The sequence below is a fragment of the Peptoniphilus senegalensis JC140 genome (assembly GCF_000321025.1).
Taxonomy (GTDB): domain Bacteria; phylum Bacillota; class Clostridia; order Tissierellales; family Peptoniphilaceae; genus Peptoniphilus_A; species Peptoniphilus_A senegalensis.
Window position 1 is genome coordinate 75,272 of the sequence record NZ_HE610719.1, and the last position, 43,331, is coordinate 118,602.

A 43,331-nucleotide genomic window follows, 5' to 3' on the forward strand; every position below is an offset into this window, starting at 1 on the left:
TTTTTTTGTTTAGAACTTATTATATTTAAAATTACTTTAACGAAATAAAAATTTTCTAAAAATCGAAGAGTTAAAAATATTATATCTATGAAAAAATTTCATAATTTTTTTAATAAAATTAATTTAAAAATATTATCAGATTTATTTTATTTTTCAATTAGCTGTGTTATAATTGTTTAAGAAATTGATAATCAAATTCAAATATAAAAAAATTATTTCTTATTAAATAAGTAGGTGTAAAGATGCTTAGTTTGATAATGGCGCCATTAAATATAAATTTTAAAATTTTAAAAGTTAAAAGTTTAAAAAATAGTAGCGTAACTGAATCTTACCTTGCAAATCTTGGATTTGTTAAGGGTGCGATTATAAAAGTTGTAAACGAGAACGATGGTAATTTAATTGTTTCTATTAAAGATGCAAGAGTTGCTATAGGCAAAGACATTGCAAAAAAAGTTTTAGTAGAGGAGATGTAAATTTGCAAACATTAAGAGATGCAATTGTTGGTAGATATTATATTGTTAAAAAAATTAATGGTTCAGGTCCTTTAAAGAGAAGAATAATGGACATGGGAATCACAAAAAATGCTGAGATATACATAAGAAAGGTGGCACCTCTAGGGGACCCCGTACAAATTAACATTAGAAATTATGAGCTTAGCATAAGAAAAGCTGATGCTGAGCTCATTTCTATTGAAGAGATAGAAAAGAAGGAGGACTAAGATGGCTATTACTATTGCACTTGCTGGAAATCCTAATAGTGGTAAGTCCACTCTTTTCAACAACTTAACTGGTTCAAATCAATATGTTGGTAACTGGCCAGGGGTAACTGTTGAAAAAAAGACTGGCAAGTATAAAAAGGATAAAGATGTTCACTTCACAGATTTGCCTGGCATTTATTCACTTTCTCCATACACTTTGGAAGAAGTTGTATCAAGAGATTATTTGATAAATGAAAGACCAGATGCAATTATTGATGTTGTTGACGCAACAAATATTGAAAGAAATTTATTTTTGGCGACACAACTTGTTGAGCTTGGTATTCCAGTTGTAATTGCCCTTAATATGATGGATGTTGTTAGAAAAAATAATGACTTCATAGATATTAAGATGTTAGAAAAAGATCTTGGCTGTAAAATTGTTGAAATTTCTGCGCTAAAAAATGAGAATATAGATAAATTAATTGAGGCAGCAAGAAATGCAGCTAATTCAAAAACGACTCATTATCATGAATTTGAAGAGGATATTGAAAAATATATCAAAGAAATTGAAAAATTTAGTGTTATAAAAGATAATCCTGCCAAGAGATGGCTTGCAGTTAAATTTTTTGAAGAAGATGAAAAAATAATTAAAGAATATCCTTTATATGGAAATGAAACTAGAAGGCTAAAGGAAATTATTGAAGAAGCTGAAGAAAAATACGACGATGATGGAGAAGGCATAATAACTGATGGAAGATACAATTTTGTATCTGAAGTCACAAGAGATTCTGTAAAAAAAGGCAGAAAGGGAATGACTACTTCTGACAAGATCGATAGGATAGTTACAAATAGATTCTTGGCTATTCCAATTTTTGCTGGAGTAATAACTTTAGTTTATATATTGGCTATAAATTATGTTGGTGGGCCAGTAACTGACTGGGTAAATGACAATTTCTTTGGAGAAATTGTTGGAGGAAGCTTTAGAGGATTTTTAGAAAATGCTGGAACATCTGAATTTTTGACATCACTATTAGTTGATGGAATAATCGGTGGAGTTGGAGCAGTATTGGGATTTTTACCAGTTATTGCTGTTCTATTCTTATTTATCGCAATCCTAGAAGATATTGGATATATGTCTAGAATTGCCTTTATACTAGATAGAGTTTTCAGAAAATTTGGTTTATCTGGCAAGTCTTTCATTCCAATTTTAATGGGAACAGGTTGTTCTGTACCTGCAATTATGGGAACGAGGACCATTGAGTCAGACAATGACAGAAGGATGACTATTATGACTGCATCCTTTATGCCTTGCGGTGCCAAGCTAGATGTTATTGCAATGTTTGCTGCCTTTTTAGGTGGCAGATGGTGGTATGCACCTCTTTGGTACTTTGGCGGAATAATCGCTGTAGTAGTATCTGGAATAATTTTAAAGAAGACAAAGTATTTTTCTGGAGATCCAGCACCTTTTGTAATGGAACTTCCTGAGTACCACATGCCAAGTGCCCACAATGTTTTAAAGGCAACTTGGTTTAGATGTAAGGCCTTTGTAGTAAAGGCTGGAACAATAATCCTTCTAGCAACAGTTGTAATTTGGTTCTTGAAGAGCATTTCTGTTACAGGACACTTTATGGACTTCAATGCAGATCCTGAAGATTCAATTCTTGCAGTAATAGGAAAGGCCATTGCACCAGTATTTGCTCCTCTTGGCTTTGGCGATTGGATAGCAAGTGTTGCTACAATTCTTGGACTTGTTGCCAAAGAAATTGTAGTTGGAACCTATGGAGTTCTTGCAGGCATTGGGGAAGTTGGAGCAGAAGATGCTCCAATGGTTGCGCTTGTAGCTGAAAGATTTACTACAGCATCAGCCTTTGCCTTTGTTTTCTTCAACCAACTTACAGTTCCTTGCTTTGCAGCAACGGGAGCTATAAAAGAAGAAATGGGTTCAAAGAAATGGTTTGGACTAGCAATAGGGTATCAAATCTTATTCTCCTACACAGTTGCCTTTATGATTTATCAATTTGGAAGATTGCTTGAAGGTGGATCCTTTAATCTAATGACAGCCCTCGCTATAGTAGTTCTATTTATCTATGGTTACTTACTATTTAGAAAAGACAGGTCAAAGCTAAATGAAAGGGATTTTGAAAAGAAAAAGGATGAGGTGGTAAAGTATGAGTCCAATTAATATTTTAGTCGCCCTTGTTATAATTGCTGTAATTGCCCTTGCAGTAAAAAAAGTAATGCACAAAAAGAGTGGATGCGGATGTGGCTGCCAGTCTTGTCACAGCACCTGCTCAGTAAATGAAAAAAAAGGCTCTATGTCAAATATTGGGGAGACTCGTTAACTCGAGTCTCTTTCTTTATGTAAAAATCAATACTTATACACTAATGAACTATCAAATCTAAAATAACTAAAAAACCATTAAAAATAAGCATAGCAACAAAACCCCTAGGGGTTTTGCGAATTTTCCCGTTTTCCTATCACTACTTACATGCAAAAATAATTCTTTTTCTAAATAAATTAAAATTTTTCATACCAAAACAATTTTTCTTTAAAGTTTTTATCTTAGTATGTGTGCCTTCAAGAGGACCATTAGACCAATGACAGTCAAAAGAATTGCATATTTCATCAAACCACTTATTAAAAGCAGCGACACAAGATCTAAATTTTTTTAAATTTTATTAAATATATTCTAAGAAAATCTTGTAAAAATTTAGTAAAATTACACACTATAATTAAAAATGATAATTAAATGATATTAATTACCAATTTACATATAATTAATGTAATTTTCAAAAAAATATAAACACGTTTTTATATTACAATGTCATCAATAAAGATAAGTAGAAAGGATAATTAAAATGAGTAGAAAAAAGATTTTAGGATATATTTCTGCTATTATAGGTCTCTTGTTAGTGCTTGCACCAAAATTTATAACACCAGTTTGTCCTCCTATGGAAAATGGGATGTTCATGAAATGCCATTGGATGGGAAATATGACTATGGGTATTGGCGCAGTCATTTTAGTATTAGCAATTATTCTTATTGTAGTTAAAGATTCAAAAATATCTTTAGGATTATCTATTTCAAATATAGCAATTGGTATTTTAGAGATACTAAACACTCATGTGCTTATTGGTGGATGTATGAAAGCCGATATGGCTTGCAGAGCAAAAACCATTCCACTTTGCACATTGTTGGCAGGCATATTGGTTTTAGTTAATATTTATTATTGCATGAAAGAAAGAAATTCATAATGGAATCAATAATTAAAACTGAAAATTTAAGTAAGAGTTTTAAGAGAGGTTCTAATACACTTTTTGCAGTTAAAAATGTAAACTTTACCTTGGAGGAGGGAGAGTTTGTCAATATAATTGGCAGAAGTGGTTCAGGGAAGTCAACTTTTTTAAATCTTTTGTCTGGTTTATTAAAACCGACTGAAGGTAAAATTTTTGCTAAGGGCAAAGATATGAGTGATTTTTCTGATAGAGAAATTAGCAAATATAGGAATGAAGTCATAGGTTTTGTGCCACAAAGTCTAGGAACACTTCCAAATTTAAATGTTTTAGAGAATGTGTCTCTTCCTTATTATCTATTTAAAAGAGATGACTCTGCTTATGAAAAAGCAGCTATGCTTCTTGATGAGATGGGAATTTTGCATTTGAAAGATGATTTTCCTAAAAATTTATCTGGAGGAGAGCTAAAAAGAGTGCTGATAGCCAGATCTATGATTAATTCGCCGGAACTTTTGATTTTAGATGAGCCTACAAGTGATTTGGATAAAAATACTACTATGGAGATAATGGATTTATTAAAAAAAATAAATTCTAAAGGTACTGCACTTATTATAGTTACTCATGAGCTTGATATTTTAAAATATGGCAATACACTTTGCCAAATGGAAGATGGAAGTTTAATAAAAAAAGAGGGATAGAGATGAATTTATTAAAGAAAAGGACTAGCATTTTCGCAATGATAGTAATCATGATTAGCCTCACTTTCATGCCTGCTTTTGCAGCAGAAACAAATTATGGTAACTGGGTTGAAGTCGCTGATGCTATGTCAGAACATTTACAAAAAGCTGTGGAAGTTTATAAGCCTGGAGATAAGGATGCTAAAAAAGCGGCCACAGATGCAGTTAATGTTGCTTACTTTAAATTCTATGAAAAAATTGGATTTGAAAAAACAACTATGTCTGCAATTTCAGGCCAAAGGGGTTCAATGGTTGAACATCAATTTTACAGAGCAAAAAATTCTATCAAAGAAGATGCAGACCCAAAAGAAGTTAAAGATGAAATTGATGCACTTATAACTTATCTTCATGAAGATGCTCATACTCTTGATGGAACCTCTGGAGATTCTAAGTCCAGTGGTCAAAGTCAAGAAGACGCAAACAGCCTTTCAACAGGTCAATTGTTGGGAGAGCTGCTAAAAAGATTTGGCACATTTTTTGCAGTTCTTGGACTTACACTTCGTGAAGGACTTGAAGCCATTTTAGTTGTAGCTGCCATTGCTGCATATTTATCAAAGACTAATAATAGAATTTATTTAAAAGGTGTATATATTGGAGCCTTGCTAGGCATTGTTTTTTCAGTAGTCCTAGCTGGAGTATTTAATATCGTCGCCAATACAGTGGGAGAAGTTGAGTCTGGAATGGGACAAGAAATATTCGAAGGAATTGCGATGTTTCTTGCTGTTATCGTACTATTTTATGTATCCAATTGGATGCTTTCTAAATCTGAAGTCGAAGTTTGGAATAGATACATTAAAAACAAAGTTGAGCAATCTGTTTCCAAGGGTAATTATTTTGCCTTATCTTTCACTTCATTCTTAGCAGTAGCAAGAGAGGGTGCAGAACTTATTTTGTTTTTCCAAGGTATGAGAACAGGTATTTCTGATAATCCAATGCATATGTGGATTGGACTTTTAGTTGCCGCCATAATACTTGCAATTGTATATTATTTAATTGCTAAAGTTTCTGTAAGGCTACCATTAAAACCATTCTTTACATTTACTTCTTGGCTAATGTTTATACTTTGCTTGTCTTTCTTAGGAAAGGGCATAGGAGAATTACAAGAAGCAGATGTAATTGGCAGAACTGTAGTTCCTTGGATGAATGGATGGTCTGCTGAAGTTATAGGTATATACGATAGGTATGAAAATCTTATTCCACAAATTATTCTATTAGTAGTAACCATTGCTTCTGTTATCTATCAAAATAATAGAAACAAAAAAATTAGAGCTGAGCTTGAAGCCAGCCAAGAAAAAAAATAGGAGGGTATTATGTTAAAAAAGAAAAGTTTACTTCTTGTTGTTATGACGCTTGTGTGTGCATTAATGTTTACAGCTTGTGGTAAAAAAGAAGATACAAAAGCTAATAATACAGCTAAAACTTCTACAGAAGAAAAAACACCAGCTGAAGGAAACAAGAAAGAAGCAGGAGATGCAAAAGCTGCAGCTCCAGGAGAAGATGCAGGATTTGAAGAATTTCCAATTGGCGACGACCAAACTAAAGGACCTTTAGTAATCTCTGGTGTATATTTCCAACCAGTTGATATGGAACCAGCAGGAAACTCAATTCCTAAAGAAGAAGCTGACTGCCATATTGAAGCTGACATTACAGCATCACAAGAAGGTTCAACATTAGGTTATGGTGTTGGTGATTTTGTTCCATGGTTAAAAGTAAAAGCTTATTTACAAAAGAAAGGTTCAGATCATGTTCAAGAAGTAGCTTTCATGCCAATGAACGCATCTGATGGTCCTCACTATGGTGCAAATGTTAAATTTGACGAAGGTGTTGGTGTTTATGATGTAAAATTTGAAGTAGCTGCACCAGGCAATGACTACTTACTACACGTAGATAAAGAAACTGGTGTAACAGGTAGATTCTGGACAGAACCACTTGTTGCAGAATGGACTGACTTCGAATGGAACGGACCACAATGGTAAAATTTTGAAAATTTTTAATATTTTGAAGGGGAATTCATGTTCCCCTTATATGCATTTATGGGGGGTGAAATTATTTTAAAAATTTTTATTAAAGTTATGGAGGCGGGAATAGCCTTTTCTCTAATGATTTCTTTAATACTTGCCTATTATACAACTAAAGAGAGCAAATATAAAAAGTATGTTATTATAATTTCTTTAGTTTTAGGGGTAATTGCAGCAATTGTTTCAATAATTATAAGAAATATACCTAATTTTATTAATAGGACAGAATTGAATTTCTGGTCTATGGTACCCATAGTTATCTCAGTATTTTTAATATTAATTTTTATGATATTTGAAGATAAGATAAATGCTAAAATTTATGATAATTTCATTTCATCATCGGTTGTTGTTTATCTTGTAGGAATTTGTTTTTATTATTTACCGTATGTATTTAACCAATCAAACAAATTTGTATATTATGGCGAAAGTGCTGTTTCAACTATTGTACTTTTTAGGATTTTAGGCTTTGTTTTTGGGATAATTATGATGATTTTATCAGGACTTGCCATATATAAGTCTTCAGTTAAACTTGAAGGTAAAAACTTAAAGATTATTGTTTTTTTGAGCTTGATATGTTCGGGTATAAGCCAATTTAATATCATAATTCAAAGATTTTATTCTAAAGGGATCATTCCTAGAAATGTTAACTTTTTTAGAGTTATTGCATTTATAGCTAATCACGAAAATGTGTTTTTATTTGCAACAATGTTAATTATGATAGCTATTCCAGTAATTTTATATAAGCAAAATATTAAAGTTAATGAAGATTATAGCAATAGGGCTCAGTTAAGAAAAATAAAGTATAGAATGAAGAATAAAAGACATTGGGCAATTTTTTTCCTTGTCGTTCTATTTATTAATACTTTTTCATTAACGGTTGGAAAGGCATATGCTAATAAGGAACAGGCCCTTTCACCACCTGAAGATTATCAAACTGAAAATGGAATGATTGTTATTCCTTTAAGTAGCTTAGAAGATATGCATTTGCACAGATATTTGTATAAGGCAAAGGATGGTGCACAAATGAGATTTTTCTGCATTAAAAAATCAGAAGGTTCCTATGGAGTTGTACTTGATGCCTGCGAGATATGTGGTCCATCTGGATATTTTGAAAGAGGCGATGATGTTATTTGTAAGTTGTGCGACGTTGTAATGAATAGGGGTACAATAGGTTTTAAGGGTGGATGTAACCCGATACCTTTCCCATACATTGTCCATGATAAAAAGATAAAGATTGCGCCAAAAGATCTTGACGCATTGTCTTATGTATTTAAGTAGGAGGGCTTATGTTTTGGAGAATAGTTAAAGGAGCGCTTTTTAGACAAAAGGGAAAGATGGCTCTTATTGCATTTACAGTTGCCCTTGGAGCTTCTCTTGCCACTTCAATGTTAAATACCATGCTCGGTGTTGGAGATAAAGTTAATCAAGAATTAAAGACCTATGGGGCAAATATTAATGTATTGCCTAAGGAAGCTTCCCTTCTTGATGATTTGTATGGCATGCAAGAAAAAGAGGGGCAGGTTCAAAAATATTTAAAGGAATCAGAACTTCCTAACATTAAAACTATTTTTTGGGCTTACAATATTGTAGACTATACGCCATATCTTAACACTTGGGTTTCTTGTAATAATGATTCTAAACATACTAAGATGGTAGGAACATGGTTTAATAATCATATGGATTTGCCTACTGGAGAATCAGTTGATACTGGTATGATTAGACTTAAAAACTGGTGGGAAGTTCAAGGCGAGTGGTTATCAGAAAATGATAGCGATTCAGTTATGCTTGGAAAGATTTTTGCAGACAGAAATGGATTTAAAGTTGGTGATGAAATCCAACTAAAAAGCAATAATTTAGACAAAAAATTAAAAGTTAAGGGTATTTTCTCATCAGGTTCTGATGAAGATGCATTTATATATGCTACTTTAAAAACAGCACAAGAGTTTGCTGGAGTTACTGGAGTTGTAAATAAAGTTGAAGTATCAGCTCTTACTACACCAGACAATGACTTAGCAAGAAAGGCTGCCAAAAACCCACTATCTTTAACTATTAAGGAATGGGAAGTATGGTATTGTACAGCTTATGTTTCTGCTATTTGTTATCAAATAACAGAAGTAATGACTGATTCTGTAGCTAAGCCAATTCGCCAAGTTGCAGAAAGTGAAGGAGATATTTTAAATAAGACTACTCTTCTTATGGTTTTAATTACAGTATTAACTTTGATTGGTTCAGGCTTTGGTATTTCTAATCTTATTACAGCATCTGTAATGGAAAGATCTAATGAAATTGGACTTCAAAAAGCTATAGGGGCGTCAAATGGAAGGATAATTTCCATAATTCTTGTGGAAATAATTTTGACAGCGATATTTGGAACAGTTATAGGTTACGGTGTTGGTCTGCTACTTACTCAGATTATTGGTCTAACAGTTTTTGGTTCAGCAATAGCTCCAACAGCTATGGTAGTTCCTATTGTAGCAATACTTATTATTCTTGTTACAATATTGGGTTCAATACCAGCTATAAGATACCTTTTGAATTTAAATCCAACGGAGGTACTACATGGCAGATAAACAAAGTAAAAATAAATTTTACTTAAAAATGATAATGACTTCCTTGGCAAGGAGACGTGCAAGAATGTTAACAGCACTACTTGCTATAGCTATGGGAGCAACAATTATTTCAGGACTTGTTACTATTTACTATGATATTCCTAGACAAATGGGTAAGGAGTTTAGGTCTTATGGTGCAAATATGTTGGTAATTCCAACTAACCCTGATAAAAAAATTACCAATGAACAGTTAGATGAAATTAAATCGTTAATTCCATCAGGAAAGCTTGTCGGTCAGGCACCCTATATTTATACAAATGCAAAAATTAATGAACAACCTTATATGCTTGCAGGTACAGATTTAAAGGGAGCGAAAGAAAATTCTCCATACTGGCTTATTGATGGTTCATGGCCTGAAAAACCTAGAGAAGTTTTAATAGGTAATGAAGTTTCAAAGGCTTTGGAATTAAAAGAGGGAGATAAAATTATTATAAATACTCCCAAAGTTAATGGAGAAGGTTCTATAGATACTAATTTTGTTGTTTCAGGAGTTGTAACAACAGGTGGTAAAGAAGAAGAATTTATTTTTATGGGTATTGATGATATTTCACAGCTTGTTAAAGACAAAAATTATGATGTCGTAGAATATTCAGTAGAAGCTGAACAAAATGAACTTTCAAAAATAGTATCAAATATTTCACAAAAGGATGGATCTCTAACTCCACAAATGGTAAAAAGAGTTACCGCCTCACAAGATATAGTTTTGAATAAATTACAAGCTCTTGTCTTCATTGTAACGATAATAGTATTATTCATAATGATGATATGTGTATCCACAACAATGATGGCAGTTGTAACTGAAAGGCGTAAAGAAATAGGTCTTAAGAAAGCTTTGGGCGCCACAAATTCGTCAGTAATCGTTGACTTTTTAGGTGAAGGAGCATTTTTGGGGGTTTTTGGTGGACTTTTAGGTGTTGCATTAGGATATATATTTGCCAATAGGGTAAGTATTTCGGTATTTGCTAGAAAGGTAAGTTTCTTGCCTCTTTTAGTACCTATGACAATTATTGTTTGTATAGTAATAACTATAGTTGCATCTTTAATACCAGTATCTAAAACTGTTGATATTGATCCAGCTTTAGTGCTTCGTGGAGAATAGAAAGGAATTTTATGGATATATTAAAACTCGTAGATGTTTCAAAAATTTATGGTGAACTTAAAGCCCTTGACAAAATCAATTTAAGTGTAGAAAAGGGCGAATGGATTTCTATAATGGGTCCATCAGGTTCTGGTAAAACAACAATGATGAATATTATTGGTGCCATGGATAAACCTTCACTTGGCGAAGTTATTTTGGATGGTGAAGATATAGCAAAAAAATCACCTAAGGAACTAACAGTTATTAGAAGGGATAAGATAGGACTTATTTTCCAACAATTTCATTTAGTTAATTATTTAAGTGCTTTGGAAAATGTAATGATGTCACAATATTATCATTCTATGCCAGATGCACAAGAAGCAATGGAAGCTTTGGCTGCAGTAGGTCTTGCTGATAGAGCCAAGCACTTACCCAACCAATTATCAGGTGGGGAACAACAAAGAGTATGTATAGCTAGAGCTCTTATCAATCATCCTGCTATACTTTTAGCTGATGAACCTACGGGAAATTTGGATGAAAAGAATGAATATATAGTTCTTGATATATTTGAAAAACTTCACAATGCAGGTTCAACAATTATTGTTGTAACTCACGACCCTGAAGTCGGTGAAGAATCTGAAAGAATGATAACTCTTGAACATGGTAAGATTACAAAAGAAGAAAAAATGAAAAGAAAAAGACCTGTTCTTGATTCTACAATAAAAGACGAAAAACTTAAGGAGTTTATATGAGAAAAATTTTAAATGCATTAATAATTTTATCTTTGGGGCTTGTCCTAGTTGCTTGTGGAGGAGATAAAAAAGAAGAAGCTCCAAGCGTAAGCTATAAGGACGGCACATATCATGGAGAATCTGCCAAGGATGAAAGAGGCGGACTTGTAAAAGTGGATATAAGTGTTAAAGACAATAAGATTGAATCTTGCACAATGCAAAACATTGATGGAGATGGAAAAGAAAAGGATGAATCTTATGGTCAAAGCCAAAATGAAGGACTATATAAGATTGCCCAACAAGCTATAAATCTTGCAAAGTCATACCCAGATAGATTAGTGGAAAAAGGAAGTCCTGAAGGAGTGGACGTTATTTCGGGAGCAACAGAAACCTACAAGCAATTTATAGAAGCTTGCAACAATGCTCTTGCTGATGCAAAATAATGAAAGATTTATACACAGTTAATTTAGCAAAAAAGAATATAGAAAATAAAAAGACAAGGTCAATTACCTTAATTTTTCTTGTAGGAATTTTAACTTTTATTTTATTTATGTCGTCATTTATAATTTTTTCTCTTAAAAACGGCATGAAATCTCTATCAGATAGGATGGGGGCAGACATTATAGTAGTTCCAGAAGGTTATGATTCCAAAATTACAGGCGCAATATTAAGGGGAGAACCTAATACATTCTTTTTTGACAAGGACATATTAAATAGAGTAAAAAAAATACCAGGAGTTGAAAAGGCTTGTGGTCAAGTTTATCTAGCGACACTTTCTGCTGGATGCTGCTCTTTTCCCATTCAAGTTATAGGAATTGACTTTTTTGATGACTTTAGCGTTAAACCATGGCTTGAAAAACAGATCAAATCTCCAATTAAAGCTGGACAAGTTGTTGTAGGCGCTAATATTGTGGGGACTATTAATCATAAGGTTAAATTTTTTAATCAAGAATTTGAGATAAGAGGTAGGCTAGCAAAAACTGGCATGGGCTTTGATAATTCAGTTTTTATGACAATAGAAGAAACTCATAGATTAGCCAAGGAATATGAAAAGATAATTAATCATCCGGTGGCAAAAAAAGATGATATATCTTCTATTTTAGTAAAAGTTGAAAAAAACAAAGATCCAAAAACAATTCAAAAACTTATTAAAGAAGAATTTAAAAAAGAAAAAGTGTATCCTTTATTGCCAAGAAAAATAATGACACAAGTTTCAGATTCAGCAAAAAACATGCTTGTATATGTGTATATATTGATAGCTTTGATTTGGATACTAGCTTTCTTTATTTTAAGTCTTGTAAATACCTTATCAGTTAAGGAAAGGAAAAGAGAATTTGCAACCATAAGGATATTAGGAGCAACAAAGAAAAAACTTAGTGAAATAGTTCTTAGTGAATCCATACTGATTAATGGAACAGGGGCAGTAATAGGTTCTGTGCTTTCCTTCGTTTTAAGTATAACTTTCAATAATGTATTTTCATCACTTTTGAATATGCCTTTTTTAAGACCAAATATATTCCTTATGCTTTTAATGTTAATAATAGTAATAATTTTAGGAACCTTATTAGGACCAATATCTTCAATTATTGCTATTAATAAAATGAATAAAGAAGAATTATTGTTGATGCAAAGAGATAATGATTAAAATAGGCTCTTTGCCAAATATTGGGGAGACTCCTTAACTCGAGTCTCTCTTTTTATTTAAAAATAAATACTTAGATGCTAATAGAATATCAAAACTAAAATAAGTAAAAACTATTAAAAATAAACATAGCAAACAAAACCCCTAGGGATTTTGTAAAATTTTCCCATTTTCCTATCCCTACTTACAAGCAAACATAATTCTCTTTCTAAACAAATTAAAATTTTTCATACCAAAACAATTTCTCTTTAAAGTCTTTATCTTAGTATGAGTTCCTTCAAGAGGACCATTAGACCAAGTATAATCAAAAGAATTACATATTTCATCAAACCAGTTATTAAAAGCAGTTATACAAGATTTAAATTCTTTTAAATTAGATTCCTCAGCTCATTTTATCCATTCTCTTAAAGATTTAGTGGCTATAACTCTATTGGTTTGAGTAAGAACATATTGGTACCCACAGGGCACACAGTAAAATAATTCTTTTAACCTATATGCTAATTTTTAAATCTTCACTAAAACCAAGCATTAAAGAAACACCTTCAGCTTGATCAGAGCTTAGCTTAGAGCAGATTTTGTAAGTAGGCTCCTACTTCTCTTATTATTAAGAGAAGGTGAAATTATGGCTAATATAATAGTTGGAGCAGTAGTTATAGTTTTGATAGCTTTCGCTATAAAAAACTTATAAAAAGTAAGGGATCTTGTGATTGTGGTTGTGACGCTTGTCATGGTTCATGTCCAACATATTACCTACACAAATAAAAAATATAGAAGGGATGTCTTTTTGAAGGCATTCCTTTTTTTATGCATCAAAAGTTTAAAGTCCTTGCAGTAATAATTTTTTTATAAAAGAGCCATAATTTTTTATTTTTTTTGAAAAAGCAAGTTCTTTATTTAAGCTTAGCCTAAAAACACACTTTGGACTTTAAAAGCTCATTATTACAAAAACTAAAGCACAAAAACTTAAAAAATTGAGCTTTTTTTTAAGAAAGTTTTAATTTAAAATCATTAGAAATTATTTATAAATAATTTTTTCGCATTGCAAAAAGATTATTCATTATGCGAAATGTGAAAATTTAGTGAAATTTTCAAAAGTGAAATAATTCCCTTGAATTAGAATTACAAAGTAATATAATGAGAAATGCACAAGGAAATAAAAAGAGTGGTGATATTTTTGAAAGAAAGTATAGATAGTATTTTAGCAATAGATCAAAAGACTAGAGAACTTGTCGATAATACTGAAAAAGAAATCGAAAGTATTAAAAAAGACTTGAGGGAAAAGTTGACTGATATTGAAAATGAATCAATTGAAAAGTCAAAAGCTCTTGGAAAAGAAAAGAGCGATGAAATTTTAGCTGACTTTGAAAAAAAAGCTGATAATTTGAGAAAGGATAACGAAAGAAATCTTAAAGAGATAGAAGAATTTTACAATGAAAATTCTGACAAATTCATAAAGAGTGCCTTTGATATGGTGATTGGAAGGAAGTCAAATGTTTGATGGTCTAAAGGCTTTAAATGCTAAGATTTCAAAAATGTATTCTGATTTTTTAGTATATGAAGATTTTGAGGAAATTGCCGAAAGGGACAATGTAAGGGACTGCCTAGCATATCTAAAGGATAAAAAGTTTCCTAACATTGATTCTTTTTCAGATATTTATGAAATTGAAGAGTTCTTGGAAAATTATAGGCGAAGTGAGGTTACAAAACTTCGTGGTTTTCTTCCTCTAAGATATGGAGATTTTTTGAAGGCATATTTAGAGAGGATGAATGTCGATAAGATTATTAAAATCTTGAGAGCTTTGAGGATGAATAAAGAGCCAAAAGTTGACAAACTTGTTATCGGAGGCAAGATCATTAGCTTTAATGATGAGACTTTCGAGTCTTTTATAGACAATTTAAGGGATACTCACTATTATGAGTATATAAAAAATTATAAGTCTTCAAAGGATGAGGATGCTCTCTTTGCCATAGAAATGAATTTAGACAAGTTTTATTATAGGAACTTAACTGATTCAATAAAATCTCTTTCAAAAGATGAAGTTGATGAATTTAAGAAGATTTTTGGTGTAAATATTGATTTATTAAATATTATTTGGATTTATAGGGCGAAGAAATATTATAATCTTTCGCCTGAAGAAATTTTCAACTTTACTATTTTTGGTGGTAATTATAATTCTGAAAAACTTCTTGAGTTTTCTTATTTAGAAGAAATTGATTTTGAAGAAGTGATAAAAAGCTCTAAATATGGCGTACTTTTTGCAGAGGGAAGAGTTATCAGAACTGGAAGGACTGCAAAAAAGACAATGTATGGGATTGCAAAGAAAAACTTTAGAAGAACTGATGGTATTGGAAAATTCATGAGCTTTTTGGTTTTATTGGATTTTGAGATTGCAAATATTGATAGAATTCTAGAAGCTACTAGGTTTGGTCTAAATAAGGATGAAAAGTTAAAATATATGATTGTTGATAGAGAGGGAAGTGAAGAAATTGGCCGTTGAAAAAATGAAGGTCGCTAATATCATTGGAAATATATCTGATATGGATTCTGTTGTCCTTGACATTTTAAATTTGAAATGTATGCAATTTATGTCTGCTGAAGCTAATATGGCAGACAACAAGTTTACATTTAGCTTAGACAATGAAGAAAATTTAGAGAGAAATCTTGAGTTAAACTATATTTCGCCTATTGAAGAGGATGAAGCTCACAAATCTTCTGCTAAAAAAGCAGCTGAGATTATGAAGTTTTTGGGAATCGACAAAATTGATGATTCTTACTTTGAAAAGGTAAATGTGGATGAAGACATTGATTCCTTTGTAAAAAATATCAGTGAAAAAATTAATGAATATGAACAAACTAAAGAAAATTTAAAAATCCTTGATACTTTAAAGGAAAATTATGAATTATTTAAAAATGTTGATATTGATTTAAAAGACATCGCTGATTTAAGATACTTCAATACTAGGTTTGGTTTCTTGGACAAGGATGCAAGATATAGATTAAAGAAAAATTATGGCAATATCTTGGCGATGATTTATCACACAGGCACTGTTGATAATAGAGAGCTTTTCCTAGTAATTTATCCAAAGGAAACGGAAACTGATGTAGACAGAGTTCTAAAGAGCTTGAACTTTACTGAAGTTGAACTTCTTGGGGAAAATATCGAAGGAACAGCTAATTTAATTTATAAAAACATTGAAGAAGAAGAGGAAAATATTAAGAGAAAGATTTTTGAAATTGAAGAATATAAAAAGAATCTTTTGAAAAGTAGAAGTGAAGATTTAAAAACTACTCTTGCTCACATGCTTAGCTATGAAGAAATTGAAAAATCTAAGAAGTTTATGCTTAAATCAAATAAATATTTTTATCTTTCAGGTTGGGTTGGAGAATCTGATAAAAATAGGTTAAATAAAAAGCTATCTAAATACAAAGAGATTAATATTGAGTATTTTGATCCCAATAATGAGAATATGAAAATTCCAACAAAGTTAAAAAATGCAAATTTTTTCAAGCCCTTTGAACTACTAATAAATATGTATGGGACACCTAATTATGGGGAATTTGACCCTACTGTAATTTTTGGTATAACATACATGATTCTTTTTGGAGCAATGTTTGGCGATTTGGGTCAAGGGGCTGTATTTGCAATTGCTGGACTGATGTTAGCAAAGAAGAACAAAGACTTTGGCGGTCTTCTTTTAAGGATGGGTGCATCATCTATGTTTTTTGGCTTGATGTATGGATCGGTTTTTGGAAGCGAAGAAATTATTCCTGCAGTGTGGTTTAGGCCCTTTGAAAATATAAATGATACACTTATAATTGCAATTTACTTTGGCATTATTTTACTTGCCATAGCCTATGGCATAGGTATTTACAATAGACTAAAAAGTGGTAGACCAGATGAAGCCTTTTTCTCAAAGGAAGGTTTTTTGGGAGTTTTAATTTTTGTTGCAATGATTAACATTGGCATGTCAGTTATGGGAGCAAGTGCCCCTATACCTATGAATATCTCACTTAAAATTTTAATTGTATGTCTTGTGATTATGCTATTAAAAAGACCTATTCTTAAAGTTTTATTTAAGAGAGAAGGAGAAGGATCTGCCTCAGATTATTATATTGAGTCATCCTTTGGGCTATTAGAAGCTCTTTTGTCAACTATGTCATCTATTATTTCATTTATAAGGGTAGGTGCCTTTGCAATAAATCACGTTGGTTTGTTCTTGGCATTTAAGACACTTGGAGAAATGGTTGGTTCAAGTGGAGGAAATATTGCAGTTTTAATTTTTGGCAATATTTTGATTTTAGGACTTGAAGGTCTAATTGTATTTATTCAATCTCTAAGACTTGAATATTACGAAATGTTTAGCAAGTATTATAGTGGTGACGGCGTACTTTTTGAAGCCGATAAAATTTATTAATGAGGAGTTTAAAGATGGAAAAAATTATTATTTTCGCAGTTTTGACAGTATTTTCAATGGTTGTTACAGGTTTTTATTTCATATACAAGGGAACAGATGCAAATAGAAAATTTGCCCGTGCTTTTTTGAAACTTAACCTATTTGTTTTTGCACCAGTATTTGTATTTGGTCTTATTTCATTAGTACCTCAAATGGCATCAGCTGCAGCAGCTGCTCCAACATCAGGTAACGGTCTTGGATTTTTAGCAGCAGGTCTTTCAACTGGTCTTGCATCTCTTGGGGCTGGTGTTGCCGTATCAAACGTAGGTTCTGCAGCAATTGGGGCTGTATCTGAAGACCCTAACATTCTTGGTAAATCAATGATCTACCTAGGACTTGCAGAAGGTATTGCTATTTATGGTCTTATCATTTCAATCATGATTCTTGGAAGACTATAATAATGAAGTCAATTCTTTTAACATCAAATGACGATATAATTAACGGCCTTCGCCTTGCAGGTGTAAGGTCTGTTAAATGTAATGACAGAGCTGAACTTTTAAAAAATTTCAAATCATACACAAAAACTGAAGATATTGGAATAATTATTTTGACTTACTCTTCCTTTAAGGAAATTAAGGATGAAGTTTTGGAATTTAAACTTACAGGTAAGCTTCCACTTGTTGTAACTATTCCCGATCTCGACGGTAAAATGGAAGATGATTTTATTTTGAAATATGTCAGAGAATCTGTTGGTGTGAAAGCTGTAGGTGATTAAATGATTTTACTTGAAAACAAAATTGCCATATTCAACAAAATTGTTTTTTTAAAGCAAAAGGAAGAATGTGAAAAGAGGATAAGAGAAGAAAAGGAAAAGGCTAAAAAGATTTTGGCTGAAAAAATTGAATCTCTTAAAAATGATGAAGAAGCTTTTGTCGATAGAAGAGTTACTTTAGCTAAGAGAAGAGGATATGAGCTTATTGCTTCTGTTGAAGAAAAAAAGAGAGTTCTCTTCTTAGAAGAAGATGAAAAACTATTAAATGAGTTATTAGATACTCTTTCACAAAAACTTTTAGCATTTACCAAGACTGATGAATATGTGGATTTAGAAACTGAAAACTTTAAAGACATTTTAGATGAAATAGATGAAAAGAGTATTTATCTCTATGTAAAGAAGGATGAAAATGAAAAGCTTATTGAAAAATTTAAAGAAATTGCCAAGGAAAAGGGCGTTGAATTAAATATAGATGAGCTTTATGAATACCACATAGGTGGTTTTATAATTTCTGATATGAAAAGGACTTACAATATCAACTTGTCACTAAAAAACAAGTTGGAAGATATGAGATATGAAATTGGCTCTATGCTACATGAAAAATTAAAAGAAAGAGGTGAGGTCATTGGAAAAGGCAACAATTAAATCAGTTGACGGACCTGTTGTAATTGGAAAAAATATGGCTGATTATAAAATAAGAGAAATGGTTCTTGTTGGAGAAAAAAAATTAATTGGCGAAGTTATTTCAATTGACGGTGACCTTGGCACAGTGCAAGTTTACGAAGAAACTGAAGGTCTAAAAAGAGATGAAGATATAATCTCAACTGGCGCTCCTCTTTCTGTTAAACTTGGGCCTGGAATGATTAGAGGTATTTTTGATGGTATTGAAAGACCTCTTGAATCTATAAAAAAAGAGCATGGCTCCTTTATGCCTGAAGGCCTTGGACTTATTTCCCTTGATGAAGAAAAACTTTGGGATGTAACTTTTAAGGTTTCTCTACATGACAAGGTTCGTGGCGGACAAATTTTTGCAGAAGTTCCTGAAACTGATATTATTACTCACAAAGTTATGATTCCTCCAGAAGTAAGTGGCGAAGTAGTAGAAATTCTTGACGATGGAAAATATAATATTGAAACAGTTTTATTAAAGGTCAAGGATGAATATGGAAAGATAAACGAAATAAAAATGTATCAAAACTGGCCAGTAAGAATTCCTAGACCAGTTAAGGAAAGACTTCCTATTGACAAACTTCTTGTCACTGGACAAAGAGTTTTTGATGTATTTTTCCCAATTGCCAAGGGTGGTACTACAGCAATTCCTGGTGGGTTTGGTACTGGAAAGACTATGACTCAACATCAAATAGCAAAGTATTGCGATGCTGATATTATTATCTACATTGGCTGTGGAGAACGTGGCAATGAAATGACAGAAGTTTTGGAAGATTTTCCAAAGCTAATTGACCCTAACACGGGCAAGGCACTTATGGATAGGACTATCCTAATTGCCAACACATCTAATATGCCAGTTGCTGCTCGTGAAGCGTCAATTTATACTGGTGTAACTATGGCAGAATATTTTAGGGACATGGGCTATCATGTAGCCTTAATGGGCGACTCAACTTCTCGTTGGGCAGAAGCTCTTCGTGAAATTTCTGGTCGTCTAGAAGAAATGCCTGCAGAAGAAGGATACCCTGCTTATCTTCCATCAAGAATTGCAGGATTCTATGAAAGGGCTGGTTATGTAAAGACACTTTCAAGTAGCGAAGGTTCTGTAACACTTATTGGTGCAGTTTCTCCTGCTGGTGGAGACTTCTCTGAGCCAGTAACTGAAAATACAAAGAGATTTGTAAATGTATTTTTGGCACTAGACAAGGAACTTGCCTACTCAAGACATTATCCAGCTATTAACTGGATGAATTCTTATTCTGGTTATATTCCACTTCTCAAGAATTATTATGACATGAGACTTGATGGGGATCTTCCTGATTTGAGAATAAAATATTTAGATTTACTTCACAAAGAAGCAAAATTAAATGAAATTGTAATGCTAGTTGGCGAAGATGTTTTGCCAGATGAAGAAAGACTTGTCCTAGAAATATGCCGTGTTGTAAAAGTTGGCTTCTTACAACAAAATGCCTTTAACCCAATTGACACCTTTGTGCCACTAGAAAAGCAATTTGAAATGTTAAAGACAATTGACAATCTTTATGAAAAGGGAAAGGAAGCTTTAAAACTTAAAATTCCAATTTCAGTAATAAAGAACGATGCCCTTTACGGAAAAGTAATCAACATGAAGTACGATATAGAAAACGAAAATTTAAAGAAATTTGTAAGCTTGAACAATGAAATAAATGACTTTTATTTAGAGCTTAGCGGAAGCTATGGTGATGAAGAATGAAAAAAGAATATTTAACACTTGATAGAATTGAAGGCTCCTTACTAGAACTTTCTAATCTTCACAGAGTTAGTTATGGCGAAGTTGTAAAGATTATATCAAAGGACGGCAAGAGGTCTGAAATTGGTCAAGTAATAAAAATTGATGATGACAAGGCAATTGTTCAGGTCTTTGGCAACAACTTAGGTGTGTCCACAAAAAATACTAAGGTAGAATTTTCTGCTCATCCCTTTGAAATACCACTATCAGGAGAAATTTTGGGAAGGGTATTTAATGGAACAGCTGAGCCAATAGACAAGGGTGGTGCAATCTATTCCAAGGATGTATATAACATCAACGGCAGACCAATAAACCCATCAGCAAGAGAATACCCAAGAAACTTTATCCAAACAGGTATATCTTCAATTGATGGGCTAATGACCCTAATTAGGGGACAAAAACTTCCAATTTTTTCAGGATCAGGACTTCCACACAATGAAGTTGCTGCACAAATTGTAAGACAGGCAAAAATTGCCGACGAAGGCGGAGAAAATAACTTTGCCATAGTTTTTGCTGCCATTGGCGTAAAGCATGATGAAGCAGACTTTTTTAGAGAAAGCTTTAAAAATTCTGGCGTAATTGACAAGGTAGTAATGTATATAAATTATGCAGATGATCCAATTATGGAAAGATTAATTGCACCAAAGTGTGCCTTAACAGCTGCAGAATATTTAGCCTTTGAAAAAAACATGCAAGTTCTTGTAATAATGACAGACATCACTTCCTATGCTGAAGCCCTAAGAGAAGTTTCTTCATCAAGAGAAGAAGTGCCATCAAGAAAGGGCTATCCAGGACACCTTTATTCAGACCTAGCAGCTCTTTATGAAAGGGCTGGTATGATTAAGGATAGCGATGGTTCAGTAACACTTATTCCAATTCTTACAATGCCTAATGATGATATTACTCATCCAATCCCAGACTTAACTGGCTATATCACAGAAGGTCAAATTGTAGTAAGTCGTGATTTGTTCGCCAAGGGAGTTTATCCACCGATTGATGTTCTTCCGTCTCTTTCAAGACTTATGAAGGACGGCATTGGGGAAGGATACACAAGAGAAGATCATCCAGATTTATCTTCTCAACTTTTTGCATCATATTCAAAGGTACAAGAAACTAGAGCCCTTGCACAAATTATTGGCGAAGATGACATTTCTGATGATGAAAAATTAGTTTTAAAATTTGGAAATGAGTTTGAAAAGAGATTTTTGACACAAGACCAAAATGAAAATAGAGATATAGAAGAGACCCTAAATTTAGGTTGGGAACTTCTAAAGATTCTTCCTCCTGAAATGATTGATAGAATTGACCCTAAGTTAAAAGAAAAATATTTAGGTGATAATAATGGCAATTAAGGTCACACCAACTAAGGCAAATTTAATAGCATCAAAGAATGCTCTTGTCTTAGCAGAGAAGGGTTATGACCTTCTCGACAAAAAGAGAACTGTCCTCATAAAAGAGATGATGGACTTAAATAAAAATGCCAAGACCTTACAATTTCAAATAGAAGAGAAATTTAAAGATTCTTATGATGAACTTGTTATGGCGACAATTTCTATGGGAGCACTTTCTCTTAAAGAATTAGGGGAAGCTGCACCAGAAGAAAATGATTTTGAGGTCATTTCTCGCTCAGTAATGGGACTTGAACTTCCGAAGGTTAAGTATGAGAAGAAAAAGATCAAGGCAGACTATTCTCTTCACAAATCTAATGCAGCCTTTGACAGGGCAAAAATTAATATTTCTGAAATTCTTCCAGTTATTTATGAACTTGCAGAGATAGAGACATCTGTCTTTAGACTTGCAAATGAAATAAAAAAGACTGCCAAGAGAGCAAATGCTCTTGATAAAATTCAAATACCTAAGTACAATCATATAATTAGTGAGATAGAAGAGATTCTTGCAGAAAAAGAAAGAGAAGATTTCTTCAGACTTAAAAAGGTAAAGAATAAAAAGAATAAAAAAAATGAAGAAGTTAAAGAAAATAAATAGAATAGACTATAAAAAGATCCTAGAGCTAATTGAAGTTTTAGGATTTTTTTGATGTAAAATTTTTCAAAAAATTTTTATTTTTCTCTTGCATTTTTTTGAAAGTTGTATATAATAATTATTGTATTAAGTAATTGGTACAAAGATACAAAACATTTTATTTTACTTTAAAATAAAAAGAGCAAGTAAAAGCAAATGAAATATTAGCTAATAAAAATTATATGAAGGAGGTAAATATGGAATTTGATAATAATAGACCTATTTATCTACAACTTCTTGAAGATTTCAAATTAAAAATTTCAAGTGGACAGTGGAAGAGTGGGGACAAGATGGACACTGTTAGAAATTTGGCAAAAATTTATGGTGTAAATCCAAACACAGTGCAAAGAGCTCTTCAAGAGCTAGAGAGAGAAGATCTCGCTAAATCAAATAGGACTAGCGGAAGATTTATAACTGATGACGAGGAAAAAATTAATGAGTTGGCAAAGGGAGCTTTCTATAGGTCATGCGACGATTTAATTAGTGTCGCAGATGAGCTGAAGCTGACAAAGGAAAAGTCGCTTAAACTTTTAGATGAATATTGGAGGGAAATATGAGCAAATTAGAAATAAAAAATTTATCTATGGGCTACAAAAATAAAGTTCTTGATGATTTAAACTTAGAACTTGAAAAGGGACAGATTGTTGGGCTTGTTGGACCAAATGGAGCAGGTAAATCGACTCTTTTAAGAATTCTTGCAGGTTTAGAAATGACTTACAAGGGAAATGTCCTAATAGATGGAGAAAATATTACTTACAAAACAGGGGAAATTTTATCTTATCAACCTGATAAGTTTGCTATGAGTGAAAAACTTTCTGTTAAAGAAGTTGTTAAGACTTACAAACTATTTTTTAAAGACTTCGATGAGGACAAATTTTATAAAATATTTAATGAATTTAACTTACCACAAAAGGCAAAGGTAAAGGAAATGAGTAAGGGTATGAGAGAAAAAATGCAAATTGCACTTAGTCTTTCAAGAAAGGCTGAAATATTTTTACTTGACGAACCAATTTCTGGTGTGGATCCTTCTGCGAGAAAGGCAATAATCCAAACTATTTTAAATAATTTTGAAGAAGATAACCTAATCATAGTTTCAACTCATCTTATAAATCAAATTGAACCACTTTTAGACAGAGTTTTATTCCTATCAGATGGAAAGATTATGATAAATAAAACCGTTGATGAGATAAGAAGTGAAGAAAATATGAGCATAGAAGACTACTTTACGGAGGTATTTTAATGGGAAAATTACTTGGACATCAAATAAGAAATCATTTTAAAAATAATTGGTTTATTCCAGTTTTGCCAGTGGCCCTAATTATTTTTGGATTATTATTCTCAAATGTTAATAATTCAGTTGGTGATAGTGCAATTGTTTTGGGAGTGATGGCACTAATGTTTGGCTACATGGCAGCAGCTATATCAGTAATAGTTGGCGATTACAATATGTTCTTTGGCGACAGTGCCCTATTTTATGAATCAACACCAATTAGTCCTTCAGCAAAAACTTTTTCAAGATTCTTATATTATCTTATAATGTTTATAATCTATTCACTTTATGTAGCGTTAATTGAGTTCTTATTTATGGCGGTTCCATCTGTTGATGGTGGAGTAATAAATATAAATTGGGCAGATTTAAGTGAGGTAATTAATGAAGTTGGAGTAAGAAACATATTAGTACTTCTTGCTTGGATTCTAATATTTTTATTTAACCACATAATTAGAATAATCTTTGCAGTGACACTTGGCGGCGGAAAAAAACTAAGAAGATTTGGACTAGGTGGACCAGTCCTTGTTTATATAGGACTAGGACTTGTGGAAGGAGCAGTCATCTATATCTTAGATAAATTTGACCTATTTACAAATATGGAACTCTTCCTAAACAATGGAGATGTATTTATGAGGGGGATGGGAATAGGAATACTAATCCCAATGATTCTAGAAACAATAGTCTTATTCTTTGCAGTTTATTATATGCACAAAAATAGAATTTCTGTAAATTAATTTAATTAGATAAATAGTTCATGGGACATCTCATGAACTTTTTTATTTAATTGCAAAGTATAAAGATGTGCTTCAGTGGAAAATTTAATGATATAATTTATTTATTAAATAAGAGGAGAAAAAATGATTAAGGCAATTTTATTTGATAAAGATGGAACACTTCTTGAGTTTTCAGAAATTTGGGTGGACTCAATTGTAAAATTTTTAAGTAAAAAAAATTTATGTGAAGATGCAAAAAGAAAATTATTTAAAAAAATTGGCGTAAAGGAAAATAATGAGGTGGAAGAAAATTCCATCTTGTCATCAGAGACAGTAGAGGACTTGGCGCTTATTTTTGCTGAATTTATGGAAGAGGGTTCAGATGAAATTTATGAAGAATTAGATGAATTCTTTCTTGATTTTTTAAAGGAAAATAAAAAATTTATAAGACCAACTTGTGATTTAAAAACCTTATTTGAAAATTTAAAAAGAAGAGGAATAATTATAGGGCTTTTTACTTCAGATAATTATAGGCAGGCAAAATACTCTATGGAATACTTGAACTTAGACAGCTTTATAGATTTTTATGCAGCTGCAGACTTGTATGAAAAGAAACCAAACACAGAAAGTCTTGAAATTTTTAAAGAAAAATATTTATTAAGGGATGAAGAAATCATAATAGTAGGGGACTCTAAGGTTGATATGATTTTTGGCAAGGACACAGTAAAGCTTGGCGTATTGTGTGGCACAGGCTCAAGGGAAATGCTTTTGAAGTATACAGAAAATATTTCTAAAGACCCAAGAGGAGTTTTAAAATTTCTCTGATTAAAAAATGTTTAGAATATAGTGATTTAAGTGTCTTATAAAACTAAAAATCCACAAAAAAATAAGGGCTCCACGAGCCCTTTTAAAATATAAATTATTCTTCTTCAGCTTCTTCTTTTGCTTCAGTTTCAGAAACAGTAGGAACTTCAGCAGAAATTTCTTCGCCTTCTTCAGGTTCTTTTTCTTCTGTTGGTTCAACAAGAGTTGCAACAGTTTCTTCAGAATCCATGTCGATTTTAATATTTTCGTTTCCATAAATGTCAAGATCAGCAACAGTTATAACATCGCCGATTTGCATATCAACAACATTAACAAGAGCTTCTGATGGAAGATATTTTGGAAGACAAGTTACAGTTACTTCATTTAATACTTGGATTAATGAAGAAGGTTGAACTTTAACTTCATCTCTACCTTCAAGAACTACTGGTACTTCAACAGTAAGCTCAGTGTTCATATCAACTTCGTATAGGTCAAAGTGAACCATTGCATTTTTAATGTGGTGCATTTGAACTTCTTTGAAAAGAACAGAAGTAGTTTCGCCGTCAACTTCAATTTCAAAAATGTTAGAATATCCTTCGTCAGAAAAAGCCTTTAATAAATCTTTTTCAAGACCAGATAACATTTTTGCATCATTTCCCTTTGAGTAAAGAACTCCAGGAACTTCACCATTAACTCTAAGCTTATCAACTTTGTTTTTACCCTTAGCTTCTCTTTTGTTTAAAACTAATTTCATACATACCTCCAAAATTATTTTATAATACCTGAACCAAGACAAACATCGTCTTGATAAAAAACACAAACTTGACCAGGTGTAACACCTTTAAGTGGTTTTTTCAGTTTAACAACATATTTACCATTATTATTTTCTAGAGTCGCTTCTTCATCCTTTGCCCTATACCTTATTTTAACAGATAAATCTATGGGAAGAGAAGGATTTTCTGTAATCCAAAAAATATCTTCAACTTCAAATTCATCTTTGTACAGAACAGGATTATTTATACCTTGAGCGACAATTAAAAGATTATTTTTTAAATCCTTATCAGCAACGAAAAAGGGCTCACCACTTCCAACGCCACCAATGCCAATGCCTCGCCTTTGCCCTATGGTGTAGTGCATAAGACCAGAATGTTCTCCAATTACCTTGCCCTTTTCGTCCACAATTTTTCCAGGCTTAGTAAAAAGAAATTGGTCTAAAAATTCATTAAAATCCCTTTCGCCAATAAAACAGATTCCAGTAGAATCCTTTTTTGAAGCAGTAGAGAGATTATATTCTTTAGCAATGCGTCTTACTTCATCCTTGTTTAAATCGCCAACAGGGAATAAAGTTTTTGCAAGTGCCTCTGATTTAACCCTTGACAAAAAATAAGACTGATCCTTGTTGAGATCGGCTCCCTTTAAAAGATAGGTTTTACCATCAACTTTTTTTGTTCTAGCATAATGCCCCATTGCAATATAATCAGCATCAAAATCCATTGCGTAGTCAAGGAAAGCCTTGAATTTAATTTCAGTATTGCACATTACATCTGGATTGGGAGTTCTGCCTTTTTTGTATTCACTGAGAAAGTAAGAAAAAACTCTATCCCTATATTCTTTTTCAAAATTGACAGTAAAATATTTTATGTCAAGCTGTGAACAGACAGAGACTACATCAATGTAATCTTCTCTTGCAGTGCACATTCCGTCATCTTCAGCCCAGTTTCTCATAAATACTGCTGTAACATCATAGCCAGCTTCCTTTAGGAGAATTGCAGACACGGACGAATCCACGCCGCCGCTCATTCCGAGAATGACTTTATTGTTTTTTTGCATCAATACCTCCAATCCACTCAATAACAATTCATAATTATACAATATTTGACTTGAAAAATCCAGCCTTATTTAACAAAATACAAGTTCTTAGAGCTTTTTAAAGTAAAAATAAAATAATTTTATAATAAAAGATATATGTAAAAATTATTGTAGCGAAAATTAAATTTTGCAAAAAATATTTTAAAAATTAAGTTGAAAATTTATTGACAAAGAAAAATTTATGGAGTAAAATTATAGATTTATTTGACAGGTGCATATTTTTATAGTATAATTAACGAGTATTAAAAGTCTTTGGAAGGAATGGGTATCAAATGAATCAAATGCAATTAATAAAGAAGGAACTTGAAAACCATATAGGAAAAAAAGTAATAGTAAGAGCCAACAAAGGCAGAAAAAAAATTGTCACTAGAAAGGGAATTTTGAGGGCAATTTATCCAAGTCTTTTTGTACTTGAAGTTTTTAATGGAGAAGAACTTGTTACTGCATCTTATACTTATTCTGATGTGCTTACTTCCACTGTCAAGGTAACGGTTTTAGATGAGGATGTAAGTTATAAAGATGCAAAGATGATTTCATAAAATATTAGCTGCTTAGGCAGCTTATTTTTTTGTCAAAATTTATTTTTGCTTAGTTAAAATAAAAGTCACTAGCTAAAGATAGATTGATGCAAAAAAATAAATTATGAATTATAATTAACTTGAGGTGTATTATGATTACAAAAAAAGCTCATGCAAAGTTAAATTTATCTCTCGATGTCACTGGAGTGCGAGAAAATGGGTATCACGATATAAAAACTTTAATGGTAATGACAGATTTATGTGACGAGATGAATTTTTCTAAAAGTGAGAGGCTTGAAATAATACCAGAATTTTCCTTTGATATAAAAAGTAATTTAATTTACAAAACTTATGAAATTTTAAAAAATAAAGTTGGTTATGATCTTCCTTTTAAAGTTGAGATAAAAAAGAAAATTCCAATTGCAGGAGGACTCGCTGGTGGAACTTCTAATGGAGCGGCGAGCTTTTATGCCCTAAATGAGCTTTATGACTTAAATATTCCAAAGACTGAATTAATTAATTTATCTAAAAGTCTTGGAGCAGATTTTACCTATATGATGACTGGTGGTACCAAGATTGCCAGTGGGATTGGGGATGTATTAGAAAGCCTTAGACCAATTAAGCTAGATAATGTTCTACTAATAAACCCTGGATACGGAGTTTCAACTAAAGAGGTTTATCAAAAGATAAAAGTAGATGATGCTAGAATTGATTTTGAAAAAATTTTAGATGGAATTTATAGACTGGATATAGATAAGTTAAATAAAGTTCTAGAAAATAAAATGGAAGATGTGGTTTTTGAGATGCATACAGATTTATTTGAAATAAAAAAGAAATTAATTAATTTTAATTCAGCAGCTCTCATGAGTGGAAGTGGTGCGACAATTTTTGGGATTTTTGCAGATAAAAAATCCTTAGAAGAGGCTTATCTTTATTTTAAGGAAAATTATAAATATACATATAAAGTGAGAGTGGGTGAAGACTTTGGCAGTTTTTGACACGGGACCAGGCATAGTTGGGCTTTATGAATTTCACAGAGACTACTTAAATTATTATATTGATGACAAATTTGAATATTATGGACTTTACAAAAGGGATGCTGTAAACGAACGAATAGAATTCCTAAAAAAATTTTTTAAGAAGGATAAAAAAATTTATGTAATGGACTTTGATGCCATAAATTATTTTAAGAATTTTGAAAAGGCTGAGTTTGGAGAAAAGTCTCTTAAAAAACATTTAAGGAATAAAAAAATTTTATGCATTTCGACAAAACTCACATCATCTGAAAAAACTTTAGGGAATTTCACAAATTCAGAAGTTAACTACATAAGTGTGCCCTTACTTATAAATGGGTGTAACGATGGAATTGCTGATGAAATTCTTAAAATAATTTGTGACGAATATTTTTCATGCGGAGATTTTAGCAAGTATGATTTGATTTTCTTGGCTTCAAGTGGACTTCATCTAAAAAAAGATTTTTTCAAAAAATATTTTGATGATAAGGGCAATAATATTGAGATTTTTTCAAATACAGATGCGATTTTAGAAGATTATGATTATAAAAAAGAAAATTACATAAGAGATTATTTTTATGTGACTCTCTCCAAGAAAGGCTTTTACTCAAGAGCAGAGAAGTACTTGAGGGAGAAGAAAGTTTTAAAAGATGGAGAAATTTTAAATGTTTCTCAAATGAAAAAAGACAATAAAAAAAGCCCCAAATAAATGGGACTGATATGTAGCCATGCACCCAATGTCGAAAGTCAACCTCACACGTTACCCTTACAGTTAGCTCAAATTAGGCGACCCTTGCGGCACACAAAAGATCTTACTTAGTGCTGCTTCGATCAAGATCTGACACGGTTCATAAGTTTCTGTTGCGCAGGACCCAATCATCAACACCACTTATAAGGGGCAGACTGCAAAATTAAAGTCCTCGAATGGGAATTCAGCCCTGCTGTAGCGAATCGCAGGTACAGGACATCGCTAATTTCCCGCTTAGCATGGCGATGGCGGAGAGAGGGGGATTCGAACCCCCGATACATTTTCATGTATACTCGCTTTCCAGGCGGGCTCCTTCAGCCTCTCGGACATCTCTCCATAGCCTAGAAAATTATTTTACAGTAGATTTATAAAAATGTCAAGAATAAGGTGATATATTGAAAACAAAGGATATTGTATTAAGAGAATTAGAAAGAAATAGAGCAAATTATATTTCTGGTCAAGAGTTGGCAGAAAGATTAAATATTTCAAGAACTGCAATTTGGAAGGCCATTAATTCTTTAAAGAAAAGTGGCTTTCAAATTGAGTCACAAACAAAGGTGGGTTACAAACTTATAGAGAGTGATGATAAACTATCTGATGAAGGCATTAGAAAAGGACTACGAGATGAATTAAAGGATATTGATATAATTGTCTATGACGAAATTGATTCCACAAATACTGAAGCAAAGAGGAGACTTTACTCTAGTGAGGTAAAGGATTTTACTGTAATTGTTTCTGATATGCAAAAGGGTGGACGAGGTAGAACTGGAAAGAGTTTTACATCTCCAAAGGGTAGCGGAGTTTATTTTAGCATAATCCTACATCCAAAGGATTCTTACGATTTTTCCTACTTTGATTTAACTACAGTTAAGGCAGCTGTAGCTGTTGCAGAGGGGATTAAAGAGGCTACAGCTAAGCAAGCAGAAATAAAATGGGTAAATGATTTGTTTTTAAATGGCAAAAAAATTTGCGGAATTTTATCTGAACTTGATGCAGATTTTGAATCTAGGAGTGTCAAATCAGTTATAGTTGGCATTGGAATTAATGTAAATGAGCCAAGAGATGATAGCTTTAAAGATTTAAAGAATATTGCGGGTTATATTGGCACTGATGTAATAAGAAATGAAATCTTATCAAGTGTATTAAATGCTTTTTATGAAAATAATTTTGTGAAAAGTGATAAGGAAATTATCGACTACTACAAAAAACATTCCCTAGTAATTGGAAGGGACCTTTCCTTTGAGTTAAATGGCAAAAAATATTCTGCTAAGGGGATTGACATTAATGACAAGGGAAATTTAATAGTAGATACAGGAAAGGAAAAAATCACTCTATCAAGTGGAGAGGTTTCTATTAAGGGCGATTTTTATAAAAAGGGCTAACTTTTAAATGCTTATAAATTATAGTATAATTAAAGGAAGTTGAGGAGAAAAGATGAAGAGCCCTTTGAAAAATGAAGTCGACAAAGTAAAAAATATAATATCTTTTGGTATGCCAGGTCACAAGGGGAAAAACTTTTTTGACTTGGACATTAAAAGTGATTTGACAGAAATTTTAGATACAGATAATTTGTTAAACCCAAAAGGTGCAATTAGTAAACTTCACAGGGAGATAAAAAAAATATTTGGCTCAAAGGAGTCTTTTATAACTACAAACGGCTCTACTGGCGCACTACACATAGCAATATCTATGGCGACAAAGCCTAAGGATAAAATTTTAATTCAGAGAAATGCTCACAAGTCTATTTATAATGCGCTACTTTTAAATGATTTAGAACCAATTTATTTAAACACAGTTTACGATGAAAATCGTGCCATGTATTTTGGAATTGATGAGGAAGAATTAATAGAAGAAATAGAAGATAATAATATTTCAGCCTGCGTCCTTGTGAGTCCCAATTATTTTGGTGGAATTTTAAAGTTAAAAGAGCTTGTAAAAGTTTTACATGAAAGGGACATTGCAGTGATAGTGGATGAGGCTCATGGTGCACATTTATATTTTTCAGACTTAAAAAAATATTCTGCCCTAGATGCAGGAGCAGATTTAGTCATAAATTCAACTCACAAGATGATCCCATCACTTACACAGACTGCATTAATTCACAGAGGGACAGACAGATTTTCTCATGAAGAACTTTTAAAATATGTAAATATTTATAACACAACTTCGCCATCTTATTTGTTCATGCTTTCTATTGAAGCTGGCTTAAAATATATGGATGAAGTTGGGAGATACGAGCTTCAAAAGAGAATTAAAGACATTGAAAATTTAAAGAGAGCTATAAATTATAAGATAGACTTAAGTCACGAATCTATAGTAGCTAATGACCCAATGAAATTTTTATTTAGAATTGGGAATATGAGCGGCGAAGAAATTGTTTGTGATTTTTTGAAAAATAAAAATATAAGGCTAGAGATGGGAGATTTGTACTATGCTCTTGCCATAATTTCGCCAATAAATTCCAGTTTTGAAATTGATAAATTAAAAGAAGTCATACTAAGTTATGGGGACGGTAATTTTAAGGAAATTTTACCAATTAGTTTTGATATACCAAAAAGAGAGCTAAGTCCAAGAGAAGCCTTTTTATCTCAAGGAGAGTATATTTCTTATAGAGAAGCTTCTGGCAGGATTGCCAAAGAAATTATAGCAGCATATCCACCTGGAGTGCCTCTTGTGAGTTATGGCGAAATGATAGATGATAAAATGATAGAAAGTATTGACAGTTTTTTAAGTGAAGGAATAGAAGTAATTGGACTTCACGAAGATAAAATAGAGGTAGTTAGATGAGTGCATTTATTACATTTGAAGGACCTGATGGCTCTGGAAAATCGACAATTTGCAATTTAGTTTATGAAGAACTTTTAAAAAATAATATTAAAACTATAAAGACTAGAGAGCCTGGCGGAACTAGAATTTCTGAGAAAATTAGAGCTCTTATCTTAGACAAAGATTTAAGTGAAATGGACATGAGGACCGAAGCACTTTTATATTCTGCATCAAGAGCTCAACACACTTACGAAAAAATTATCCCTGCATTAGAAAATGGAGTAACAGTTCTCTGTGAGAGATATGTGCTTTCATCTCTTGCCTACCAAGGCTATGCAAGGGGACAAAAGCTTGAAGATATAATTGCAATAAATGATTTTGCAACGGGTAGAATTAAGCCCGATGTGGTATTTATTTTTAAAAGCAGTGGAGTGACTCTTCACAGAAAGGATGAGTCATCTTATGATAGACTCGAGAGAGAGCCAGATGAATTTCACAAAAGAGTTCGCGATTACTACAATAACTTAGAGAAAGAAGACAATTACTATTTTATAGATGTAAGTAAAAGTATTGAGGAAGTTTTTAGCAACTGCATGAAAGTTCTAAAAGAAAGGAAGATTGTGTGAAACTTATAATAGCAATAGTTCAAGATGAGGACAGCGAAAATTTAGTTAAAATCCTCAATAAAAACAATTTTAAAGTTACAAAAATAAGTTCCACTGGCGGATTTTTGAAAGCTGGAAATGTTACACTTCTTTCAGGGATTGAAGATGAGGAAAAGGACAGATTCATGGAAATTTTGGAAGAAAACTCAAAAACTAGAGAAGTTAAGAGAACTATTCAGCCAATAAATATTCCAGGTCAAGCTATGATTCCTGTACCAATAAGTGTAAAAGTTGGCGGAGCGACAATTTTTGTCATAGATGTATTTGATTTTAAAAAGTTTTAGGTGATATTATGAATACGAAAATGATGATAGCAATAGTGCAAGAAAAGTACACAGATGCAATAATTGATAGATTTTTAGACGAAGATATATATGTTACAAGACTTTCTTCAACTGGCGGTTTTTTCAAATCGGGAAACACAACACTTTTATTGGGTTGCGAAGAAAGTGAACTTGATAAAATTTATGCAATTTTTAAGGAACTCACTGAACCTGAAAATATTCACATGGCTGAAGGAGACTTCAAGGTTTCTGGAGCCACAATTTTTGTTGTAGACTTAGAAGAGTCTAAGAGAATTTAATGTTTTTAGAAAATAGAGAAATTATAAATAATTTGGAAGAAGATTTGAAGAACAAATCTTACAGCCATGCCTATCTTTTTTGCGGTGCAAAGGGAATCGGAAAGTTTTCTCATGCAAAAAATTTTGCAAGAGCAATATTAAAAGAAGACAGTGAAGCTCTTAGATTTTTTAGTGGTATAGATGACTACGAGAATGCAGACCTTTCTATTGTAAAAAGTAATGGAAATATAAAAAAAGAAGAAATCGAAGAAATTATCGAAAATTCTTTTTCTAAACCTTATAATAGTAGCCACAAGGTGGTTATTATAGATGATTTTGACAAAGTAACCCTAGAAGGACAAAATGCACTTTTGAAAACTTTGGAAGAACCAACAGATTATTTGCTTTTAATTTTAATTTCAAGCACAATGAAAAAAATTCTTCCAACAATAATTTCTAGGTGCAGGGTTTTAAAATTTTCTGATGTAACTAGGGATAGAATAGAAAAATTTTTAATAAAAAAAGGTATTACAGAAAAAAATGCCAGACTTTTTTCTCGCCTTTCCAATGGAAATGTCAGCCTTGCCCTTAAATATTCTGAAGACCCAGAACTTTTGTCAAAGAGAGAAGATGTCATAAAGGTTTTTGATAAAGTAATTAGAAATACTGAATTTATTTTTGATGAACTCATATTTTTTAAGGACAATCGCGAGGACTTTTCAGAAATTTTAAATTTTATGCTGGCTTGGTATTTGGATTTAATTTATCTAAAAAGTGGAAGAGAAAAAGAAATTGTAAATATTGATAAAATAGATTTATTAAAACTAGAGGATGTCTCTATTGAAAGAGCTATAAAGTCCTATGATGCAATTATAAATGCCCTTGTTAGATGGGATAAAAATATAAATTTTGACTTAAATGTTGAGACACTTTTAATGGAATTAGGAGGAGTTAGATGATAGAAATAGCTGGAGTTAGATTCAAAAGAACTGGCAAAATCTATTATTTCGATCCTGTTGATATAGATTTAAAAATTGGAGATTATGTAATAGTTGAAACTGTGCGAGGACTAGAGTTTGGTGCAGTTAAACTTTTAAAAGATATAGATGAAGAAAGTATTAAGGGAGAATTAAAACCTGTTATACGTATAGCAAGCCAAGAAGATAAAAATATCAATGTGGAAAATAGAAATAAGGCTAAGGAAGCGATAATAATTTGTGAGCAAAAGGTAGAAGAACATAGTCTTGATATGAAATTAATTTCTTGTGAATATACCTTTGACCGCTCAAAATTATTATTTTATTTCACAGCTGATGGAAGAGTTGACTTTAGGGAATTAGTAAGGGATCTTGCATCAATTTTTAAAACAAGAATTGAGCTTAGACAAATTGGCGTTCGTGACCAAGCAAAATTCGTTGGAGGATTGGGATGTTGTGGAAGACCAACTTGTTGCTCAACATTTTTAAGTGAATTTTCTCCTGTGTCAATTAAGATGGCAAAGGACCAAAATTTAAGCTTAAATCCAACAAAAATTTCTGGTATCTGTGGAAGGCTTATGTGTTGTCTAAAATATGAACAAGATGGCTATGAATGTATTAACAAAAAAATGCCTAGAGCTGGAGAAATTGTAAATACAAGTAGAGGTAAGGGTACAGTTGTCGCTACTTATACAATACAAGAACTTGTCAAGGTAATGTATGAATTTGATGACGAAAAAGAAACTGTATATCTTGAACTTGATGAAATAAAGAGAACTAGAGAATTTAACAAAACTTTTATAAACGAATCCAAGTCGCTAAATGTTGAGGAGTATGACGAGAGCGAACTTGTGGAATTAGAAAGGGATTAGGGATAAGCATGGGCTTATCCCCTTATTATGAAAATAAATAATTTTTTAATAAAAGTATCAAACAAAATAAATAATTTTTTCAAAAACTATTTTGGAAGGGCAAGTGGATTTACTTATATAATTGTGGCGATAATGTCTTTATTTTCAGCTACATTTTTTTATTATTACATAGAAGATTTTAATGTACCAAAGTTCTTAGCCTTTTTAGCTTTTTCCCTTATATTTTTTGTTTTTTATATTATTGCAGGATTTCTTCTTAAATTGATGTTTCTGCTTATAAAGAGAATTAGGACAAAAAATCTTGCCATTTATGCCTTGTTAATATATGCAATAAAATATTTTTACGAGGAGTGTCTTTATTATGTGGATATAGATTATTTTGAAATAATTTTTATAGGACTAGCTTTTATTGTCATTCTTGCCTTTGCAAAATCCTTAATTTCCTTTGCAAAAAATAAAAAGAAAAAGGCACTTATATTTTTACTTCCCAGCACACTTGTCATAGCGATTTCACTTTATTTTATCTTATTTTCTGGATTTGACAGCAGAGAAATATATGAAATAAGCAGTGAGAAAGATAAAATTGCATCTAAGAGAGAAAAATATAAGGTTGAAATAATTGACTATGAGGGAAAGTCAGTTGATTTGAGTGACTTTGTAAGATACAGTGGCAGGACAAAAAAAATAAGAGACAAATTTTTTGGTAAAACTTTGAAAGAAACAGAGGTTAGGGGAAGGATATATGCACCAAAGGGTTTGGACAGGACTCCAGTTTTATTTGTCCTTCATGGCAACCATAGATTTACCACAAAAAATTATTTAGGATATGATTATCTTGGACATTATTTGGCAAAGAGAGGGATTGCAGTAGTATCCGTTGATGAAAATATGCTAAATGGATTTTTTAAATTTGGTTTATCAAATGAAAATGACGCCAGAGCAGTTTTACTTCTTGAAAATATAAAAAATATTTTGTCTAGAAATAAAAATAAAGAGAGCCTACTTTATAACAAATTTGATGCTGAAAATATAGCTCTTCTTGGTCACTCTCGCGGTGGAGAAGCAGCAGCTATTGCTTATAATTTTAACCAGTTAAATCTTCATCCTGACAATGGAAATATTTCTCACAAGTATAAATTTAATATAAAAGGAATTATAACAGTTTCTCCAACTTATGATCAATATGAACCAGCAGACAAGAGCATAATATTAAAAGATGTAGATTATCTAACAATTGCTGGTAGTAATGATGCCGATGTTGATGGATTTGAAGGGATGTTACTCTATGACAATGTGATTTTTTCTGGAGAAAAAGATAATTTTAAGTCAGCTCTTTATTTTGCCTATGGAAATCATGGAAATTTCAATTCCCTTTGGGGTAATTATGATTTAGACCCAGCTGAAGGATTTTTCTTAAATCGAAAAGAACTTTTAAATGGAGATGAACAAAGAGAAATTCTTTCTATTTATGCTTATGATTTTTTAGAAAATGTCTTTGAGAAAACTTTTAATCGTGAAATTTTTATAGAGGGGCCAGACAAGTATAGTGATTTACCAAAGACAAATTACTACAATAGATACATGGACTCAAGTTTTTCTAAGCTTGCAGATTTTGAAGAAGATTACGATTTGACAACTGCATCAATTCCTGGTGGAATAATAAATTTTAATAATTTAGATGAAATCTATGAAGATAGTCATGAATATGGCGAGAGTGATTCAGAGTCCACGGGAGTTTTTATTGATGGAAGAAAAGATTCAAGCTATGGCATAAGATTCATGGAGAAAATTAAGATAGGAAAATTTTTGCAATTCGATATTGAAAATTTAAGTTACGATGAGAAATCCTATGCAGTTGATCTAGAAATCCAAGACATATGGGGCAATGTCTCTTCTCTAAATTTATCTAAGTACAAAAATCTAATGCCAATGACAAAATCTTTTATTTACAAGACTGATTATATCACAGACGACTTTGTCAATAGACACACGCCACAGACAGTAATAATTCCTATTGAAGATTTTAAAAACAATAATAAGGAAATAAATTTAGATGAGATAAATAAAATTGAATTTAAGTTTAAGGATAATATAAATATTTCAATAGACAATATAGGATTTTCAAATTAATTGTTTTAAATAAAAAATTCAGGGTAATTTAAGAATATGAGCGATGTAGCTTAAAACTAAGATACGATATATAAATGAAACACAGGAGGTATTTTATAATGGAAAGTAAATTAATAAAAGGACTTAATGAACAATACAATTTTGAAGTAGCATCAGGATATATTTATTATTCAATGGCTAACTACGTAAAAGATAAAGGAATGGACGGATTTGCTCACTTCTTTAACAAACAAGCAGAAGAAGAATTTGCACACGCAGAAAAATTGAGACAATTCTTATTTGAAATAGATGTAAGACCAGAACTTGAATCAATTGAAAAACCACAAGTTGAATTTGGAACATTCACAGAAACTTTCAAGACAGCTTATGAACATGAACAAGAAGTTACAAGAAGAATTAATAATCTTTATGAACTTTCAGTAGAAGAAAAAGACCACAGAGTAACTTCACTTCTACAATGGTATGTTGACGAACAAGTTGAAGAAGAAGATAACTTCAGAGGAATTATCGAAAGACTTGAAAGAATCAATGAAAGCTGGTCAGGCCTTTATATCTACGACGCTGAACTTGGTAGAAGATAAATAAAAACTATGAAATTGAGATACCCTTCGGGGTATCTTTTTTTAATTTATATTGACTTGAACCCAAGGGGCAGGCTTAGACTATAAGTGGAGGTGGATTATGAAGAGAAATGAAGTGGAAAAAATTACTGGACTTAGGCGCAAGGCAATTTTATATTATGAAGAGAAGAAGTTGATAAGGCCAGCCATAGAGGATAATAATTACAGGAATTATTCTAAAGAAGACCTTAATAGACTTATAAAAATTTCCCTTTATAGAAGACTTGGACTAAATATTTCTGAAATAAAAAATATTTTAGATTCAAATAATAAGGAAATTGGAAAAATTTTAAGGGACAGGGACTATAAAATTGAACTAGAAAAAAGTAAAAAGAATTTGTTGGAAAGAATAATTAAGGGCGATGATTTAAAAGAAATCACTGATGAATTAAATATTTTGGAAAAGGAAGAGAGCATTTACGAGAAACTTACAAGAATTTTCCCAGGATATTTTGGTCAAGCTTTTTTTATGACTTATAAACCATTTTTAAAAGAAAAATTAAAAGAAAATGAAGAAGAAGCCTTTAATGAATATGTAAGTTTTTTGGACAAGCTTCCTGAAATTGATTTTACAGAAGAGGAAAAGAATTATATAGAAAATTTAACTAATGATTTTAAGAATGAAGATTTGGAAAAAATAAATAATGAAAAAATCAAAGCGGCTTACAACATAGAAGACTGGATAAAGAAAAATGAAGAGAATGTAAGAGCCTATGAAAAATTTTTGGAAAGCGATGAGTATAAAAATAGCCCACTAAAAACAATTAGAGACAAGATAAAAAATTATATGATAAAAAATAATTATTATGAAGTCGCCTTACCACTAATTAGAAAAATGAGTCCAGCCTATGATGACTATTACAAAAAACTTTTAGAAAGCAATGAAAAGTTTTTAAGACAAGTGGATTTTAAGGAAAACTAAATATAAAACTACATTAAACTCTATTCTTTTACAAAGAGAATGGAGTTTTTTATTATATTTTTTTAAATAATAGAGAAGTTAATATTTATTCTCTTTAATGATATAATTATGGTAAGAATATTACGAGGTGTTATATGAAATTTAATATAAATGAAAATTTGGGAGATTTTTTTTATGATGAGCCCATGATAAATCATACTTCCTTTTGTGTGGGCGGACCTGCCAAGCTTCTCATAAAACCTAAGGACGAGGAGTCTCTTATTGAAATTTTAAAAGAAATCAAGAAAAATAATTACAACTATTACATTCTTGGCAATTGCACAAATATTATTGTGAAGGACAAGGGCTTTGATGGAATTATTATTAAACTAAAAAATAAATTAAATGATGTAAAAAAAGTATCTGACACAGAAATTTATGCTGGTGCAGGAGTTAGCCTAAAAAAAGTCAGCGAGTTTGCTATGGAAAATTCTCTTACTGGTCTTGAATTTGCTCATGGCATACCAGGATCTCTTGGCGGTGGTGTTGTAATGAATGCTGGTGCCTATGATGGCGAGATGAAGGATGTAATCAAGAGCGTTAGACTTTTAGACGAAAATTTCCATGTGATAGAAGTGCCTTGCCAAGATATGAATTTTTCTTACAGACATTCACTTGTGCAAGAGAGAGGTTTAGTAGTCTTAGGAGCAACTTTTTCTTTAAGTCGAGGTAATAAAGATGATATTAGAGAAAAGTACGGGGAGTTTGACAGAAGAAGAGCTGAAAAGCAACCACTTGATCTTCCTTCTGCTGGTTCAACTTTTAAAAGACCTACTGGATATTTTGCTGGCAAGTTAATTGATGATTCAGGTCTAAGGGGTTTTACTCACAATGGTGCCGGCATTAGTGAAAAGCACTGTGGTTTTGTTGTTAATAAAAATAATGCCACTGCAAAAGATGTTCTTGAAACTATTGAAATCGTACAAAAGGTTGTTCATGATAAGTTTGGTGTGAATTTGGAGAGAGAAGTTAAAATTATTGGAGATTAGTTTTATTTGGTGATTTTATGGAACTTATTATTATTACTGGTATGAGTGGATCGGGCAAGTCTTATGCCTTAGATGTTTTTGAGGATTTGGGATATTATGCCATGGATAATCTTGCGCCTGCACTTCTGCCAAAGTTTTGTGAAATGGCTCTTGATGCTAAGAGCAAAAATTTTGACAAGGTTGCAGTTGTTGTAGATCTAAGAAGTGGCGAGTTTTTTAATTCTTTTTTCTCTAGTTATGAAGATTTAAAGGGAATGAATGTCAAGACTAGGCTATTGTTTTTGTATGCAGATATGGAAACTATTATTGCAAGATATAAGGAGCTTAGACGTCCTCATCCTATGAATGCTTCCATAGTTAAGGGCTACAAATTTGAGGAAGAAACTCTTTCAAAGGTCAAGAAAAATGCTGATTTTGTCATTGACACTACTGGTCTTTCTACAAAAAATTTAAGGACCCAACTTATGGCCTTTGTTTCTTATAAGGAGAAGGACAATTTTGCTATTGAGGTTTCTAGTTTTGGTTATAAAAGTGGAATTTTAAAGGATGCAGACCTTGTTTTTGATGTTAGATTTTTGCCAAATCCTTATTATATTAAGGAGCTAAAGGACTTAAATGGCAAGACTGAAGAAGTCAAAAATTATGTAATGAAGTGGGATGTTACTAAGGAATTTATTAAAAAAACCATTGATTTACTTGAATTTTTGATTCCAAATTATATGGCAGAGCAAAAGAGAGTTTTAACTATAGGAATTGGTTGTACTGGTGGTTTTCACAGATCTGTTGCCATTGCTGAAGAAATTGGCAGAATCCTAAAAGAGGAATATAAGTCCACTTATGTAACTCACAGAGATATGGAGAAAAATTTATGGAAAAAAAGATAGCAGTCCTTGGTGGAGGTACGGGAATCTCCACTATTTTGCGTGGACTAAAATTTTATTCAAAAAATATTTCTGCTGTAGTCTCCATGTCTGATGATGGTGGTGGAAGTGGAATTTTGCGTGAAGAATTAAATATCCTGCCACCAGGCGATGTGAGAAGATGTTTAATTGCCCTATCTAATACAGATGAAACCTTAAAGGAACTTTTGAATTACAGATTTAATTCAGGCACTTTAAAAAATCAAAATGTGGGAAATATTTTAATTGCTGCCCTTGCAGATATTTTTGGGTCCTTTGACAGGGCTTTAATTGAAATGAGTAGCGTTTTTAATGTTACTGGCAAAATTATTCCCGTAACTTTAGATGAAACTCATCTTGTGGCAGAATTTCTTTCAAAGGATAAGGTTGTTGGCGAGTCTTACATTCCAAAAATGTGTTATAGGTTAAATACGAGAATTGAAAAAATGAGCATGATTCCTCATTATCCACGCGCCAATGATGATGCCCTAAGAGCAATTTTAGATGCCGATATTGTTATTATTGGTCCAGGTTCTCTTTATACATCTATTATTCCAAATTTTTTGGTAGCTGGAATAAATGAAGCCCTAAGGGACACAAAGGCACACATTATTTATATTGCCAATGCAATGACTCAAAGGGGCGAGACAAAAAATTATAGCTTGAGAGATCATTTTGAGGCAATTTTAAAACATTCTAGCTATGAATTTATTGACGAAGTAATTGCCAATAATTATAGAGCCACTGAAGATGTTTATAATTATTATTACAAGAAAGAAGAATCTATGCCTATTTTTGCCAGTGACGATGACAGAAAATATTTTGAAGAAAAAAATGTCCTCTTAACTGAGGGAAAATTTATTGATGTAAAAGATGGATTTATTAGACATGACGGCAAGAAAATTGGTTCCTGCATTTTTGAAAGGACTTTCTTGTAAATGTTTTTATAAAATGATATTATTTACTTGTTAAAGGAGGATACAATGAGGAAATATAGAAAGACAGAGCATATAGAAAATTTTCTTCGCTCTACTTATGTTGGCGATGCACTTTTTTCTGATATCTTTTTGTATAATGACTCTATTCCAGAGATAAATTACGACGAAATTGATACAAGCGTAAATTTTTTAAATAAAAAAATAAATTTTCCCCTTATGATTAATGCCATGACTGGTGGCAGCAATCTTTCAGAGGAAATAAATAGAGATCTTGCAAGGGTTGCAAGGGAATTTAATTTGCCAATGGCTGTTGGTTCACAGACTATTGCCCTTGAAGATGAAGATTCCAGAAAATCTTTTGAGATAGTAAGAGAAATTATAGATGATGGGATTGTTATATCCAATTTAAGTGGTTTTTGCAGCGTTGAAGATGCAAAAAAAGCCGTTGATCTTTTGTCTGCCGATGCAATTCAAATTCACTTAAATCCTGCACAAGAACTTGTGCAAGTGGAAGGGGAAAGAAATTTTTCTGGCATATTAAAAAATGTAGAAGAAATTGTAAAAAAATCTGAAGTGCCAGTTATAGTAAAAGAAGTTGGATTTGGAATGTCTCCAAAAACTGTAAAAAAACTTTATGACCTTGGAGTTAGATATGTGGATATTTCTGGCTACGGTGGTACAAACTTTCTTGAAATTGAAAATTTGAGAGATCCAAATTCTGATATTTCAGATTTATTTACTTGGGGAATACCTACAGCCATGTCTTTAATTGAAGCAAAGAGATTAAATCTAAAGGACTTAAATATAATTTCTGCTGGTGGCATTAAAAATTCACTAGACATAGTAAAAAGTCTAGCAGTAGGTGCATCAATGACAGCAATTTGTGGTGAAATCTTATCTTACATTGTGCGTGGTGGATATGAATACACTCTTAAATATGTTGATGGACTAATTGAAAAAACTAAGATGCTAATGATTTTATCTGGTGCAAAAAATATTGAAGAACTACAAAAAGTTGATTACAAGATTACGGGAAAATTGAAGGAATTATTGGAGGATTAAATGAAATTTATAAAAAAAGATGAATTTAAAGATTCAAAATGGTCAGCAGGAGTTACAACAGAAGTTTTTATTTATCCAGAGAATGCAAGTGTTGGAGAAAAGAATTTTGATTTTAGAATTTCAACAGCAACTTGCAATGAAAAAGTTTCAAATTACACACCTTACAAGGGATTTAATAGATACATTGCCCCAATAAATAATGTCATGAATATAGAAACAGCAGGAGAAAAAATTGTCTTAGCTCCCTTTGAAGTGCTTTTCTTTAATGGAGATGACGAAACAAAATCCTCTGGCGATGTTAGGGATTTTAATTTAATTTATAAAAAGGGTAATGACGCAAAAATGTACTCCCTTAACATCAATAATTTTGAATTTTTCGCAAAATCTCGTGCAGTAATTTTTAATTATGATGCAGATTTAAAAGTTGATGGAAAAGAATTTGAAAAATTTTCAGCAATATACCTTGAAAAAGAAAAGATAGAAATAAAAGGCCTTGGCAAAATAATAATTTGCGAATTTTAATAAAAATTAGAGGAAAAGCTCCTTACTTTAAAAAAGTAGGGAGTTTTTTATTTTATTTTTTTAT

47 protein-coding genes, 1 tRNA gene, 1 other RNA gene and 2 pseudogenes are annotated in these 43,331 nt (G+C 31.9%); 45 read left to right on the top strand and 6 right to left on the bottom strand.

The window, feature by feature from the left end:
- Positions 1 to 242 precede the first annotated feature (242 nt).
- From PTSHG_RS08620 to PTSHG_RS09700, 4 genes are read left to right on the top strand one after another with little or no spacing between them, the layout of a single operon-like run.
- On the top strand, positions 243 to 473 hold the full coding sequence (locus PTSHG_RS08620) for a FeoA family protein (RefSeq protein ID WP_019108500.1): 231 nt from the start codon (positions 243 to 245) through the stop codon (positions 471 to 473).
- A gap of 2 nt (positions 474 to 475) precedes the next feature.
- A complete protein-coding gene (locus tag PTSHG_RS08625) occupies positions 476 to 718 on the top strand; it encodes a FeoA family protein (protein WP_019108501.1) in 243 nt (80 codons plus the stop codon).
- 1 nt (position 719) lies between these two features.
- Positions 720 to 2,879 (top strand): ferrous iron transport protein B, encoded by a 2,160-nt coding sequence (feoB, locus tag PTSHG_RS08630; RefSeq protein WP_019108502.1) that lies wholly within the window; start codon positions 720 to 722, stop codon positions 2,877 to 2,879.
- Complete coding sequence (locus PTSHG_RS09700; protein ID WP_019108503.1) at positions 2,866 to 3,039, top strand: FeoB-associated Cys-rich membrane protein; 174 nt, start codon at positions 2,866 to 2,868, stop codon at positions 3,037 to 3,039. The genes feoB and PTSHG_RS09700 overlap by 14 nt, the downstream gene beginning before the upstream one ends.
- Before the next feature lie 139 nt (positions 3,040 to 3,178).
- Here PTSHG_RS09700 and PTSHG_RS10330 read toward each other — a convergent pair.
- Positions 3,179 to 3,358, bottom strand: a pseudogene (locus PTSHG_RS10330) (transposase); the annotation flags it as partial.
- A 198-nt stretch (positions 3,359 to 3,556) separates the two neighbouring features.
- Between PTSHG_RS10330 and PTSHG_RS08640 the strand changes: the two are divergent.
- Genes PTSHG_RS08640 through PTSHG_RS08685 form a run of 10 tightly spaced genes read left to right on the top strand, consistent with a single transcriptional unit; the run spans position 3,557 to position 12,749 of the window.
- Positions 3,557 to 3,952, top strand: coding sequence for a DUF4418 family protein (locus tag PTSHG_RS08640; protein ID WP_019108504.1), 396 nt, complete (start codon positions 3,557 to 3,559; stop codon positions 3,950 to 3,952).
- Positions 3,952 to 4,629, top strand: coding sequence for an ABC transporter ATP-binding protein (locus tag PTSHG_RS08645; protein ID WP_019108505.1), 678 nt, complete (start codon positions 3,952 to 3,954; stop codon positions 4,627 to 4,629). The genes PTSHG_RS08640 and PTSHG_RS08645 overlap by 1 nt, the downstream gene beginning before the upstream one ends.
- Before the next feature lie 2 nt (positions 4,630 to 4,631).
- Positions 4,632 to 5,969, top strand: coding sequence for an FTR1 family iron permease (locus PTSHG_RS08650; RefSeq protein WP_019108506.1), 1,338 nt, complete (start codon positions 4,632 to 4,634; stop codon positions 5,967 to 5,969).
- 9 nt (positions 5,970 to 5,978) lie between these two features.
- Positions 5,979 to 6,644, top strand: coding sequence for an iron transporter (locus PTSHG_RS08655; RefSeq protein ID WP_019108507.1), 666 nt, complete (start codon positions 5,979 to 5,981; stop codon positions 6,642 to 6,644).
- Positions 6,645 to 6,701: 57 nt separating this feature from the next.
- The gene (locus tag PTSHG_RS08660; RefSeq protein ID WP_026088882.1) at positions 6,702 to 7,964 is read left to right on the top strand and encodes a DUF2318 domain-containing protein; all 1,263 of its coding nucleotides are present in this window, start codon (positions 6,702 to 6,704) and stop codon (positions 7,962 to 7,964) included.
- 8 nt (positions 7,965 to 7,972) lie between these two features.
- Positions 7,973 to 9,256 (top strand): ABC transporter permease, encoded by a 1,284-nt coding sequence (locus tag PTSHG_RS08665; RefSeq protein WP_019108509.1) that lies wholly within the window; start codon positions 7,973 to 7,975, stop codon positions 9,254 to 9,256.
- Positions 9,246 to 10,394, top strand: coding sequence for an ABC transporter permease (locus PTSHG_RS08670; RefSeq protein WP_019108510.1), 1,149 nt, complete (start codon positions 9,246 to 9,248; stop codon positions 10,392 to 10,394). The genes PTSHG_RS08665 and PTSHG_RS08670 overlap by 11 nt, the downstream gene beginning before the upstream one ends.
- Before the next feature lie 11 nt (positions 10,395 to 10,405).
- On the top strand, positions 10,406 to 11,125 hold the full coding sequence (locus tag PTSHG_RS08675; protein ID WP_005953892.1) for an ABC transporter ATP-binding protein: 720 nt from the start codon (positions 10,406 to 10,408) through the stop codon (positions 11,123 to 11,125).
- Positions 11,122 to 11,547, top strand: a complete 426-nt coding sequence (locus PTSHG_RS08680) for an FMN-binding protein (RefSeq protein WP_019108511.1) — start codon at positions 11,122 to 11,124, stop codon at positions 11,545 to 11,547. Before PTSHG_RS08675 ends, PTSHG_RS08680 begins: the two co-directional genes overlap by 4 nt.
- On the top strand, positions 11,547 to 12,749 hold the full coding sequence (locus tag PTSHG_RS08685) for an ABC transporter permease (RefSeq protein ID WP_019108512.1): 1,203 nt from the start codon (positions 11,547 to 11,549) through the stop codon (positions 12,747 to 12,749). Before PTSHG_RS08680 ends, PTSHG_RS08685 begins: the two co-directional genes overlap by 1 nt.
- Positions 12,750 to 12,926: 177 nt before the next feature.
- Here the strand turns inward: PTSHG_RS08685 and PTSHG_RS10270 are convergent.
- A pseudogene (locus PTSHG_RS10270) lies at positions 12,927 to 13,121 on the bottom strand (transposase); the annotation flags it as partial.
- 790 nt (positions 13,122 to 13,911) lie between these two features.
- Here PTSHG_RS10270 and PTSHG_RS08690 point away from each other — a divergent pair.
- From PTSHG_RS08690 to PTSHG_RS08750, 13 genes are all read left to right on the top strand, one after another.
- Positions 13,912 to 14,244, top strand: a complete 333-nt coding sequence (locus PTSHG_RS08690) for a hypothetical protein (protein ID WP_238318778.1) — start codon at positions 13,912 to 13,914, stop codon at positions 14,242 to 14,244.
- Positions 14,237 to 15,244 carry a V0D/AC39 family V-type ATPase subunit gene (locus PTSHG_RS08695; protein ID WP_019108514.1) on the top strand — a complete coding sequence of 336 codons (1,008 nt, stop codon included), beginning with the start codon at positions 14,237 to 14,239 and terminating at the stop codon, positions 15,242 to 15,244. Before PTSHG_RS08690 ends, PTSHG_RS08695 begins: the two co-directional genes overlap by 8 nt.
- Complete coding sequence (locus PTSHG_RS08700; protein WP_019108515.1) at positions 15,225 to 17,162, top strand: V-type ATP synthase subunit I; 1,938 nt, start codon at positions 15,225 to 15,227, stop codon at positions 17,160 to 17,162. The genes PTSHG_RS08695 and PTSHG_RS08700 overlap by 20 nt, the downstream gene beginning before the upstream one ends.
- Positions 17,163 to 17,176: 14 nt before the next feature.
- On the top strand, positions 17,177 to 17,599 hold the full coding sequence (locus tag PTSHG_RS08705) for an ATP synthase subunit C (RefSeq protein ID WP_019108516.1): 423 nt from the start codon (positions 17,177 to 17,179) through the stop codon (positions 17,597 to 17,599).
- 2 nt (positions 17,600 to 17,601) lie between these two features.
- Positions 17,602 to 17,916 carry a V-type ATP synthase subunit F gene (locus tag PTSHG_RS08710; RefSeq protein ID WP_019108517.1) on the top strand — a complete coding sequence of 105 codons (315 nt, stop codon included), beginning with the start codon at positions 17,602 to 17,604 and terminating at the stop codon, positions 17,914 to 17,916.
- Positions 17,917 to 18,558: a type III PLP-dependent enzyme domain-containing protein gene (locus tag PTSHG_RS08715; protein WP_019108518.1), complete on the top strand. Its 642-nt coding sequence runs from the start codon at positions 17,917 to 17,919 to the stop codon at positions 18,556 to 18,558.
- Positions 18,539 to 20,311, top strand: coding sequence for a V-type ATP synthase subunit A (locus PTSHG_RS08720; protein WP_019108519.1), 1,773 nt, complete (start codon positions 18,539 to 18,541; stop codon positions 20,309 to 20,311). Before PTSHG_RS08715 ends, PTSHG_RS08720 begins: the two co-directional genes overlap by 20 nt.
- Complete coding sequence (locus tag PTSHG_RS08725) at positions 20,308 to 21,699, top strand: V-type ATP synthase subunit B (protein WP_019108520.1); 1,392 nt, start codon at positions 20,308 to 20,310, stop codon at positions 21,697 to 21,699. Before PTSHG_RS08720 ends, PTSHG_RS08725 begins: the two co-directional genes overlap by 4 nt.
- The gene (locus tag PTSHG_RS08730) at positions 21,689 to 22,333 is read left to right on the top strand and encodes a V-type ATP synthase subunit D (RefSeq protein ID WP_019108521.1); all 645 of its coding nucleotides are present in this window, start codon (positions 21,689 to 21,691) and stop codon (positions 22,331 to 22,333) included. The genes PTSHG_RS08725 and PTSHG_RS08730 overlap by 11 nt, the downstream gene beginning before the upstream one ends.
- 233 nt (positions 22,334 to 22,566) lie before the next feature.
- Entirely contained in the window at positions 22,567 to 22,926 is a 360-nt protein-coding gene (locus PTSHG_RS08735) for a GntR family transcriptional regulator (RefSeq protein WP_019108522.1), read from the top strand.
- A complete protein-coding gene (locus PTSHG_RS08740; RefSeq protein WP_019108523.1) occupies positions 22,923 to 23,609 on the top strand; it encodes an ABC transporter ATP-binding protein in 687 nt (228 codons plus the stop codon). The genes PTSHG_RS08735 and PTSHG_RS08740 overlap by 4 nt, the downstream gene beginning before the upstream one ends.
- Positions 23,609 to 24,373: a hypothetical protein gene (locus PTSHG_RS08745; protein WP_019108524.1), complete on the top strand. Its 765-nt coding sequence runs from the start codon at positions 23,609 to 23,611 to the stop codon at positions 24,371 to 24,373. The genes PTSHG_RS08740 and PTSHG_RS08745 overlap by 1 nt, the downstream gene beginning before the upstream one ends.
- A gap of 123 nt (positions 24,374 to 24,496) precedes the next feature.
- A complete protein-coding gene (locus PTSHG_RS08750) occupies positions 24,497 to 25,177 on the top strand; it encodes an HAD family hydrolase (protein ID WP_019108525.1) in 681 nt (226 codons plus the stop codon).
- 94 nt (positions 25,178 to 25,271) lie between these two features.
- On the opposite strand, the gene PTSHG_RS08755 is transcribed toward PTSHG_RS08750, so the two are convergent.
- Entirely contained in the window at positions 25,272 to 25,910 is a 639-nt protein-coding gene (locus PTSHG_RS08755) for a 50S ribosomal protein L25 (protein WP_019108526.1), read from the bottom strand.
- Positions 25,911 to 25,924: 14 nt separating this feature from the next.
- On the bottom strand, positions 25,925 to 26,986 hold the full coding sequence (mnmA, locus tag PTSHG_RS08760; RefSeq protein ID WP_019108527.1) for a tRNA 2-thiouridine(34) synthase MnmA: 1,062 nt from the start codon (positions 26,984 to 26,986) through the stop codon (positions 25,925 to 25,927).
- Between the two features lie 311 nt (positions 26,987 to 27,297).
- On the opposite strand from mnmA, the gene PTSHG_RS08765 reads away from it, so the two are divergent.
- From PTSHG_RS08765 to PTSHG_RS08775, 3 genes are all read left to right on the top strand, one after another.
- Positions 27,298 to 27,564 (top strand): Veg family protein, encoded by a 267-nt coding sequence (locus PTSHG_RS08765; RefSeq protein WP_019108528.1) that lies wholly within the window; start codon positions 27,298 to 27,300, stop codon positions 27,562 to 27,564.
- A 131-nt stretch (positions 27,565 to 27,695) separates the two neighbouring features.
- Entirely contained in the window at positions 27,696 to 28,541 is an 846-nt protein-coding gene (gene ispE, locus PTSHG_RS08770; RefSeq protein ID WP_019108529.1) for a 4-(cytidine 5'-diphospho)-2-C-methyl-D-erythritol kinase, read from the top strand.
- Positions 28,519 to 29,265, top strand: coding sequence for a hypothetical protein (locus PTSHG_RS08775; protein ID WP_392392323.1), 747 nt, complete (start codon positions 28,519 to 28,521; stop codon positions 29,263 to 29,265). Before ispE ends, PTSHG_RS08775 begins: the two co-directional genes overlap by 23 nt.
- Positions 29,266 to 29,282: 17 nt before the next feature.
- On the opposite strand, the gene ffs is transcribed toward PTSHG_RS08775, so the two are convergent.
- Together ffs and PTSHG_RS08780 are read right to left on the bottom strand one after the other, a co-directional pair.
- An RNA gene (gene ffs, locus PTSHG_RS09715) (signal recognition particle sRNA large type) lies at positions 29,283 to 29,547 on the bottom strand.
- A 3-nt stretch (positions 29,548 to 29,550) separates the two neighbouring features.
- A tRNA-Ser gene (locus PTSHG_RS08780) sits at positions 29,551 to 29,640 on the bottom strand.
- Between the two features lie 59 nt (positions 29,641 to 29,699).
- Here PTSHG_RS08780 and PTSHG_RS08785 point away from each other — a divergent pair.
- The 15 genes from PTSHG_RS08785 (at position 29,700) to PTSHG_RS08855 (ending at position 43,267) form a co-directional block, all read left to right on the top strand.
- A complete protein-coding gene (locus PTSHG_RS08785; RefSeq protein WP_019108531.1) occupies positions 29,700 to 30,686 on the top strand; it encodes a biotin--[acetyl-CoA-carboxylase] ligase in 987 nt (328 codons plus the stop codon).
- A 52-nt stretch (positions 30,687 to 30,738) separates the two neighbouring features.
- Positions 30,739 to 32,091, top strand: a complete 1,353-nt coding sequence (locus PTSHG_RS08790) for an aminotransferase class I/II-fold pyridoxal phosphate-dependent enzyme (RefSeq protein ID WP_019108532.1) — start codon at positions 30,739 to 30,741, stop codon at positions 32,089 to 32,091.
- On the top strand, positions 32,088 to 32,696 hold the full coding sequence (gene tmk, locus PTSHG_RS08795) for a dTMP kinase (protein ID WP_019108533.1): 609 nt from the start codon (positions 32,088 to 32,090) through the stop codon (positions 32,694 to 32,696). The genes PTSHG_RS08790 and tmk overlap by 4 nt, the downstream gene beginning before the upstream one ends.
- Entirely contained in the window at positions 32,693 to 33,019 is a 327-nt protein-coding gene (locus PTSHG_RS08800) for a cyclic-di-AMP receptor (protein WP_019108534.1), read from the top strand. The genes tmk and PTSHG_RS08800 overlap by 4 nt, the downstream gene beginning before the upstream one ends.
- An 8-nt stretch (positions 33,020 to 33,027) precedes the next feature.
- Positions 33,028 to 33,318, top strand: a complete 291-nt coding sequence (locus PTSHG_RS08805) for a cyclic-di-AMP receptor (protein ID WP_019108535.1) — start codon at positions 33,028 to 33,030, stop codon at positions 33,316 to 33,318.
- The gene (locus PTSHG_RS08810; RefSeq protein ID WP_019108536.1) at positions 33,318 to 34,256 is read left to right on the top strand and encodes a DNA polymerase III subunit; all 939 of its coding nucleotides are present in this window, start codon (positions 33,318 to 33,320) and stop codon (positions 34,254 to 34,256) included. Before PTSHG_RS08805 ends, PTSHG_RS08810 begins: the two co-directional genes overlap by 1 nt.
- Entirely contained in the window at positions 34,253 to 35,146 is an 894-nt protein-coding gene (locus tag PTSHG_RS08815; protein ID WP_019108537.1) for a PSP1 domain-containing protein, read from the top strand. Before PTSHG_RS08810 ends, PTSHG_RS08815 begins: the two co-directional genes overlap by 4 nt.
- A 363-nt stretch (positions 35,147 to 35,509) precedes the next feature.
- Positions 35,510 to 37,276, top strand: a complete 1,767-nt coding sequence (locus PTSHG_RS08820; RefSeq protein WP_238318770.1) for an alpha/beta hydrolase family protein — start codon at positions 35,510 to 35,512, stop codon at positions 37,274 to 37,276.
- A 98-nt stretch (positions 37,277 to 37,374) separates the two neighbouring features.
- Positions 37,375 to 37,857, top strand: coding sequence for a ferritin (locus PTSHG_RS08825; protein ID WP_019108539.1), 483 nt, complete (start codon positions 37,375 to 37,377; stop codon positions 37,855 to 37,857).
- A gap of 100 nt (positions 37,858 to 37,957) precedes the next feature.
- Positions 37,958 to 38,818 carry a MerR family transcriptional regulator gene (locus tag PTSHG_RS08830; protein WP_019108540.1) on the top strand — a complete coding sequence of 287 codons (861 nt, stop codon included), beginning with the start codon at positions 37,958 to 37,960 and terminating at the stop codon, positions 38,816 to 38,818.
- A gap of 134 nt (positions 38,819 to 38,952) precedes the next feature.
- Positions 38,953 to 39,846: a UDP-N-acetylmuramate dehydrogenase gene (gene murB / locus PTSHG_RS08835; RefSeq protein ID WP_019108541.1), complete on the top strand. Its 894-nt coding sequence runs from the start codon at positions 38,953 to 38,955 to the stop codon at positions 39,844 to 39,846.
- Between the two features lie 17 nt (positions 39,847 to 39,863).
- Positions 39,864 to 40,730: an RNase adapter RapZ gene (rapZ, locus tag PTSHG_RS08840; RefSeq protein WP_019108542.1), complete on the top strand. Its 867-nt coding sequence runs from the start codon at positions 39,864 to 39,866 to the stop codon at positions 40,728 to 40,730.
- Positions 40,715 to 41,683: a gluconeogenesis factor YvcK family protein gene (locus PTSHG_RS08845; protein ID WP_019108543.1), complete on the top strand. Its 969-nt coding sequence runs from the start codon at positions 40,715 to 40,717 to the stop codon at positions 41,681 to 41,683. The genes rapZ and PTSHG_RS08845 overlap by 16 nt, the downstream gene beginning before the upstream one ends.
- Positions 41,684 to 41,728: 45 nt before the next feature.
- Positions 41,729 to 42,745, top strand: coding sequence for a type 2 isopentenyl-diphosphate Delta-isomerase (fni, locus tag PTSHG_RS08850; protein ID WP_019108544.1), 1,017 nt, complete (start codon positions 41,729 to 41,731; stop codon positions 42,743 to 42,745).
- Positions 42,746 to 43,267: a HutD family protein gene (locus PTSHG_RS08855; RefSeq protein ID WP_019108545.1), complete on the top strand. Its 522-nt coding sequence runs from the start codon at positions 42,746 to 42,748 to the stop codon at positions 43,265 to 43,267.
- Positions 43,268 to 43,331 lie beyond the last annotated feature (64 nt).

Excerpts from the sequence above, each read along its gene's own strand:
- PTSHG_RS08620 (WP_019108500.1), top strand. The coding sequence starts at position 243 with ATGCTTAGTTTGATAATGGCGCCATTAAATATAAATTTTAAAATTTTA.
- feoB (WP_019108502.1), top strand. The coding sequence starts at position 720 with ATGGCTATTACTATTGCACTTGCTGGAAATCCTAATAGTGGTAAGTCC.
- PTSHG_RS09700 (WP_019108503.1), top strand. The coding sequence starts at position 2,866 with ATGAGTCCAATTAATATTTTAGTCGCCCTTGTTATAATTGCTGTAATT.
- PTSHG_RS08640 (WP_019108504.1), top strand. The coding sequence starts at position 3,557 with ATGAGTAGAAAAAAGATTTTAGGATATATTTCTGCTATTATAGGTCTC.
- PTSHG_RS08645 (WP_019108505.1), top strand. The coding sequence starts at position 3,952 with ATGGAATCAATAATTAAAACTGAAAATTTAAGTAAGAGTTTTAAGAGA.
- PTSHG_RS08650 (WP_019108506.1), top strand. The coding sequence starts at position 4,632 with ATGAATTTATTAAAGAAAAGGACTAGCATTTTCGCAATGATAGTAATC.
- PTSHG_RS08655 (WP_019108507.1), top strand. The coding sequence starts at position 5,979 with ATGTTAAAAAAGAAAAGTTTACTTCTTGTTGTTATGACGCTTGTGTGT.
- PTSHG_RS08660 (WP_026088882.1), top strand. The coding sequence starts at position 6,702 with ATGGGGGGTGAAATTATTTTAAAAATTTTTATTAAAGTTATGGAGGCG.
- PTSHG_RS08665 (WP_019108509.1), top strand. The coding sequence starts at position 7,973 with ATGTTTTGGAGAATAGTTAAAGGAGCGCTTTTTAGACAAAAGGGAAAG.
- PTSHG_RS08670 (WP_019108510.1), top strand. The coding sequence starts at position 9,246 with ATGGCAGATAAACAAAGTAAAAATAAATTTTACTTAAAAATGATAATG.
- PTSHG_RS08675 (WP_005953892.1), top strand. The coding sequence starts at position 10,406 with ATGGATATATTAAAACTCGTAGATGTTTCAAAAATTTATGGTGAACTT.
- PTSHG_RS08680 (WP_019108511.1), top strand. The coding sequence starts at position 11,122 with ATGAGAAAAATTTTAAATGCATTAATAATTTTATCTTTGGGGCTTGTC.
- PTSHG_RS08685 (WP_019108512.1), top strand. The coding sequence starts at position 11,547 with ATGAAAGATTTATACACAGTTAATTTAGCAAAAAAGAATATAGAAAAT.
- PTSHG_RS08695 (WP_019108514.1), top strand. The coding sequence starts at position 14,237 with ATGTTTGATGGTCTAAAGGCTTTAAATGCTAAGATTTCAAAAATGTAT.
- PTSHG_RS08705 (WP_019108516.1), top strand. The coding sequence starts at position 17,177 with ATGGAAAAAATTATTATTTTCGCAGTTTTGACAGTATTTTCAATGGTT.
- PTSHG_RS08710 (WP_019108517.1), top strand. The coding sequence starts at position 17,602 with ATGAAGTCAATTCTTTTAACATCAAATGACGATATAATTAACGGCCTT.
- PTSHG_RS08715 (WP_019108518.1), top strand. The coding sequence starts at position 17,917 with ATGATTTTACTTGAAAACAAAATTGCCATATTCAACAAAATTGTTTTT.
- PTSHG_RS08725 (WP_019108520.1), top strand. The coding sequence starts at position 20,308 with ATGAAAAAAGAATATTTAACACTTGATAGAATTGAAGGCTCCTTACTA.
- PTSHG_RS08730 (WP_019108521.1), top strand. The coding sequence starts at position 21,689 with ATGGCAATTAAGGTCACACCAACTAAGGCAAATTTAATAGCATCAAAG.
- PTSHG_RS08735 (WP_019108522.1), top strand. The coding sequence starts at position 22,567 with ATGGAATTTGATAATAATAGACCTATTTATCTACAACTTCTTGAAGAT.
- PTSHG_RS08740 (WP_019108523.1), top strand. The coding sequence starts at position 22,923 with ATGAGCAAATTAGAAATAAAAAATTTATCTATGGGCTACAAAAATAAA.
- PTSHG_RS08745 (WP_019108524.1), top strand. The coding sequence starts at position 23,609 with ATGGGAAAATTACTTGGACATCAAATAAGAAATCATTTTAAAAATAAT.
- PTSHG_RS08750 (WP_019108525.1), top strand. The coding sequence starts at position 24,497 with ATGATTAAGGCAATTTTATTTGATAAAGATGGAACACTTCTTGAGTTT.
- PTSHG_RS08755 (WP_019108526.1), bottom strand. The coding sequence starts at position 25,910 with ATGAAATTAGTTTTAAACAAAAGAGAAGCTAAGGGTAAAAACAAAGTT.
- mnmA (WP_019108527.1), bottom strand. The coding sequence starts at position 26,986 with ATGCAAAAAAACAATAAAGTCATTCTCGGAATGAGCGGCGGCGTGGAT.
- PTSHG_RS08765 (WP_019108528.1), top strand. The coding sequence starts at position 27,298 with ATGAATCAAATGCAATTAATAAAGAAGGAACTTGAAAACCATATAGGA.
- ispE (WP_019108529.1), top strand. The coding sequence starts at position 27,696 with ATGATTACAAAAAAAGCTCATGCAAAGTTAAATTTATCTCTCGATGTC.
- PTSHG_RS08790 (WP_019108532.1), top strand. The coding sequence starts at position 30,739 with ATGAAGAGCCCTTTGAAAAATGAAGTCGACAAAGTAAAAAATATAATA.
- tmk (WP_019108533.1), top strand. The coding sequence starts at position 32,088 with ATGAGTGCATTTATTACATTTGAAGGACCTGATGGCTCTGGAAAATCG.
- PTSHG_RS08805 (WP_019108535.1), top strand. The coding sequence starts at position 33,028 with ATGAATACGAAAATGATGATAGCAATAGTGCAAGAAAAGTACACAGAT.
- PTSHG_RS08810 (WP_019108536.1), top strand. The coding sequence starts at position 33,318 with ATGTTTTTAGAAAATAGAGAAATTATAAATAATTTGGAAGAAGATTTG.
- PTSHG_RS08815 (WP_019108537.1), top strand. The coding sequence starts at position 34,253 with ATGATAGAAATAGCTGGAGTTAGATTCAAAAGAACTGGCAAAATCTAT.
- PTSHG_RS08825 (WP_019108539.1), top strand. The coding sequence starts at position 37,375 with ATGGAAAGTAAATTAATAAAAGGACTTAATGAACAATACAATTTTGAA.
- PTSHG_RS08830 (WP_019108540.1), top strand. The coding sequence starts at position 37,958 with ATGAAGAGAAATGAAGTGGAAAAAATTACTGGACTTAGGCGCAAGGCA.
- murB (WP_019108541.1), top strand. The coding sequence starts at position 38,953 with ATGAAATTTAATATAAATGAAAATTTGGGAGATTTTTTTTATGATGAG.
- rapZ (WP_019108542.1), top strand. The coding sequence starts at position 39,864 with ATGGAACTTATTATTATTACTGGTATGAGTGGATCGGGCAAGTCTTAT.
- PTSHG_RS08845 (WP_019108543.1), top strand. The coding sequence starts at position 40,715 with ATGGAAAAAAAGATAGCAGTCCTTGGTGGAGGTACGGGAATCTCCACT.
- fni (WP_019108544.1), top strand. The coding sequence starts at position 41,729 with ATGAGGAAATATAGAAAGACAGAGCATATAGAAAATTTTCTTCGCTCT.
- PTSHG_RS08855 (WP_019108545.1), top strand. The coding sequence starts at position 42,746 with ATGAAATTTATAAAAAAAGATGAATTTAAAGATTCAAAATGGTCAGCA.